General features: G+C 72.6%; 47 protein-coding genes (1 of these 47 cut by a window edge). 18 read left to right on the top strand and 29 right to left on the bottom strand.

Features of this window, described 5'->3' with window-relative positions; translation table 11 throughout:
- Window positions 1–824 carry the 5' portion of a DUF4192 domain-containing protein gene (locus AB0D44_RS06035; RefSeq protein ID WP_362585042.1) on the bottom strand. It extends 439 nt beyond the left edge of the window, so 824 of the gene's 1,263 nt are visible here — the first part of the coding sequence; it begins with the start codon at window positions 822–824; its stop codon lies off the left edge, out of view.
- Between the two features lie 123 nt (window positions 825–947).
- Here AB0D44_RS06035 and AB0D44_RS06040 point away from each other — a divergent pair, with 123 nt between their 5' ends.
- Window positions 948–3,107: a RecQ family ATP-dependent DNA helicase gene (locus AB0D44_RS06040; RefSeq protein WP_362585045.1), complete on the top strand. Its 2,160-nt coding sequence runs from the start codon at window positions 948–950 to the stop codon at window positions 3,105–3,107.
- A gap of 215 nt (window positions 3,108–3,322) precedes the next feature.
- On the top strand, window positions 3,323–3,952 hold the full coding sequence (locus tag AB0D44_RS06045) for a hypothetical protein (protein ID WP_362585048.1): 630 nt from the start codon (window positions 3,323–3,325) through the stop codon (window positions 3,950–3,952).
- A gap of 142 nt (window positions 3,953–4,094) precedes the next feature.
- On the opposite strand, the gene AB0D44_RS06050 is transcribed toward AB0D44_RS06045, so the two are convergent.
- Together AB0D44_RS06050 and AB0D44_RS06055 are read right to left on the bottom strand one after the other, a co-directional pair.
- Window positions 4,095–4,751, bottom strand: coding sequence for a hypothetical protein (locus AB0D44_RS06050; RefSeq protein WP_362585167.1), 657 nt, complete (start codon window positions 4,749–4,751; stop codon window positions 4,095–4,097).
- 75 nt (window positions 4,752–4,826) lie between these two features.
- Entirely contained in the window at window positions 4,827–5,537 is a 711-nt protein-coding gene (locus AB0D44_RS06055) for a ribonuclease HII (protein ID WP_362585050.1), read from the bottom strand.
- Between the two features lie 685 nt (window positions 5,538–6,222).
- Here AB0D44_RS06055 and AB0D44_RS06060 point away from each other — a divergent pair.
- The gene (locus AB0D44_RS06060) at window positions 6,223–7,776 is read left to right on the top strand and encodes an MFS transporter (RefSeq protein WP_362585053.1); all 1,554 of its coding nucleotides are present in this window, start codon (window positions 6,223–6,225) and stop codon (window positions 7,774–7,776) included.
- A 164-nt stretch (window positions 7,777–7,940) separates the two neighbouring features.
- Here AB0D44_RS06060 and AB0D44_RS06065 read toward each other — a convergent pair whose 3' ends face one another.
- From AB0D44_RS06065 to nrdR, 7 genes are all read right to left on the bottom strand, one after another.
- Window positions 7,941–9,635, bottom strand: coding sequence for a DUF4173 domain-containing protein (locus AB0D44_RS06065; RefSeq protein WP_362585055.1), 1,695 nt, complete (start codon window positions 9,633–9,635; stop codon window positions 7,941–7,943).
- 168 nt (window positions 9,636–9,803) lie between these two features.
- Window positions 9,804–10,721, bottom strand: a complete 918-nt coding sequence (locus AB0D44_RS06070) for an ADP-ribosylglycohydrolase family protein (protein ID WP_362585058.1) — start codon at window positions 10,719–10,721, stop codon at window positions 9,804–9,806.
- 11 nt (window positions 10,722–10,732) lie between these two features.
- Complete coding sequence (locus AB0D44_RS06075; RefSeq protein ID WP_362585061.1) at window positions 10,733–11,392, bottom strand: histidine phosphatase family protein; 660 nt, start codon at window positions 11,390–11,392, stop codon at window positions 10,733–10,735.
- Between the two features lie 83 nt (window positions 11,393–11,475).
- The gene (locus tag AB0D44_RS06080) at window positions 11,476–12,081 is read right to left on the bottom strand and encodes a YdbC family protein (protein ID WP_319728923.1); all 606 of its coding nucleotides are present in this window, start codon (window positions 12,079–12,081) and stop codon (window positions 11,476–11,478) included.
- Between the two features lie 32 nt (window positions 12,082–12,113).
- Window positions 12,114–12,941, bottom strand: a complete 828-nt coding sequence (locus AB0D44_RS06085; protein ID WP_362585063.1) for an arylamine N-acetyltransferase — start codon at window positions 12,939–12,941, stop codon at window positions 12,114–12,116.
- 135 nt (window positions 12,942–13,076) lie between these two features.
- On the bottom strand, window positions 13,077–15,968 hold the full coding sequence (locus AB0D44_RS06090; RefSeq protein ID WP_362585066.1) for a vitamin B12-dependent ribonucleotide reductase: 2,892 nt from the start codon (window positions 15,966–15,968) through the stop codon (window positions 13,077–13,079).
- 140 nt (window positions 15,969–16,108) lie between these two features.
- Window positions 16,109–16,621: a transcriptional regulator NrdR gene (gene nrdR, locus AB0D44_RS06095; protein WP_362585069.1), complete on the bottom strand. Its 513-nt coding sequence runs from the start codon at window positions 16,619–16,621 to the stop codon at window positions 16,109–16,111.
- Window positions 16,622–17,090: 469 nt separating this feature from the next.
- Between nrdR and lexA the strand changes: the two genes are divergently transcribed.
- Window positions 17,091–17,882, top strand: a complete 792-nt coding sequence (gene lexA / locus AB0D44_RS06100; protein WP_362585071.1) for a transcriptional repressor LexA — start codon at window positions 17,091–17,093, stop codon at window positions 17,880–17,882.
- Between the two features lie 177 nt (window positions 17,883–18,059).
- Here the strand turns inward: lexA and AB0D44_RS06105 are convergent, their stop codons facing one another.
- From AB0D44_RS06105 to AB0D44_RS06125, 5 genes are all read right to left on the bottom strand, one after another.
- Window positions 18,060–20,030: an ATP-dependent DNA helicase gene (locus AB0D44_RS06105; RefSeq protein ID WP_362585074.1), complete on the bottom strand. Its 1,971-nt coding sequence runs from the start codon at window positions 20,028–20,030 to the stop codon at window positions 18,060–18,062.
- A gap of 52 nt (window positions 20,031–20,082) precedes the next feature.
- Window positions 20,083–22,050 (bottom strand): IucA/IucC family siderophore biosynthesis protein, encoded by a 1,968-nt coding sequence (locus AB0D44_RS06110; protein WP_362585076.1) that lies wholly within the window; start codon window positions 22,048–22,050, stop codon window positions 20,083–20,085.
- A gap of 95 nt (window positions 22,051–22,145) precedes the next feature.
- Window positions 22,146–22,844 (bottom strand): GNAT family N-acetyltransferase, encoded by a 699-nt coding sequence (locus AB0D44_RS06115; protein ID WP_362585079.1) that lies wholly within the window; start codon window positions 22,842–22,844, stop codon window positions 22,146–22,148.
- 30 nt (window positions 22,845–22,874) lie between these two features.
- On the bottom strand, window positions 22,875–24,677 hold the full coding sequence (locus tag AB0D44_RS06120) for an IucA/IucC family protein (protein ID WP_362585170.1): 1,803 nt from the start codon (window positions 24,675–24,677) through the stop codon (window positions 22,875–22,877).
- Window positions 24,678–25,610: 933 nt separating this feature from the next.
- Window positions 25,611–26,933 (bottom strand): diaminobutyrate--2-oxoglutarate transaminase family protein, encoded by a 1,323-nt coding sequence (locus AB0D44_RS06125; RefSeq protein WP_362585173.1) that lies wholly within the window; start codon window positions 26,931–26,933, stop codon window positions 25,611–25,613.
- A 334-nt stretch (window positions 26,934–27,267) separates the two neighbouring features.
- On the opposite strand from AB0D44_RS06125, the gene AB0D44_RS06130 reads away from it, so the two are divergent.
- Entirely contained in the window at window positions 27,268–28,437 is a 1,170-nt protein-coding gene (locus tag AB0D44_RS06130) for a hypothetical protein (protein ID WP_362585082.1), read from the top strand.
- A 98-nt stretch (window positions 28,438–28,535) separates the two neighbouring features.
- Here AB0D44_RS06130 and hflX read toward each other — a convergent pair whose 3' ends face one another.
- From hflX to miaA, 6 genes are all read right to left on the bottom strand, one after another.
- Window positions 28,536–30,041 (bottom strand): GTPase HflX, encoded by a 1,506-nt coding sequence (hflX, locus tag AB0D44_RS06135; protein ID WP_362585085.1) that lies wholly within the window; start codon window positions 30,039–30,041, stop codon window positions 28,536–28,538.
- A 104-nt stretch (window positions 30,042–30,145) separates the two neighbouring features.
- Window positions 30,146–31,585: a M1 family metallopeptidase gene (locus AB0D44_RS06140; RefSeq protein ID WP_362585088.1), complete on the bottom strand. Its 1,440-nt coding sequence runs from the start codon at window positions 31,583–31,585 to the stop codon at window positions 30,146–30,148.
- 102 nt (window positions 31,586–31,687) lie between these two features.
- Window positions 31,688–33,838, bottom strand: a complete 2,151-nt coding sequence (locus tag AB0D44_RS06145) for an HD domain-containing protein (RefSeq protein WP_362585091.1) — start codon at window positions 33,836–33,838, stop codon at window positions 31,688–31,690.
- A gap of 140 nt (window positions 33,839–33,978) precedes the next feature.
- Complete coding sequence (gene dapF, locus AB0D44_RS06150; RefSeq protein ID WP_362585094.1) at window positions 33,979–34,854, bottom strand: diaminopimelate epimerase; 876 nt, start codon at window positions 34,852–34,854, stop codon at window positions 33,979–33,981.
- A gap of 34 nt (window positions 34,855–34,888) precedes the next feature.
- Window positions 34,889–35,485: a hypothetical protein gene (locus AB0D44_RS06155; protein WP_362585176.1), complete on the bottom strand. Its 597-nt coding sequence runs from the start codon at window positions 35,483–35,485 to the stop codon at window positions 34,889–34,891.
- A gap of 132 nt (window positions 35,486–35,617) precedes the next feature.
- Complete coding sequence (miaA, locus tag AB0D44_RS06160) at window positions 35,618–36,556, bottom strand: tRNA (adenosine(37)-N6)-dimethylallyltransferase MiaA (protein ID WP_362585097.1); 939 nt, start codon at window positions 36,554–36,556, stop codon at window positions 35,618–35,620.
- Between the two features lie 177 nt (window positions 36,557–36,733).
- Between miaA and AB0D44_RS06165 the strand changes: the two genes are divergently transcribed.
- Window positions 36,734–36,949, top strand: a complete 216-nt coding sequence (locus tag AB0D44_RS06165) for a gliding motility protein (protein WP_362585099.1) — start codon at window positions 36,734–36,736, stop codon at window positions 36,947–36,949.
- Between the two features lie 23 nt (window positions 36,950–36,972).
- Window positions 36,973–37,215 carry an antitoxin gene (locus tag AB0D44_RS06170; RefSeq protein WP_362585101.1) on the top strand — a complete coding sequence of 81 codons (243 nt, stop codon included), beginning with the start codon at window positions 36,973–36,975 and terminating at the stop codon, window positions 37,213–37,215.
- Window positions 37,216–37,379: 164 nt separating this feature from the next.
- Here AB0D44_RS06170 and AB0D44_RS06175 read toward each other — a convergent pair whose 3' ends face one another.
- Window positions 37,380–38,087 (bottom strand): hypothetical protein, encoded by a 708-nt coding sequence (locus AB0D44_RS06175; RefSeq protein ID WP_362585103.1) that lies wholly within the window; start codon window positions 38,085–38,087, stop codon window positions 37,380–37,382.
- A gap of 71 nt (window positions 38,088–38,158) precedes the next feature.
- On the bottom strand, window positions 38,159–39,676 hold the full coding sequence (miaB, locus tag AB0D44_RS06180) for a tRNA (N6-isopentenyl adenosine(37)-C2)-methylthiotransferase MiaB (protein ID WP_362585106.1): 1,518 nt from the start codon (window positions 39,674–39,676) through the stop codon (window positions 38,159–38,161).
- A 94-nt stretch (window positions 39,677–39,770) separates the two neighbouring features.
- Here miaB and AB0D44_RS06185 point away from each other — a divergent pair, with 94 nt between their 5' ends.
- Window positions 39,771–40,766, top strand: a complete 996-nt coding sequence (locus AB0D44_RS06185; RefSeq protein ID WP_362585108.1) for a TAXI family TRAP transporter solute-binding subunit — start codon at window positions 39,771–39,773, stop codon at window positions 40,764–40,766.
- 82 nt (window positions 40,767–40,848) lie between these two features.
- On the opposite strand, the gene AB0D44_RS06190 is transcribed toward AB0D44_RS06185, so the two are convergent.
- Complete coding sequence (locus AB0D44_RS06190; RefSeq protein ID WP_362585179.1) at window positions 40,849–41,799, bottom strand: ROK family protein; 951 nt, start codon at window positions 41,797–41,799, stop codon at window positions 40,849–40,851.
- 88 nt (window positions 41,800–41,887) lie between these two features.
- Entirely contained in the window at window positions 41,888–42,952 is a 1,065-nt protein-coding gene (locus AB0D44_RS06195) for a LacI family DNA-binding transcriptional regulator (RefSeq protein WP_362585111.1), read from the bottom strand.
- A 291-nt stretch (window positions 42,953–43,243) separates the two neighbouring features.
- Between AB0D44_RS06195 and AB0D44_RS06200 the strand changes: the two genes are divergently transcribed.
- Both AB0D44_RS06200 and AB0D44_RS06205 read left to right on the top strand, forming a co-directional pair.
- A complete protein-coding gene (locus AB0D44_RS06200; protein ID WP_362585113.1) occupies window positions 43,244–44,497 on the top strand; it encodes a glycosyl hydrolase in 1,254 nt (417 codons plus the stop codon).
- Window positions 44,498–44,701: 204 nt separating this feature from the next.
- On the top strand, window positions 44,702–46,774 hold the full coding sequence (locus AB0D44_RS06205) for an endo-beta-N-acetylglucosaminidase (RefSeq protein ID WP_362585116.1): 2,073 nt from the start codon (window positions 44,702–44,704) through the stop codon (window positions 46,772–46,774).
- A 9-nt stretch (window positions 46,775–46,783) separates the two neighbouring features.
- On the opposite strand, the gene AB0D44_RS06210 is transcribed toward AB0D44_RS06205, so the two are convergent.
- Together AB0D44_RS06210 and AB0D44_RS06215 are read right to left on the bottom strand one after the other, a co-directional pair.
- Window positions 46,784–48,196 (bottom strand): HAMP domain-containing sensor histidine kinase, encoded by a 1,413-nt coding sequence (locus tag AB0D44_RS06210; RefSeq protein ID WP_362585119.1) that lies wholly within the window; start codon window positions 48,194–48,196, stop codon window positions 46,784–46,786.
- Between the two features lie 12 nt (window positions 48,197–48,208).
- Window positions 48,209–48,922: a response regulator transcription factor gene (locus tag AB0D44_RS06215; RefSeq protein ID WP_362585122.1), complete on the bottom strand. Its 714-nt coding sequence runs from the start codon at window positions 48,920–48,922 to the stop codon at window positions 48,209–48,211.
- A gap of 264 nt (window positions 48,923–49,186) precedes the next feature.
- On the opposite strand from AB0D44_RS06215, the gene AB0D44_RS06220 reads away from it, so the two are divergent.
- From AB0D44_RS06220 to AB0D44_RS06255, 8 genes are all read left to right on the top strand, one after another.
- Window positions 49,187–49,972, top strand: coding sequence for an amino acid ABC transporter ATP-binding protein (locus tag AB0D44_RS06220; protein ID WP_362585125.1), 786 nt, complete (start codon window positions 49,187–49,189; stop codon window positions 49,970–49,972).
- A gap of 118 nt (window positions 49,973–50,090) precedes the next feature.
- Window positions 50,091–50,945 carry a glutamate ABC transporter substrate-binding protein gene (locus tag AB0D44_RS06225; RefSeq protein ID WP_362585128.1) on the top strand — a complete coding sequence of 285 codons (855 nt, stop codon included), beginning with the start codon at window positions 50,091–50,093 and terminating at the stop codon, window positions 50,943–50,945.
- An 84-nt stretch (window positions 50,946–51,029) separates the two neighbouring features.
- Window positions 51,030–51,704 carry an amino acid ABC transporter permease gene (locus AB0D44_RS06230; RefSeq protein ID WP_362585131.1) on the top strand — a complete coding sequence of 225 codons (675 nt, stop codon included), beginning with the start codon at window positions 51,030–51,032 and terminating at the stop codon, window positions 51,702–51,704.
- Window positions 51,701–52,594, top strand: a complete 894-nt coding sequence (locus tag AB0D44_RS06235; RefSeq protein ID WP_362585133.1) for an amino acid ABC transporter permease — start codon at window positions 51,701–51,703, stop codon at window positions 52,592–52,594. Before AB0D44_RS06230 ends, AB0D44_RS06235 begins: the two co-directional genes overlap by 4 nt.
- 154 nt (window positions 52,595–52,748) lie before the next feature.
- Entirely contained in the window at window positions 52,749–54,329 is a 1,581-nt protein-coding gene (locus AB0D44_RS06240) for an FAD-dependent monooxygenase (RefSeq protein WP_362585135.1), read from the top strand.
- A 32-nt stretch (window positions 54,330–54,361) separates the two neighbouring features.
- Window positions 54,362–54,448 (top strand): putative leader peptide, encoded by an 87-nt coding sequence (locus AB0D44_RS06245; RefSeq protein ID WP_311318651.1) that lies wholly within the window; start codon window positions 54,362–54,364, stop codon window positions 54,446–54,448.
- A 78-nt stretch (window positions 54,449–54,526) separates the two neighbouring features.
- Complete coding sequence (locus AB0D44_RS06250) at window positions 54,527–55,129, top strand: cysteine dioxygenase (protein WP_362585137.1); 603 nt, start codon at window positions 54,527–54,529, stop codon at window positions 55,127–55,129.
- Window positions 55,126–55,515, top strand: a complete 390-nt coding sequence (locus tag AB0D44_RS06255; RefSeq protein ID WP_362585140.1) for a rhodanese-like domain-containing protein — start codon at window positions 55,126–55,128, stop codon at window positions 55,513–55,515. The genes AB0D44_RS06250 and AB0D44_RS06255 overlap by 4 nt, the downstream gene beginning before the upstream one ends.
- 22 nt (window positions 55,516–55,537) lie before the next feature.
- On the opposite strand, the gene recX is transcribed toward AB0D44_RS06255, so the two are convergent.
- Both recX and recA read right to left on the bottom strand, forming a co-directional pair.
- Window positions 55,538–56,101, bottom strand: coding sequence for a recombination regulator RecX (recX, locus tag AB0D44_RS06260; protein ID WP_362585143.1), 564 nt, complete (start codon window positions 56,099–56,101; stop codon window positions 55,538–55,540).
- Window positions 56,102–56,104: 3 nt separating this feature from the next.
- Window positions 56,105–57,217, bottom strand: coding sequence for a recombinase RecA (gene recA / locus AB0D44_RS06265; protein ID WP_362585146.1), 1,113 nt, complete (start codon window positions 57,215–57,217; stop codon window positions 56,105–56,107).
- Between the last annotated feature and the right edge of the window lie 187 nt (window positions 57,218–57,404).

Genomic DNA, 57,404 nt, shown 5'->3' on the forward strand with positions numbered 1-57,404 from the left:
GCCTCGTCGTGGTCGAGCAGGGCGTCGTCCCGGTCGTCGGCGTGGGTTCCCTCGACTGGCGGGGCCAGGGTGATCCGCCGCATCAGCGCCCGGGCCAGTGCGAGGGTCTCGGCGCCCACCTCCTCCCGGGTGGCCCCGTCGAGGATCTTCGGTACGAGGGCGGCGGCAGCCCGGTCCAGGGCGCGCTCCATCTCCATGGCCGCGGCTCCGCCCAGGGGTGTCAGCCGGCCCTCGATCTCCTTGAGCGAGCCCCGGACCTGGAGGCCTGCGAAGGTGGCCGCGGCGGCCATCACCGAGGTGCCGACCGCGGCCAGCGGGCTGCCCTCGGCCGGGCAGCAGCGCTGGTCGGGGCAGACGTAGGACCAGAAGCGGCCCGCGGAGAGGCACAGGGCCTCGAGCACGGGCACGTCCAGCGCGCCGCAGGCCAGCCTGATGCGCTGGGCGAGCGGCCGCAGCCGGGTCATCACCCGCTGGCCGCTCTCCCCGCGGTGGGGTTCCTGGCAGAGGAAGACGACGATGCCGTCGGGCCTGCATCCGCGCCGCTCGCTGCCGCGGATGAGGCAGTCGGCGACCTGCCGCGCGGTGTCCTCCCACTCCGCGGGGGTGGCTGGGATGCCGACGCGGAGCCGGCCGCCGAAGCGGCCGCCCTCTCCGTGCACGGCGACCATGACGAGGGAGTCGGTGGGGTGGAAGCCGAGCATGTAGGGCAGCGCGTCAGCCAGTTCGGCCGGGCTGCGCAGGGTGATCCGGGGGTCGGGGCCTGATCCGGTGGTGCTCGTGGACGGCCGGTCGGACGGGGTGCCTGATGCGTCGTTGTTCGTCATGCCCCGAAGGTCCCGCGCAAGATCCGATCCTGAAAGCCCTGTGGATAACTGATTCAAATTTCAACATCCGCAGGCTCGGGGCAGCATTGGCGCGATGTCCGAGGCATCGGGTTGCATGGGGGCATGAACGCAGACCTGAGGTCCTCGGCCGACTCCGTACTCGCCCGCCTCGTGGGCGACCCCACGGGCACGGCTCGCCTGCGCGAGGACCAGTGGCGTGCGATCGAAGCGCTCGTCGCACACAAGCGCCGGGCGCTGGTCGTGCAGCGCACGGGCTGGGGCAAGTCCGCGGTGTACTTCGTCGCCACCTCGCTGCTCCGGGCGAGCGGCGCCGGACCCACCGTGATCGTCTCCCCGCTCCTCGCGCTGATGCGCAATCAGGTCGAGGCCGCCGCCCGCGCCGGGATCCGCGCCCGCACCATCAACTCCGCCAACCCCGAAGAGTGGGAGGGCATCCAGGCCGAGGTCGCGGCGGGCGAGGTGGACGTCCTGCTGGTGAGCCCGGAGCGGCTCAACAACCCCGACTTCCGCGACCAGGTCCTCCCCAAGCTCTCCGCCGCGACCGGCCTCCTCGTCGTGGACGAGGCCCACTGCATCTCCGACTGGGGGCACGACTTCCGCCCCGACTACCGCAGGCTGCGCACCATGCTGGCCGACCTCCCGCCGGGCGTCCCCGTCCTCGCGACGACCGCCACGGCCAACGCACGCGTGACCGCCGATGTCGCCGAACAGCTCGGCACCGGCGCCGGCACCGACGCGCTCGTGCTGCGCGGCCCGCTGGACCGCGAGAGCCTGAGCCTGGCCGTGCTCACGCTGCCCGACGCGGCGCACCGGCTGGCCTGGCTCGCCGACCACCTCGGCGACCTGCCCGGCTCCGGGATCATCTACACGCTGACGGTCGCGGCGGCCGAGGAGGTCACCGCCTACCTGCGCCACCGCGGGCACACGGTGTCCTCGTACACCGGGAAGACGGAGAACGCCGACCGGCAGCAGGCGGAGGACGACCTCCAGGCCAACCGCGTCAAGGCGCTCGTGGCCACCTCGGCCCTGGGCATGGGCTTCGACAAGCCCGACCTCGGCTTCGTCGTGCACCTGGGTTCGCCCTCCTCCCCCATCGCCTACTACCAGCAGGTCGGCCGCGCCGGCCGCGGCGTGGAGCACGCTGAGGTGCTGCTCCTGCCCGGCAGGGAGGACGAGGCGATCTGGCAGTACTTCGCCTCGGTGGCCTTCCCGCCCGAGGAACAGGTGCGCCGGACCCTGGACGTGCTCGCCCAGGCGGGGCGGCCGATGTCGCTGCCCGCCCTGGAGCCCCTGGTCGACCTGCGCCGCACCCGCCTGGAGACGATGCTCAAGGTCCTGGACGTGGACGGCGCCGTGCACCGGGTCAAGGGCGGCTGGACCTCGACCGGCGAACCGTGGGCGTACGACGCCGAGCGCTACGCGTGGGTGGCCCGCCAACGGGCCGCCGAACAGCAGGCGATGCGCGACTACGCGGCAACCACCGAGTGCCGGATGGAGTTCCTGCGCCGCCAGCTCGACGACGAGCAGGCCGCCCCCTGCGGCCGCTGCGACAACTGCGCAGGCGCCCGGTTCACGGCGGACGTGTCCACCACCGCCCTGGACACCGCCCGCGGTGAACTGGGCCGCCCGGGCGTGGAGCTGGAGCCGCGCAAGATGTGGCCGACCGGGCTCGCCGCGGTCGGCGTCGACCTCAAGGGCCGTATCCCGGCCGGTGAACAGGCCTCCACCGGCAGGGCGCTGGGCCGGCTGTCCGACATCGGCTGGGGCAACCGGCTGCGCCCGATGCTCGCCCCGCAGAGCTCCGACCAGCCGATTCCGGATGACGTCGCACAGGCCGTCGTGGCCGTCCTCGCCGACTGGGCACGCGGCCCCGGCGGTTGGGCCTCGGGCGCCCCCGACGCGCCGGCCAGGCCGGTGGGCGTGGTCGCCCTGCCCTCCAGGAGCCGTCCCCAGCTGGTCGGTTCGCTGGCCGCACGCATCGCGGAGGTCGGGCGGCTGCCGCTGCTCGGGACGATCGCCTACACGGACCAGGTCCCGGAGTACGGACTGCCCTCCTCCAACAGCGCCCAGCGGGTGCGGGGGCTCCACCAGGCGTTGAGCGTGCCCCCGGCCCTCGCCGCGACACTGACCGAGGCAGCGGGACCGGTGCTCCTCGTGGACGACCGCGCGGAGAGCGGGTGGACCCTCGCCGTGGCTGCCCGCCTGCTCCGGCGGGCAGGCGCGAAGGGGGTGTTCCCGCTGGTGTTGGCGCTCCAGCCCTAGCCCCATGCGTCATCTCCGGCCTGACGGGGCAGGGATATGAACGGCATACCGGCGAATTCCGGTCGGCGGCGCCAATTGCTCGTTGCCGCATCCTCGCGGGCCACGCGAGAATTGGAGGGCTCCCGCCCGACTCCTCGGCACCCTCGTGGGTCGTGCTGCGGCGCGCCCACACTCCAGCCGTGCCCGTCCGCGGGCGTGTACCCGAAGGGAGGACCGTGACCTTCGGATTCGCCCCGCCCTCGACCACGTCCCTGACCACGGCCACCGGCGGCGCCAGCCGGCACGGCCGGCTACTGGAACCCGCCGAATGGACGGCGGCGGGCATACCCCTGCTCCGCAATCCGCGCGAGGTCGTCAGCGGGCTGCACTCCCGGCACAGCCCCGAGCCGTCGACCGCGGTCATCGCCGTCCTCGGCCCGGAGGAGCAACTGGTGGCCAGCGCATCCTTCGTGCAGCGGTCGGCCTCGGCCGACGGCTGGGAGTACCGCAACGCCCTGCTGTCCCGGCTGCGCCGGGTCATCCCGCACGACCTGCGGCGCCGGACCCCGGTCCGCACGGCGGTGCTGCTCTACTGCCGCGAGGGCGACGAGCGGTGGACCGAGGAGGACGGGGCCTGGATGTGGGGGCTGCGGGACGCCTGCACCCTGCACGGGCTGCGCTGCGGCGCGTACATCACGCTGACCCGCGGAGGCTGGCAGGTCCTGGGCGAAGGCCGGGGCGGCCGACGGCCCAGCTCGGATTCACGGCCTCAGCGGCTCGGCGACACGGCGGCCGAATTCGCACCGATCGCCCTGCACACCGGCGGCGGCGCGGCCGAGGCACTGCGACGGACCGCCGCCCGCTGACCCGCGTACGGCCGTCGGGCCGAACGGGGGCGCGGGCGTGGGCGGGTGCGTGGCCGGGTGCGTGCGGCGCACCGGCCGCCGGGCCTTAGCGGGGCCGGTCCGAAGCCCGCCCCGCCCCTCGCCCGTGCCGGGATACGGGGCGTCAGACGCCCGCACCCAGCACGGAATTGATCTGCTGCGGGTCACCGCACACGATCAGCAGCGCACCGGCCCGCGCCAGCGCGACCGGCAGGGAGCCCGCGACCGCGTCGACCGCTCCACCATTGACGGCGAAGACGACGACGGGACGGCCGCCGGCGCGCTGGACCTGAGCGGCGTCCGCGTAGAAGACGTCGTCCCCGGCCTCGTGCAGGGCCCAGTAGGCACCCTCGCCGAAGGACAGCTCGTGGGCGGCCCACGGGTGCGGGTCGCCGGTGGTGAGCACCAGGATGTCACCGGGCGCGCGCCCGGTGTCGAGCAGCAGGTCCACGGCCTCTTCGGCGGCGTCGAGCGCACCCTCGGCGGAGGCCGGGATCAGCTGGATCTGGGGCACCGCCGCCGAGACGGACGGCGCCGCGGGGGCGGCGGGCGCCGCGGGAACGGGTCCGGGGGTGGCCTGCGGCGCACGCTGCGCGGGCGGGGCGGGCCTGGGGACACCACCCGCGCGGCCAGCCGCTGCGGGGGAGGGACCGGGGCGTCCGGGCGGCGGGACGGCTGCGGGACGCGGACCAGGTACGGGACGAGGGGTCGGCGCGGTGCGGCTCGCGGCCGGCGAGACGCGGGGACCCTGGGCACTCTCGTGAATCTGAGGCTCCTCGATGGCGTGGTGAGAGGCTGAGGTGATGTCTATCAAACACCGGTACGAAACGTACCGGCCGGTGGCACATGGGTGCGATCAGAAATCGAAGCCGAGTTGGCCTCCGTTTTCCAGCTCCATCGACTCCTCGCTGCGGCGCACCTTCTTGAGGTGGCGCCACTGGGGGAGCGCGTCGAGGTACGACCACGAGAGCCGGTGATGGGGGGTGGGCCCCAGCTCCTCCAGCGCCGCCCGGTGTACGGGCGAGGGGTATCCGGCGTTGGCGGCGAAGGCGAAGTCCTCGAAGCCCCCGCCCTGACCGCCGATTTCGGCCATCATCCGGTCGCGGCGCACCTTGGCTATGACCGAGGCCGCCGCGACGGCGACGCACGACTGGTCGCCCTTGATCACCGTACGGACCTGCCAGGGCGCACCGAGGTAGTCGTGCTTGCCGTCGAGGATCACCGCGTCGGGCTGCACCGGCAGGGCCGCCAGGGCACGCTCCGCCGCGAGCCGCAGGGCGGCGGTCATCCCCAGCTCGTCGATCTCCTCCGGGGAGGCGTCTCCGAGTGCGTAGGCCGTGACCCAGGACTCCAGGACGCCGAGGAGGGCGTCGCGTCGCTTGGGGGTGAGCAGCTTCGAGTCGGTGAGTCCGGCGGGCGGCCGGCGCAGACCGGTGATCGCCGCGCACACGGTGACGGGACCGGCCCAGGCCCCTCGTCCGACTTCGTCGACCCCGGCGATGACCTTGGCGCCGGTGGTTGCACGGAGGGAGCGTTCGACGGTGTGGGTGGGTGCTTCGTACGGCATGGCGCCAGCAAGGTTACGCCGCCCCGCGCCGCCTGCACACCCCGCCCCGGGTCCGGCCCGCGCCCGTCCCCGCGCCCGTCCCCGCGTCCGGCCCGCGTCCGGCCCCGTCCGGGCCACTCCCCCGGGCCCCCGTCCGCCCCGCGCCCGGCCCGTCGTCCGGCCTCACGCCCAGTCCCACGCCCAGCCCACGCCCCGTCCCAGGCCCTTCTCCTGCCCGGCCCCACCTCGCCCGTTTCGCTCCGGTCCGCGGCAGCGCCCCCTCGCGGATCCCTCCCCGCAAAGCCACCCACGCCCTTCGCTTCCGCACACCGATTGCACATTCCCCCGGCCCAGCAGGAAAGCCCCTCCGCCGGCCTCGCCCCACCCCGCCCGATTCCCTCCGCACCGGCTCCCTGATCAGCGACCGAGCCGCCGCGCACACTCCGGACGACAGGACTCCACCCATCACCCGCCGCCCTTCCGGTCGCACTCGCGAAGGAGTGTCCGCGAAACCGGCAGACGCGTCGGCGTCCGGCCTCCCAACACCGCGCCGAGAATCGCCCGTTCGGGTTGGGGGGCGGAGGTCCGCGGGAGGTGTACCCGCCAATTTCCGCCACGGTGAATGCTCGCCTCCACCACGCCCCGGCTCGTACGGTGGTCCGCAAGTGAACGAACGCGTCCACTGTTTCACTTTGGGGGATCCTCAGTGACACGCTCTCAACTCGCCTCACCCCGAATACCGGGCGCGGCCCACCGGGAGGGGCGCCCCGGAATCGCGCTCACCGTGATCGCCGCCTGCCAGCTCATGGTCGTCCTCGACGCGACGATCGTGAACATCGCCCTCCCGCACATCCAGACCGCCCTCGACTTCAGCACCACCGATCTGTCCTGGGTGCTGAGCGCCTACACCCTCACCTTCGGCGGCCTGCTCCTGCTCGGCGGCCGAGCGGGCGACATCCTGGGCCGGCGCCGGGTGTTCATGACCGGCATCCTGCTCTTCACCCTGGCCTCGCTCCTCGGCGGCTTCGCCCAGGAACCCTGGCAGCTGCTCGCCGCCCGCGCCCTGCAGGGCGTCGGCGGGGCCATCGCCTCCCCGACCTCGCTCGCGCTGATCACCACGACGTTCGCCGAAGGCCCCGAGCGGAACCGGGCCTTCGGTGTGTTCGCCGCCGTCTCCGCGGGCGGCGGCGCCATCGGCCTGCTGGCCGGCGGCATGCTGACCGAGTGGCTCGACTGGCGCTGGGTCCTGTTCGTCAACGTGCCGATCGGCGTGCTGATCGCCGTCCTCACCCCGCTCTACATCACGGAGTCCGAGCGCCACCCCGGCCGTTTCGACGTCGCGGGCGCTCTGACCTCCACCGGCGGCATGGCCTCGCTGGTCTACGGGTTCATCCGCGCCTCGGAGGACGGGTGGCGCGATTCGCTCACCCTCGGCTCGTTCGCGGCGGCCGTCGTCCTGCTCGCGCTCTTCGTCGCCGTCGAGTCCCGGGCTCGGGAGCCGATCATTCCGCTCCGCATGTTCGCAGACCGCAACCGCGCAGGCACCTACCTGATCATGCTCGGTCTGGCCGCGGCGATGTTCGGCATGTTCTTCTTCATCGTCCAGTTCGTGCAGAACGTCCTGGGCTTCGGCCCGATCCAGTCCGGGCTCGGCTTCCTGCCCGTGACCGTCGCCATCGTCACGGCCGCCGGCCTCTCGCAGCGCTTCCTGCCCCGCTTCGGCCCCAAGCCGTTCATGGTGTCCGGATCCGCCCTCGTCGGTGTGGGCCTCGGCTGGCTGATGCTCATCCGCACCGACTCCTCGTACGCGGCGGGGGTGCTCGGGCCGATGCTGCTGTTCGGCTTCGGCATGGGCCTCAACTTCGTGACCCTCACCCTCACCGCCGTCTCCGGGGTGGCACCCAGGGAAGCCGGCGCGGCCTCCGGCCTGCTCAACGCCAGCCAGCAGGTGGGCGGTTCGCTGGGCCTGTCCATCCTGGTCACCGTCTTCGGCACGGCCGCCCGCACCGAGGGCGAACAGCAGGTTCCGGCCTTCATGGCGCAGGCGGACCCGGGCAGCGTGGCCGCCTTCCAGCAGACCGGGCAGCTGCCCGACCCCTGGGGGGACCTCGTGCTCACGCAGGGCATCTCCACCGCCTTCGGCGCCGCCGTGGCGATGGCGGGGGTCGCCCTGGCAACCGCGGTGCTGGTGATCCGGGTACGCAAGAGCGACCTGGAGGCCCTCAACGGAGTCGCCGCGAAGGGCGGACCGCCCGCCTGAGCAGTCCGGACACCGGGTCGTACGCACGAGCACGGGTCGAGCCGGACGCACGGGCCGGTGAACCGGGCCGTACGAGGGCCCGGGCGCGGGATCGTCCCCGCGCCCGGGCCCTCGTACGCACGGGGAAGACGGCCCCGTACGCCAGCACTCGCCTCCTTACTCGCCTAGTACTCGCTGCGGCCGGCGAAGGCGCCCAGGCGCGAGCAGACCTCGTACGTGGCCGTCACCGGTCGCTCGCGCAGGATCTGCCGCGCCCGGTGCTCACCCAGGCTCATGGCGTACCAGGGGACGTCCCCGGCCTCGGCGATCTCCTGGCTGATCCCGTGCAGGGCGCAGGACCGACGGGGCTCGGGCAGCCGGTCGAGGGCCGGTACGGCATCCGCCGACAGGCTCTGGAAGTAGGCCAGGTCGATCTTGCCGTCCGCCTGGAAGCGGGCCACGTTGCGCTCGGCGACCATCCCGTCCGGGGACAGCAGCCCGAAGGCCAGGACCGCCGCCGCGGCGCTCCCGGCGACCGCGCGCGGCAGCCAGCGGGCGCCGAACACCCCCGCCGCCATGATCAGTACGAGGACCAGGCCCAGCCACATCTCCATCGCGGTCACCGACACCCGCAGGATGGTCAGCCCGTACGCGTCCACGTACAGGTCCATGCGGCGCAGCGCGGAGGCCACGACGACCAGCGTCAGCGCGCACAGCACCCCGAGGACGACGCGGACGAAGCGGCGGTCGGCGGCGCCGGAGCGCGGGGCCCAGCGCAGGGCCAGCGCGATCACGACGAGGGTGAACAGGGTGGCCCAGAGCAGCTGCCAGAAGCCCTGGCGCGCGTATTCGGCATAGGTGAGGCCGGTGCTCTCGAGGACCTTGTCGTAGCCGCCGAACAGGACGGCCAGCTGTACCGCGTTGAAGCCGGCGAAGAGCAGGTTGAGCACGACGAGCGGAAGGGCCCATTCGACGCGGGACCTCGGCTTGCCGGGAGCCACCTTGATCCGGTCCCAGCGCAGCGGAGCGGCGGCGGCGCGGGCGGCGGCCAGGGCGAGGAAGGCCCCGAAGAGGAAGAGGACGATCCGCAGGGGGCCGTCCTCGATGGAGATGTCGGGCGTCAGCTCGCCCAGCAGATCGGCGAAGGCCGCGTCGGCGGAGGCGAACAGCGTGCCGAAGAGCAGCAGGAGGACCCCCGCCACGAGGACGGCCTTGGCCACGGGCATCCAGCGGTCCTTGCTGCCTCCGCCGCGCGAGCGCAGGCCCGCCCAGGCCCAGCCGAGCCCGGACACGGCGGCCTCGAAGATCCCGAGCGGGCTGAGCAGGACCCCGGGCCAGGTCCGGCTGCCGTGCAGGGCCAGCGCTCCGAGCAGGAGGGCGGAGAGGATCGCGAGGGTGGCCGGCCATGCCGAGTCACGCAGGGCGGGTACGGCGAGGAGGGCGAGGCAGCCGATCGCCCAGACCAGGGTCCAGGGGCGGGCGGTACGGCGGGCCGCACGGGCGGCGGCGTAGGCGGCGACCACGGCGGGTACGACGGCCAGCAGCAGGCCCGGTCCGATGCCGTCGCCGAGGAGCAGGGCGGTGCACAGGCCGGTGATCACCGTCGCGGCGAGGGTGACCGTCCCGATCGGGGCGGCTTGGGCGGGCCGCACCGCCAGCACCCACGCGGGCGGCGCGGAGGCCGCGGCCCGGGCCGCGGTCGTCCGCTGCCAGGCCTGCTGTCGCTGCCAGGCATGCCAGGCGGCTGCGTCGGCAGGAACTCCGCTGCCCGTCGGCGTTGCGGCCGCGGGGGGTGGTCCCTGTTCGGCGGCCGGCTTTTCGGGCACGGCGCCCTCGGTCCGGTCCTCGGCCTCGTCCGCACCGCCGGTGTTCTCTGACATCGGGTCCCCTCCCCTGTCGGCCGCCCCGGGTTCCGGGTGGGGCGGCGGAGCGGACAGCGTAGACCGGTGTCAGGCAGTTTTGAACAGGCTCAAAAGACTCCTGTGGCAGGACCGTGACAATGGGAACGGGGCCTTCGCCCCGTTCCGGGACGCCGCGGCCGGGTCCTGTTAGCGCGCCGCCGTCTCCGGCAGCCAGGCCGGCAGGGCTTCGGTACGCGCCAGCCACGCGGCCGGCAGCACCTCGTCGCCGCGCGCGCCCAGCACTCCGCCGACGATCGCGCAGGTCGTGTCGACATCGCCGCCCACCTGCGCGGTGGTCCAGAACGCCCGCTCGTAGTCGTCCAGCGACCGGGCCGCCGACCACAGGGCGAAGGGCACGGTGTCATGGGCACTCGTGCGCCGCCCGCATCCCAGGACCGCCGCGACCGTGGTCGCGTCGCCGTAGTCCAGCATGTCCCGTGCCCGGCGGATCCCGGCGCCCACGGCACTGCGCGGCACCAGGGCGATCACTCCGTCCAGCAGGTCGGCAGCCTTCGGCGGGCCGGCCGGGGCCGCCGCGAGCGCGGCCGCCGCGGCGACGGCCATGGCCCCGCAGACGGCCTCGCGGTGCTGGTGGGTGGTGTAGGCGGAGATCTCCGCCTGGTGCGTGGCCTGCTCGGGGTCGTCCGCGTACCAGGCGCCCAGGGGCGCGATCCGCATGGCGGCGCCATTGCCCCAGGAGCCCTGGCCGTTGAACAGTTCGGCGGCCAGGGTGCGCCAGTCCTGGCCCTCCCGGACCAGGCGCAGCATCCGGTTCACGGCGGGCCCGTAGCCCCGGTCGAAGTCGTGGTGGTGGGCGAAGGAGCTCGCCAGCGCGTCCTGGTCGATGCGTCCGTGCTCGGCGAGCACGGCCACGACGGAGCAGGCCATCTCGGTGTCGTCGGTCCACTGCCACGTCTCGGTGCCGACGGGCAGTTCACGCCGCTTGAGCAGCGGGTAGTTGACGGGGACGAAGTACTGGGAGCCCAGGGCGTCCCCCAGGGCCAGCCCGCGGAGGCTGGACAGGGCGCGTGCGTAGCGCCGTTCGGTAGTGGAGTCAGGGGTCATCGCGGGCCACTCTAGCCGTCCAGGTCGTAGGGCTCGGGTGTGGTCCACCGCTCAAACGGGCGGTCCAGCCGGTACCGGCCGTCCGGGCCCAGCACGAGCGTCCGGAATTCGCCGTTTCCCGGATTGGACAGGGCCTCGAACTCGGCGACCGACCAGTGGAACCATCGCATGCAGAACAGCCGCATGGTCAGCCCGTGCGTCACCAGCAGTACGTTCTGCGGATGGTCCGGAGCCTCGAAACTGCGGTAGAGGCTTTCCAGGAACGCCCCGACCCGGTCGTACACGTCGGCGCCCGACTCGCCCTGCGCGAAGCGGTAGAAGAAGTGCCCGTAGGCGTCGCGGTACGCCTTCTGGAGCCGTACGTCGTCCCGGTCCTGCCAGTTTCCCCAGTCCTGCTCGCGCAGTCTCGGCTCCTCGCGCATCCGGACCCGCGCCGGGTCCAGCCGCAGTTCCCGGAAGGTCTGCAGGGTGCGGCGGTAGGGGGAGACGTACGCGCTGATCGTCTCGTTGCCGAAGAGCTCGCGCAGCCGTACGCCGACCGCCGCGGCCTGCTCGCGCCCGGTCGCGGTCAGCCGCAGGGCGTGGTCGGGCTCGCGTTCGTACACCGAGTCGTCGGCATTCCCCTCGGATTCCCCGTGCCGGACGAGGACGATGCGCCGTGGTCGAACCATCCCACGACCCTATTCGGCCATCGCCGGGCCGACCGGCCGGGCACGCCGGTCGGCCGGCCGGATCGTCGTACGTTCCTACCGGCTCAGACGGTCCACGAGGGTTCGAGGTCGACGACGTCGCCGGTCAGGGCCTCGACGTCGGCCTGGATCTGAGCGCGCAGGGAGAGCCGCTCGACCCGCTCCTGGCGGTACTTGCCGTGCTCGGCGGCCGCGTGCCACATCGACAGCACCAGGAACTCCCGGCCCGGGGCCTCGCCGAAGAGGCCCCGGATCATGCCGGGAGAACCCGCCATGGCCGGGTTCCACACCTTCTCCTGCATGAGGGCGAAGTGGTCGACCCGGCCCTCACGGACCCGGGTGTGCGCGACCCGGACCACGTCGGCATCCGTGAAGCGCGGCTCGAAGCCGGTCTTCACGTCGAAGCGGTGGTCGAAGAGGGTGACGCGCAGATCGGTGTACGTACCGTTCTGCGCGGCGGCCAGCCGGTCGTGGCTGCGGGCCATGAAGGAGTCGTAGAAGGAGCGGCTCTCCCAGAACGCGAAGACATGCGCGACCCCCTGCCGGCCCCGGCTCCAGCCGCCGCCCTGCCCCCGGAATCCCGGCTCGCCCGGCAGCCCCGCCCATTTTCGCTGCCCCCGCTCGAACCCGCGTCGGTCCGTCACCGTGCAGCGAATCCACTTGACCAGCACGGCGCCATCGTACGGTCCCGGCGCGGCCCGGGTCAGTCCCCGGCGCGGTGGATCCGTACCAGTTCGGCCGCATCCCGCTCGGGCAGCCGAAGGCCGAACTCCCGGTCGAGCACGCCGAGCAGATCGGCCCCGACAGATTCCCGCTCCTCCCGCCCGTCGGGGTGGAGACGGAGGAGCTCCCGCCCGACCAGCGCTCGGCGGACGTCATCGCCCGGGTGCTGGACGATGACCCGCCCGATGAAAGCGGAGCGGGGGTGGGTGGAGCTGTAGTGGTTGAGCAGGACGTAGTCGACGGGGTGGTACCGCTGCGGGGAGAACGCGTACAGGTCGCGCCAGGTTCCCCCGCGCCGGAAGCACAGGACGAGAACGCCGTCCGTCTCCTCCCGGACGCGGTACGTCCACTCCCCCTGGCGCACCTCGGCCCCCGGATCCCCCAGCGGAACGGGCTCGAGGGGGCCCTGGTAGCCGAAACCGGCGTCGCACAGCCAGGGTTGTCCGTCGACGGTGACGACCAGGACGGCATGCGTCACCGGGGTCAGGGCATCACCGCGGGTGCGGTTGCGGGCGCCCCGCCCCGAGACCTCGAAGCCGATCCGCTCCAGGGCAGCGGCCAGCAGCGAGTTCTGCTCGTAGCAGTAGCCGCCCCGGCGGGCGTGCACGAGCTTGTCCTCGACCGCCTTGACGTCCAACCCGACGGGGCGGCCGAACAGGACGTCCAGGCTCTCGAAGGTGATGGCGCCGGTGTGGGCCCGGTGCACTGCGTACAACGTCCCGAGGTCCGGCCGCAGTTCCCGGCCCCCGCCCCCCATCCCGATCCGTGCCAGATACGCGTCCAGGTCCAGCTCGTCACCGCTCCACATGGCTCCCCCGTCTCCCCACGTCCCAGCGCGCCGACCGCGCCGCCCACACCATGATCGCGCGGTCCCGGGAACGCCGAAGGCGGGCAGGTCCCCGGGGGACCTGCCCGCCTCAGCGGATCACGACATCAGCGGACGTCAGCTGCAGCCGCTGGTGGAGCCGCAGCCCTCGCAGATGTAGCAGGAGCCGGCGCGCTGCATCTTCGTCCCGCAGGAGAAGCACAGGGGGGCGTCGGCGGAGACGCCGAGCTGCATCTCGACCAGTTCGGCGCTGCTGTGCGCCGTCTTGGGAGCCGGGACGGGCACGGCGGGCTCGACCGGCTTCGGGGCCGACGGCACCGCGGCGAGCGGGGCCGACTGCGCCAGGGACTCGGTGTCCAGCTCCTCCTCGAGGGGCTCGTAGGAGCCGGTCTCCAGGTGGCGCTGGCGCTCCTCGGCGGTGTGGATGCCGAGGGCCGAGCGGGTCTCGAAGGGCAGGAAGTCCAGCGCCAGGCGGCGGAAGATGTAGTCGACGATCGACTGCGCCATCCGCACGTCCGGGTCGTCCGTCATACCGGCCGGCTCGAAGCGCATGTTCGTGAACTTCGAGACGTAGGTCTCCAGCGGCACGCCGTACTGGAGGCCGACCGAGACGGCGATCGAGAAGGCGTCCATCATGCCCGCGAGGGTCGAGCCCTGCTTGGACATCTTCAGGAAGACCTCGCCCAGGCCGTCGTCCGGGTAGGAGTTCGCGGTCATGTAGCCCTCGGCGCCACCGACCGTGAAGGAGGTGGTGATGCCCGGGCGGCCCTTGGGGAGGCGCTTGCGGACGGGGCGGTACTCGATGACCTTCTCGACGGCGGCGCGGATGGTCTCCTCCGTCTTGGTGGTGACCTCCTCCTTCTCCTCCTCCTTCTTCTTGGCGGAGAGGGGCTGGCCGACCTTGCAGTTGTCGCGGTAGATCGCGAGCGCCTTGACGCCCATCTTCCACGCCTCGAAGTAGATCTCCTCGATCTCCTCGACGGTCGCCGTCTCCGGCATGTTGACCGTCTTCGAGATCGCGCCGGAGATCCAGGGCTGGATCGCGGCCATCATGCGGACGTGGCCCATCGGGGAGATGGAACGCTCGCCCATGGCGCAGTCGAAGACCTCGTAGTGCTCGGCCTTCAGGCCCGGCGCGTCGACGACGTTGCCGTGCTCGGCGATGTGGGCGACGATCGCCTCGATCTGCTCTTCCTGGTACCCCATGCGGCGCAGGGCCTGCGGGACGGTGCCGTTGACGATCTGCATCGAGCCGCCGCCGACGAGCTTCTTGAACTTGACCAGGGCCAGGTCCGGCTCGACACCGGTGGTGTCGCAGGACATCGCCAGACCGATGGTGCCGGTCGGCGCCAGGACGGAGGCCTGGGAGTTGCGGAAGCCGTTCTTCTCGCCGAGGCGCAGGACGTCCTGCCAGGCCTCGGTGGCCGCGGCCCAGATCGCGTTGTCCAGGTCCTCGGTGCGCGGCGCGACGGCGTTGGCGTCGGCGTGCTGCTTCATGACGCGCTTGTGCGACTCGGCGTTGCGGGCGTAGCCGTCGTACGGGCCGACGATGGCGGCCAGCTCGGCGGAGCGCTTGTAGGCGGTACCGGTCATCAGCGAGGTGATCGACGCGGCGAGGGTGCGGCCGCCGTCCGAGTCGTACGCGTGGCCGGTGGCCATCAGCAGGGCTCCGAGGTTGGCGTAGCCGATGCCCAGCTGGCGGAAGGCGCGGGTGTTCTCGCCGATCTTCTGCGTCGGGAAGTCCGCGAAGCAGATGGAGATGTCCATCGCGGTGATGACGAGCTCGACGACCTTGGCGAAGCGCTCGGCGTCGAAGGACTGGTTGCCCTTGCCGTCGTCGTTCAGGAACTTCATCAGGTTGAGCGAGGCGAGGTTGCAGGACGTGTTGTCCAGGTGCATGTACTCGCTGCAGGGGTTGGACGCGGTGATGCGGCCGGACTCGGGGCAGGTGTGCCAGTTGTTGATCACACCGTCGTACTGGATGCCCGGGTCGGCGCAGGCCCACGCGGCCTCGGCGAGCTTGCGGAAGAGCGCCTTGGCGTCGACCTCCTCGATGACCTCGCCGGTCATGCGGGCGCGCAGGCCGAACTTGGTGCCGTTCTCGACGGCCGTCATGAACTCGTCGTTCACACGGACGGAGTTGTTGGCGTTCTGGTACTGGACGGACGTGATGTCGTCGCCGCCCAGGTCCATGTCGAAGCCCGCGTCGCGCAGGGCGCGGATCTTCTCCTCTTCCTTCACCTTGGTCTCGATGAAGGCCTCGACGTCGGGGTGGTCCACGTCCAGGACGACCATCTTGGCCGCGCGGCGGGTGGCACCGCCCGACTTGATCGTTCCTGCGGACGCGTCGGCGCCGCGCATGAAGGAGACCGGGCCGGAGGCGTTGCCGCCGGAGGAGAGGAGCTCCTTGGAGGAGCGGATGCGGGAGAGGTTCAGGCCGGCGCCGGAGCCGCCCTTGAAGATCATGCCCTCTTCCTTGTACCAGTCGAGGATCGACTCCATGGAGTCGTCGACGGCCAGGATGAAGCAGGCGGAGACCTGCTGCGGCTGGGGCGTGCCGACGTTGAACCACACCGGGGAGTTGAAGCTGAAGATCTGGTGCAGGAGCGCGTAGGTCAGCTCGTGCTCGAAGATCTCCGCGTCCGCGGGCGAGGCGAAGTAGTCGTTGTCCTCGCCGGCCTTCGTGTACGTCTTCACGATCCGGTCGATCAGCTGCTTCAGACCGGTCTCGCGCTGCGGGGTGCCGACCGCGCCGCGGAAGTACTTGCTGGTGACGATGTTGACCGCGTTCACCGACCAGAAGTCGGGGAACTCGACGCCACGCTGCTCGAAGTTGACCGAGCCGTCGCGCCAGTTGGTCATGACGACGTCACGGCGCTCCCAGCTCACCTCGTCGTAAGGGTGCACGCCGGGGGTGGTGTGGATGCGCTCGATACGCAGGCCGCCCTTGGCTGCCTTGGTCCCCTTGGCGCGGGAACCACGTGCCGAGCTGCTCGCCGTCTCTGTCATGCCGCCTCCCAATGCGGGCAAAACGCCCTAAAGTGCCAGCGCTATTCCGCGGCACGGTGCTGTGTATCTGTATCTGCGTCTCTTCGCGCGGCTGACCGGCCACACCTCGGTGCGCGAGCACCGGGGCGAGGGCCGTCCGGTCAGTCGGCGGCGGAGGCGGGCACGGGGACCGAACCGGTCCCACCGGGCCCGCACTCTTCGGGGTGAGGCCGCCGCTCGCGCAGTTCCGCGATGGCGGTCTCGAAGTCTTCGAGGGTGTCGAACGCTTTGTAGACGGACGCGAACCGCAGGTACGCGACCAGGTCGAGCTCCTGCAACGGGCCGAGTATGGCCAGACCCACGTCGTGGGTGGTCAGCTCGGCGCTCCCGGTGGCGCGCACCGCCTCCTCGACCCGCTGGCCGAGCTTGGCGAGGGCGTCCTCGGTGACCGGCCGCCCCTGGCACGCCTTGCGCACGCCGGAGATGACCTTGGTACGGCTGAAGGGTTCGGTCACCCCGCTGCGCTTGATCACCATCAGCGAGGCCGTCTCCACCGTCGTGAAGCGACGGGAGCAGTCGGGGCACTGACGGCGCCGGCGGATCGACGTGCCGTCGTCCGTGGTGCGGCTGTCGACGACGCGGCTGTCGGGGTGCCTGCAGAAGGGGCAGTGCATGGTTCCCTCACCCTCCCTCTTGGCACGACTGAATCACCTCACGAGACCCCGGAACGGCAGAGACGAGCTCTGCCGGGGGCTGGTGAAGCAGCCACCAGCATATGCGATGTCGGGACCCCCGGCGGACCCGAGGACCACAACTTCTGGGCAGCTGGGCACATCCAACCACTAGATCTTGGGTTGCGGTGGATTTACCCGGCTCCGCGTGTCGCAGCGTCCGATACCCGGATACGAGGCCGCGCGGTGCCACACTGGGGCCGGACCCGGAGGGTCGCGACCCGACCGGGAAGGGTACCGTAAGCAGCGGATGCCGAGCCGAACCCGCGTTCGGCGAACCGATCGCCCATACACCCCTCGTTTTACCCACGAGGGACGATCCGCGATTTTTCACTCGAACGTGTGTTTGGCGCAACCTTTCGAAAGCAACTACCGTTGTCCAGCTAGGGAGAACATTTCGAGAGGGGCCGACGTGACCACCACCGCAGACAGTGCCGCCATCACTGCCCAGAACCGCTCCCAGAGCCGACTTGAGCCGGTGCATGCCATGAACGACGCAAACCTGAACCCGGAGGCGGAGCCCGTACGCCCCGCACGCTCGCTGCCAGGTCGACCTCCAGGCATCCGCGCCGACAGCTCCGGGCTCACGGACCGGCAGCGGAGGGTCATCGAGGTCATTCGCGACTCCGTGCAGCGGCGCGGCTACCCGCCGTCGATGCGGGAGATCGGCCAGGCGGTCGGCCTGTCCAGCACGTCGTCCGTCGCCCACCAGCTGATGGCTCTGGAGCGCAAGGGTTTCCTGCGCCGCGACCCGCACCGCCCGCGGGCGTACGAGGTGCGCGGTTCCGACCAGCCCAGCTCGCAGCCCACGGACACCACCGGCAAGCCCGCCGCCTCGTACGTTCCCCTGGTCGGCCGGATCGCGGCTGGCGGCCCGATCCTCGCCGAGGAATCCGTCGAGGACGTGTTCCCGCTCCCCCGCCAGCTCGTCGGCGACGGTGAGCTCTTCGTCCTCAAGGTCGTCGGCGACTCGATGATCGAGGCCGCCATCTGTGACGGCGACTGGGTCACGGTCCGCCGCCAGCCGGTCGCCGAGAACGGCGACATCGTCGCCGCGATGCTGGACGGCGAGGCCACCGTCAAGCGCTTCAAGCGCGAGGACGGCCACGTCTGGCTCCTCCCGCACAACGCCTCCTACCAGCCGATCCCCGGCGATGAGGCGACCATTCTCGGCAAGGTCGTCGCGGTACTGCGGCGGGTCTGACCCCGCCGCCCCCGTCCAGCCCCCGGGACCCACTGCGCCGGTCCCGGGGGTTGCTCTGTTTTTCTTACGGGGTCGCGGTTCTTACAGGGGTTCTCCCGGTTCTTACGGGTCGCGCCTCCGCTCCCCAGGGCTGCACCCCGTCGCTGTACGGCTGCACTCCGCCGCTCTCGCGGAGGTCTACTTGCCGTCGGCCTTCGCCGAGGCGTCGATGGCGGCCAGCGAGCGGCGGGCCTGGTTCCGGTCCGTCGTGTACCAGAAGTCCGGCAGCGTGGCCCGCAGGAAGGTCCCGTACCGGGCGGTGGCCAGGCGGGGATCCAGGACCGCGACCACACCGCGATCGCCCATGGCCCGTACGAGACGGCCCGCGCCCTGGGCCATCAGCAGCGCGGCGTGCGTGGCGGCGACGGCCATGAACCCGTTGCCGCCGTGCTCCTCGACCGACTTCTGCCGGGCGCTCATCAGCGGGTCGTCGGGGCGCGGGAACGGAATCCTGTCCATCACCACCAGCTGACAACTGGGGCCGGGGACGTCCACGCCCTGCCACAGGGACAGCGTCCCGAACAGGCAGGTCTTCGGGTCGGCCGCGAACGCCTTGATCAGCTCGCCCAGCGTCTCCTCGCCCTGGAGCAGGATCGGGTTGTCGAGCCGGCCGCGCAGTTCCTCGGCGGCCGCCTTGGCTCCGCGCATGGAGGAGAAGAGCCCGAGGGTACGTCCGCCCGCCGCTTCGATCAGTTCGGCGAGCTCGTCCATCATGTCGCCGCGCGTGCCTTCGCGACCGGGCGTGGCCAGGTGCTTGGCGACATAGAGGATGCCCTGCTTCGGGTAGTCGAACGGCGAGCCGACGTCCAGGCCCTTCCAGACCGGTGCGTCGTCCCCCTCGACCCCCTCGGGGGACAGGCCAAGGGAGGCCGCGACTCCGTTGAAGTCACCGCCGAGCTTGAGGGTGGCCGAGGTCAGCACCACGGAGCGGTCCTCGAAGAGCTTCTCGCGCAACAGGCCCGACACCGACAGGGGCGCGACGCGCAGGGTGGCGCCGAAGCGGTCGTGCCGTTCGTACCAGACGACGTCGTACTCGGAGCCGTTGGTGATCCGCTCCGCCACCGCGTGGACGCTCTCCACCGCGGCCAGGGCCTGCTTGCGGACGGCGTCCTCGTCGTGGACGGACTTGTCGCGGGTCGCGCCGATCGCCGAGATCACGTTGCGCGCGGCATCCCGCAGCGCCATCAGCGCATAGCCGAGGTCCTCGGGAATCTCCTCCAGCCGGCCCGGGAGCGCCAGCTCCATGACCCGCTCGAAGGACTCCGAGGCGGTCTGCAGGGCATCGGCCGTTTTCTCGTCGACGAGCTTGGCCGCGCGCTTCACGGCCCGGTTGACCTGCCCAGGGGTGAGTTCGCCGGTGGCGACGCCGGTCACCCGGGAGACCAGCTCGTGGGCCTCGTCCACGATCAGCACCTCGTGCTGCGGCAGCACCGGCGCGCCCTCGATGGCGTCGATGGCGAGCAGTGCGTGGTTGGTGACGACCACGTCCGCGAGCTTGGCCCGCTCGCGGGCCGCCTCGGCGAAGCACTCGGCCCCGTACGCGCATTTCGTCGCGCCCAGGCACTCGCGGGAGGACACGGAGATCTGCGACCAGGCCTTGTCCGAGACGCCGGGCGTGAGGTCGTCGCGGTCGCCGGTCTCCGTCTCGTCCGCCCAGTCGCGCAGGCGCAGCAGGTCCTGGCCGAGCTTGCTGGTGGGGGTGGCCGCTTCGAACTGGTCGAAGAGGCCCTCCTCCTCGTCCTGCGGTGCACCCTCGTGCAGGCGGTGCAGGCACAGATAGTTGGAGCGGCCCTTGAGCATGGCGAACTGCGGGCGCCGGCGCAGCTGCGGATGCAGTGCCTCCACCGTCCGGGGCAGGTCGCGCTCGACGAGCTGCCGCTGGAGCGCGAGGGTCGCCGTGGCCACGACCACGCGCTCACCGTGGGCGAGGGCCGGCACCAGGTAGCCGAGGGACTTTCCGGTGCCGGTTCCCGCCTGGATGAGCCGGTGGGAGTTGTCGTCGATCGCTTCGGCGACGGCTTCGGCCATGGCCACCTGGCCGGGGCGCTCCGTGCCGCCGACGGCGGAGACGGCGGCGTGCAGCAGGTCGGGGAGGGAGGGCTTCGTCATAGCACTCCCAACCCTACGGGGCCCCACCGACAGCGAGCGCACCGGCGAGGGGTCATGGCCGGTACAGGGGGTTGGGGACGGTGCCGTGCTCGACGGCGTGCGGACGGGTGGAGCGGTCGCGGTAGCCGTCCTCGTAGAGCCGGTTCCGGTTCAGGCAGAGCCTTCCGATGCGCTCGCCGAGCAGGTCGAAGAGCTCGTAGCGGTCCTTCAGCTCGGGGAAGCGGGCCTGGTGGCGGAGGATCTCCGCCCGTACGAGGGACCAGAACTCTGCCTCCGGAACACCGAGGCGGTCCTCGCACAGCGCCGAGAGGTAGCGGAAGACGCCGACGAAGAGCCCGGAGTGGATGAACTGGGGCAGGAAGTCGGCGGGCTCGGTGAGCAGGACGGCCCGGACCTCGTCGGGCAGGGAGTCCAGCTCGGGCAGCGGTTCGGCGCTGATGTTGACGTCGTCCACGAAGTCCTTGACCGCGAGCCGGACCGGGACGTCGCGCTCGTCGAAGATCACGATGGCGTTCTCGCCGTGCGGGGAGAAGACGGTGCCGTAGCGGTAGAGGAAGTGGAGGAGCGGAGGCAGCAGGGCGGCGAAGAGGCGCTGCAGCCAGGTGGTGGGGGTCAGCCCGGAGCGGGCGACGAGTTCGGCGGTGAAGGACCGGCCGCGGGGGTCGGTGTGGAGGAGGGAGGCGAGGGTGCGGGCGCGCTCGCCGGGTGCGAGGCGTCCGGTCAAGGGCTCGCGCCAGATCGCGCCGAGGAGCTCCTTGTACTGGTACGGGACCTCGGGAAGCGCCTCGTAGACGGGGTGGCGGACGGTGACGGAGGCGACCTCGCCCAGCAGGATGACCCCGCATTCCTCGCGCAGGAAGGGGTCGGCGTCGCGCAGGGAGTGGATCCACGCGGTGACGGCGGGGGCGGCGAGGGTCAGGTCGCTGGGCAGGCCGCGCCAGACCATGGTGTTGAAGACGGAGAGCGGGAGCTTGACGCTGTGGCGGTCGGGGCGGGTGAGGTTGAGGAACGTACGGATCGACTGCTGGGGCAGCCGCATGTCGGGGTCGGCGGGGAGCGGTACGAGGGCGCCTGAGGCGAGGGCGGGGGCGAAGAGCGGGAGGACGACCTCGTCCCACTGCCAGGGGTGGACCGGCAGGTAGAGGTAGTGGAGCGGGTCGAGGCCGCGGTCGCGCAGGGCCCGGTCGAAGCCGGAGCGGGTGGCCGGGTCCAGCTCGGCGGCGTAGAGCCGGGCGGGCTCCTCCAGACCGGCGGTCCCGCGGTAGGTCGCCAGCGAGGTGTGGGCGGCGAGCCAGGGCAGCCGCTGGCGGGTACGGGCCTCCGGCGCCCAGGCGGCGGTGTCGGAGGAGGAGAGGCCGACGCGGCCCTTGTTGAGGACGAGCCAGGGATGACCGGTCTGGTGGCCCTCGAGGAGGGCGTAGTCGAGGTCGGCGAGGACGTCGGCGGTGAGCGCGGTGTGGTCGATCCTGGCGTCGGCGGCGAGGGTGGCGCTGAGCTCTCGGACCAGGTGGCCGAGGGTGGCTCCGTCGAGGCCGAGGAGCGTGCGGGAGCGCATGAGGAAGGCGTACGGATCCCCGAAGGCGGCCGACGGCTGCGCGGAGGCGCCCGGGGGGTGCGCGGATGGTGCCGACGAGGGGGCGGGAGGGGCCGGTGTGGAGGGTGCGGGCGGTGTGGAGGGTGCGGGCGGTGTGGAGGGCGGGGGCGGTGTGGAGGGTGTGGGCGGTGTGAGGGTGATCGTGTCGGGGTTGACGTGCCAGCTGTCGTACGAGCGGCGGCGGGCCCGGAAGCCTAGGACGCTGCCGTCGTCCAGGGTCAGGCTCCACGCGTCACCCGCGGCAGCCGGGGCGGGAACGGGGCTGATGATCTCCTCGTACGCGAACTCGGCGAGCATCTTGGCGAGCAGGCGGCGGGCGGCGGGGTCCCAGGTCGCGGGGGTGAGTTCGGGCGGCGTGCACGGGTCTTGGGGCGACGGAGGCAGCGGGGTTTCTGCGGAGTCGGGGGCTGCGGGGAAATTCGGCACGGGACTCCTCGGAGATCGGGAACTTTGCTGCGTGACGCAGAGTTTTCGAAGGGAGAGGTGCGAAGCGGCGACGAAGGTCGGGCGCGGGGCGGCACTCAGAGGAGATTGCGCAGCGCCCGCTCCCGGATCATCAGGGCGGCGCGCTTCTCGGGAAGGTCGATTTCGGCGTAACAACGGAAACCAGAGCTCAGGAAGGCCGACACGGAGGGGGTGTTGCGGATGTCCGGTTCCCCGATGACGCGTGTGCAGCGAGGGCGGTTGTCAAGGACCAGGCCGGCGACGGCGCGCAGCAGGGTGGTGCCCAGACCGCGGCCGCGGTTCGTGCCGTCTCCGATGAGCAGGTGGATACCCGTGTCGTGGGGGCGCGCCGGGTAGTGACGGGAGAGCGGGTCGAGGTCGGCCCGGTAGATCTCCCAGTAGCTCATCGGTGTGCCCTGGAGGAGGCCAAGGCAAGGGATGCTTCGGCCGTCACCGTCGAGTTGGGCGCGCAGGTGGGCTGCGGTGACCTCGGCGGGGCCGGCGAGCTCCCAGTAGGCGGCCACTTCGGGGTCGTTCATCCAGCCGGTGAGGAGCTCAAGGTCACGCCCCGGTCGTACGGGTTCGAGGCGGAAGGCTCCGGCAGGAGTGTCGGTGCTGCCCCAGGTGGCCGGGGAGTCGAGCAGGTCCGCTTCGGCGAGCAGGGGCAACAGCCCTGGGGGGAGTCGTAGTTCGACCGTGTCGTCATGGGCGCGGACCGTGCCGGTGGCGTGCGTGGTCGAGCCGGCGGACCCGGCGGGGGCGTCTGTGGTGGGCATCGGGTTCTTCCCCGCGTCGGTTCCGACGCGTCAATCGTGGAGGGGGTTGGTGATGGTGACGTAGACGGATTGGGTGTCGACGGGGCCGACGAGTTCGTCGAGGCCGCCCAGGCGGGTGAGCAGGTTCGCCTTGCAGCGCAGGGTGGGCGAGTCGAGCAGCTTCGCAGGGAGCGGGCCGAGGCCGGCGGCCTTGCCGAGGAAGCGGCGGAAAGCGGCGAGGAGTACGCGTTCGTCGGCGAGCCGCTGGGATCCGAAGGCCCCGATCAGGCCGAGGACGTTGTTGATGCCCAGGTAGTAGGCGAAGCGTTCGTCGGTGACGGCGTCGGAGACGAAGGTGTCGCTGCGGCTGCCGATTCCGGGGAGCCGGTGCTCCAGTTCCGCGCGATGGGACTCGCGGAAGTAGTAGCCCTGGTTGTCGCGGTAGCGGCCGCCGACCGGCCAGCCGGCCGGGTCGAGGAGGACCAGGGTGTTCTGCTGGTGCGATTCGAGGGCGATGCCGGCGAGCGCGTCGAAGGCGAGGACCGGCAGGACGACGTGGTCGAGGTAGCGCAGGAACCACTCGGCGGCGACGGCGGAGGTCGTGTGCCCGGTGGCGGTGGCGAGACCGGAGACGATCTCGGCGAGCCGGGAGCTCATGGTGGTCCGGCCGGGCCATGGACGGGATGCGGTGAGAGCGGCGATGCAGACGGCGTCGTCGCCCGAGCGGAAGGGGTTGTGGCGCAGCAGGGCGTCGAGTCCTGGGACGGGGGTGCCGTCCGGGGAGTCGACGGCGACCCAGGCGGGGTCGCGGACGATGTCGAAGCCTGGGTGGGCCGCCTGCCACTGCTCGGCGAGGCCGGTGCGGAGCAGCCGGTGCACTTCGACTCCGCGGTGGAGCTCCTTTCGGAGGTTCTCGCGGCGGGAGTTGGTGATGCGCAGGCCCAGGGAGAGCTTGAGCATCGCGGGTGCACCGGGTCGGTGGACGGTGCGTACGGAGGAGGTGGGATACCAGGGGGCGCCGTGGGGTCCCAGGTCGTGCAGGAGTCCGGCGTCGCGCAGGGCGGTGACGGCGGGGCGCTGGAGCAGGTCGCGGGCCTGCCAGGGGTGGAGGGGAAGGGGGGTGGCGCCGTCGGGCAGTGCGAGTCCGGGGGCGAGTCGGCTCAGGAGCTGGGCGGCGGACACGGGGCGGCCGCGCTCGGTCCAGGCGGATTCGGTGGCGAGGGCGGAGGGGGCGACCGCGAACCAGTGCAGGGGGAAGGAGCCGTGGAGTTCGGGTGAGTAGCGGCGTACTTCGGTCTCGGAGAGTCCTTCGCGGCTCTTCGGGTCCGGCTGGAGGGGGTGACCGAGGAGGAGGGACTGTTCGGCGGTGAGGAAGCGGTCCACGCCGATGACGGCGGGGGCGGCCGGGCGTTCGCGACGGTCGGCGATGAACTCGGCGGTGCGGCGGACCGAATCGGCTACGCGGCCGACGAGGTCGGCGCTGCTGCGGATCGCGCCGAAGCCCTCGGGCGGGACCGGGCCCGGGCCCGGGATCGCGCCTTCGCGGGCGATGAGGGCGGCGACGGTGACGGCGTCCAGGGCGCGGGCGGTGGCGGGAGCGCCGGCCAGCCGGGCGGGGCCGAAGCGGTGCCAGCCCGTGGCGGACCAGTACCGGACGGGGACGACCAGGGCCGTGCCGGATGCGGGGAGCGGGATCCGCAGGGGGGTTCCGGCGGGGCCGTCGGGCCGGCGGATGGCGGCTTCGCGGATCCAGCACCGGAGCAGGTTCTCGACCGCCGCCGCCTCGGCGGCGACGGCCGCGTCCGGGTGGTCCAGGAGGTCGGGCCGCGCGGTCGGCACCGCTCCGGCCGGCACCGCCCAGCCGGGCCGGGGTCTGGGCGTGCCGTCCTTCTGGCGCGGCACGGTGGCCGCTGCCCCGGTGCCGGCCCCGGGGGGCTCCTGTCGCGGGGCTCCGCCGTCGGCGGCCGGACCGCCCGGCTGCGGGTGTTCCGGCGGAACGGCCGGCGCCGCCTGCACGGGAGGCAGGGGTCGGGGCGCGGGGTCGGCCGCCGCGTGCCCCTCCCCCGAACCCTGGGCTGGGGCCTGCCCCTGCGCCGGAGCAACCGGGCCCGGGGGCTGGGCCACCTGCGACGGGGCCTGGGGGTGGGGCTGGGCCTGACCCTGCACGGGGGCCGGAGCCGGGGTCTGGGGCTGGGCCGGAGCCGGGGGCTGGCCTTGCGCCGGAGCCGGGGGTTGGCCCTGCGCCGGAGCCTGGGTCTGCCCGAGGGCGGGGGCCAGGCCTGGGGACGGAGCTTGGCCTTGCCCGCACACGGGAGCCGTGGCCGACGCCCGGGCCTGCCCTTGCGCCGGGGCCGGCCCATGCAGCGGAGCCAGGCCCGGGGGCTGGCTCTGCGCCGGAGCTGGGGCCGACGCCTGGGCCGGGGCCGACGCCTGGGCCGGAGCTGAGGCCTGCCCTTGCGCCGGGGCCGGCCCGTGCACCGGAGCCAGGCCCGGGGGCTGGCTCTGCGCCGGAGCTGGGGCCGACGCCTGGGCCGGAGCCGACGCCGACGGCGGGGCTGGGGCCGGAGCCAGGCCCGGGGGCTGGCTCTGGGGCGGAGTCGGGGGCTGGGGGGAGGGGTGGGTCGGGGCTGGGCTTGGGGACGGAGCCGGGGTCTGGGAGGGGTTCTGCGTCGGCGCCGGGCTGTGGGTCTGGGGGGAGGGCTGGGCCTGGGGTGGGGTGGGAGGCGCCTGGGGCGGGGGCGGGGTGGACTGGTGCGGATCGGGCATCGCGGGTCCTCGGGGTGCGGGTCAGTGGGTCCGCCGGGCGGCGGCCGGGATGGCGTCGGCCAGGCGGTCGAGGACCGCCGCGGCCTGCTCGTCGGTCAGGGTCAGTGGGGGGAGCAGGCGGACGACGGTGTTGTGGCGGCCGCCGAGTTCGACGATCAGACCCCGGTCCAGGCATTCCTGACGGACGGCGGCAGCGAGGGACGGTGCGGCGGTCCCGGTGTCGGGGTTGACGAGTTCGATGCCGATCATCAGGCCGCGGCCGCGTACGTCCCCGATGCACGGGTGGGCCGCGGCCAGGCCGCGCAGGGACGTGAGCATCCGCTCGCCCAGGGCGGCCGCCCGTTCGGCGAGCCGGTTCTCGCGGACGAAGGCGAGCGTGGCGGTTCCGGCGGCCATGGCGAGCTGGTTGCCGCGGAAGGTGCCCGCGTGGGCGCCGGGGGTCCACACGTCCAGGCCCGCCCGGTACACGATCACCGCGAGCGGCAGGCTGCCCCCGATCGCCTTGGACAGGACCATCACGTCCGGCACCACACCGGCGTGGTCGACCCCCCAGAACGCGCCGGTCCGGCCGACCCCCGTCTGCACCTCGTCCGCGATCAGCGGGATCCCCCGGGCCGCGGTGATCTCCCGCATCCGGCGCAGCCAGGCGTCCGGGGCGGGGATGACCCCGCCCTCGCCCTGCACGGGTTCGAGGATCATCCCGGCCGGGGCGGGCACGCCGCCCTTGGGGTCGTCCAGCAGGTTCTCCGTCCAGCGGGCGCCGAGTTCGGCTCCCTCGGCGCCGCCGACCCCGAACGGGCAGTGGTGGTCCTGCGGGTACGGCAGCCGGGTCACCCGTACGTCCTGGGCTCCGCCCGAGGCGTCCAGGGCTCCGGCGGTCATCCCGTGGTAGGCCCCGGTGAAGGCGAGCAGTCCGGAGCGGCCGGTCGCGGTGCGGACCAGTTTGAGGGCGGCCTCCACGGCGTCCGTGCCGGCCGGTCCGCAGAACTGGACGCGGGCGTCAGCGGCCAGTTCCGGCGGAAGGTTGGCGAACAGCTCGGTGGTGAAGGCGTCCTTGACCGGAGTCGCGAGGTCCAGCACGTGCAGCGGAGCCCCGGAGTCCAGGACTCCGCGCACGGCCTCGAGGACGACCGGGTGGTTGTGCCCGAGGGCGAGGGTCCCGGCCCCGGAAAGGCAGTCGAGGTAGCGGCGCCCGTCGGCGCCCTCGATCGTCAGTCCGCGGGCCCGCACGGGGACGATGGGCAGCGAGCGCGCGTACGTCCGGGCGGCGGACTCCCGCTGCGCCTGCCTGCGCAGGATGCCGTCCGCCAGGACGGCGCCGCCGGCGCTGCCGGCAACCGCCAACCGGCTGCCCTGCGGCGGTACATGGGGCGGCGCCTGCAGCGGCGTCGTCGTCTGTGCAGCGGCCGCGGCCGCTGCCGGCTCGGTCAAAGCCACGAGTGTCGGTCCTCCCGCACGGAGTGCTCTTCCGGATTGCGCCTCGAACACGAGCGCTGCCCGCCCATCCCCCGTACGTACCAACGACGGTGACGGCGACGGATCACGGGTGGGTCCAAGATCCTTGCCCGCCGGGCCGGGCGAGCGGGGAACCGCCGCCCCGGGCTGTGCCGTCCCCAACCTCGGCGGCATAGTGGGGTGCTGCACTCCACGCCTCGAATCCACCTGGGGGACGAACGACATGCGACCGAACCGACCGGTCACCGCGATCCTGTGCGCGGCTGCGCTCGCGCTGACCGCCGCCGCCTGCGGGCCCGGCGACGGGGAGGCCGGCGGCGACGCCAAGCCGACCGTGGCGGCGAGCCTTCCGGGCACGGACGGGATCAAGCTCCCGGACCAGCTCAAGGACAAGCTCAAGGAGCACGGCATCGACCTGGAGAAGTGGAAGGGGGGTGCGTGGAAGAACTGGAAGAAGGAGGACTGGCTCCGCGAGGCGGGCGACTACATCAACCCGATCATCGAGGACCTCTGGGACCCGGACCGCATGCGTGACGCGGAGCAGCCGAAGCAGCCGTCCGTGGACCCCGACGCGGGCAAGGACCAGGGCGTCACGGACCCGACCCCGGCACCGGTGGCGGCCAAGGCGGCGAACGCCCCCTACCACCAGAGCGTTCCCGAGGCCGGCAAGGTCTTCTTCGACGGGCCCGAGGGCTCGATGGTCTGCTCGGCGACCGTGGTCAAGGACCCGGCCCACCCCGGCAAGTCCAACCTGGTGTGGACGGCGGGCCACTGCGTGCACGCGGGCAAGTCCGGCGGCTGGTACCGCAACATCGCCTTCGTTCCGTCGTACAACAACGCGGGCAAGCCCGCCGCGCAGCTCAAGGGCGCGCCCCGGGAGCAGGTGGCCCCGTACGGCGTGTGGTGGAGCGACTGGGCGCAGACCTCCGACCAGTGGATCGCGACCGGCGGTCCGACCGGCGGTGCGGGTGCCCCCTACGACTTCGCGGTGCTGCACGTGACCCCCGAGAAGGGCAGCGGCAAGTCCCTGGAGGAGACGATCGGTTCGGCGCTGCCGGTGGAGTTCGCCGCTCCCGCGGTGCCGAAGGTCGCGAACATCACGGCCACGGGCTACCCGGCGGCGGCCCCGTTCGACGGGCAGAAGGCCTACCAGTGCACGGACAAGCCGGGCCGGCTGTCGCTGACCGCGAGCGACCCGGTGATGTACCGCATCGGCTGCACCATGACGGGCGGCTCCTCCGGCGGCGGCTGGGTCGCGGCGGGGGCGGACGGCAAGCCGGCGCTGGTGTCGAACACCTCGATCGGCCCGGCCAAGGCGGGCTGGCTGGCGGGACCCCGGCTGGGGCCGGAGGCGAAGGGCATCTTCGACGCCGTGAGCGGCAAGTTCAAGTAGGGCCCACGGCACGTGCGATGACCGTGGCCACGTGAAAGGACCGGGCCCCCTGCGATGCAGGGGGCCCGGTCCTTGTCTACGCGTGTGCGCGCGTCACGTCACCGCTTGGCGAGCGCGTACGGAGCCAGGTCCGCCGCCAGCTCCTGGTGGACGCGCACCTTGAGCAGGGTGCCTTCCGGGGTGTGCTCCTCGGAGAGGACCTCGCCCTCGGCGTGCGCCTTGGCGACCAGCGATCCGCGGGTGTACGGCACCAGGGCCTCCACCTCGACCTCGGGCCGCGGCAGCTCGGAGTCGATGAGCGCGAGGAGTTCCTCGATGCCCATGCCCGTGCGCGCCGAGACGGCGATGGAGTGCCGCTCGATGCGCAGCAGGCGCTGGAGCACGAGCGGGTCCGCCGCGTCCGCCTTGTTGATCACCACGATCTCGGGCACGTTGACCGCGCCGACCTCGCGGATGACCTCGCGGACGGCCGCCAGCTGCTCCTCCGGCGCCGGGTGCGAGCCGTCCACGATGTGCAGGATGAGGTCGGAGTCGCCGACCTCCTCCATCGTGGAGCGGAACGCCTCGACGAGGTGGTGGGGCAGGTGCCGGACGAAGCCGACGGTGTCGGCCAGGGTGTAGATCCGGCCGCTGGGCGTTTCGGCCCGGCGCACGGTCGGGTCGAGGGTGGCGAACAGTGCGTTCTCCACCAGCACGCCCGCGCCGGTGAGGCGGTTGAGCAGCGAGGACTTGCCGGCGTTGGTGTATCCGGCGATGGCGACCGAGGGGACCTTGTTGCGGCGCCGTTCCTGCCGCTTGATGTCGCGGCCGGTCTTCATCTCCGCGATCTCCCGGCGCATCTTCGCCATCTTCTCGCGGATCCGTCGCCGGTCCGTCTCGATCTTGGTCTCACCGGGGCCTCGGGTGGCCATGCCGCCACCGCCGCCGCCACCCATCTGCCGGGACAGCGAGGCACCCCAGCCGCGCAGGCGCGGAAGCATGTACTGCATCTGCGCGAGTGCGACCTGTGCCTTGCCCTCTCGGGACTTGGCGTGCTGGGCGAAGATGTCCAGGATGAGGGCGGTCCGGTCGACCACCTTCACCTTGACGACGTCCTCGAGGGCGATGAGCTGGCCGGGGCTGAGTTCGCCGTCGCAGACGACGGTGTCGGCGCCGCTCTCCATGACGATGTCGCGCAGCTCCCGCGCCTTGCCCGAGCCGATGAAGGTGGCCGGGTCCGGCTTGTCGCGGCGCTGGATCACACCGTCGAGTACGAGGGCACCTGCCGTCTCGGCGAGGGCGGCGAGCTCCGCGAGGGAGTTCTCCGCGTCGGTCACCGTGCCGGAGGTCCAGACACCGACGAGGACGACCCGCTCCAGACGGAGCTGGCGGTACTCGACCTCGGTGACGTCTTCGAGCTCGGTGGAGAGGCCGGCCACGCGGCGCAGGGCCGCGCGCTCGGAGCGTTCGAACTGCTCGCCGTCGCGGTCTCCGTCGATCTCGTGGCTCCAGGCGACGTCCTCTTCCATCAGGGCATCGGCCCGAAGGCTCTCGGTGAAGCTCTGCGACTCGCGCACGTCCTGTGCGTCCCGCGCGTCCTGGGAAGGGGAAGAAGAGGAGGTCATTGGATCCTTACGTCGATTCGGATATCTGTCACGTCCAACGTGTCACACCGCCGGGGGATTCCCCGAACGGCCCTGTCGATGGTGACATGCCCGTTCCCCGCGGGTCACACGCTTTTCCCGCTCCACTCGGGGTGCCCGGGCATCGCCGGGGTGGTCTTCCCGTACAGCCACGGCTCCAGGAAGGCCGTCAGGTCCCGTCCCGCCTCCTGCGAGGCCAGGCGCACGAAGTCCTCGGTGCCCGCGACCCCGTCCCTGTGCTCGGCCACCCAGCGGCGTTCCAGGCGGTCGAAGGCCCGGATGCCGATCTCCTGGCGCAGGGCGTAGAGGATCAGCGCGGCGCCGTCGTAGACCGCGGGCCGGAACAGGCCGATCTTCTCGCCCGGCGCGGCGGCCTTGGGCGCGGCCGGGGGGCCGCCGGCGGCCCGCCACTGGTCGGAGCGCTGGTACGCCTCGCGCATGCGCCGCTCCAGGGAGTACGTGCCGAGGCCGTCCGCGTAGAGGGCCTCGTACCAGGTGGCGTGTCCCTCGTTGAGCCACAGGTCGGACCAGGTGCGAGGGGCGACGCTGTCGCCGAACCACTGGTGGGCGAGCTCGTGGACCATCACGGACTCCACGTACCACTCGGGGTAGCCCTCGCCCGAGAACAGGCCGTGCTCGAAGAGCGAGAGGGTCTGCGTCTCCAGCTCGAAGCCGGTGGTGGCCCGGGCGATCAGCACGCCGTAGTTCTCGAACGGGTAGCGGCCGACGCGCTCCTCCATCCACGCGATGTGGCCCGCGGTCTTCCTCAGCCAGGGGTCCAGCTTGTCGCGGTCCGCGGCGGGCACCACGTCGCGCAGCGGCAGTCCGTGGGGTCCGGTGCCGTGGACGACCGCGGAGCGTCCGACCGAGACCTGGGCCAGTTCCGTGGCCATGGGGTGGCGGGTCCGGTAGGTCCACGTCTTGACGGGACCGTTCTGCAGGGCCGCTGCCACCGGCACTCCGTTGGTGACCACCGTGAGCGCTTCGGGGGCCGTGACCCGGAAGGTGAAGAACGCCTTGTCGGCGGGGTGGTCGTTGCAGGGGAAGACGCGGTGGGCGGCGTCCGCCTGGTTGGCCATGGCCAGGCCGTCCTGCGTGGGCACCCAGCCCCCGTCGGCGCGCCCGCGCGGGTCGCTGGTGTGCCGGACGGTGATGTGCAGCGGCAGGTGGGCGGTGACCGGGCGGGCGGGCGTCAGGACGAGGTCCTCCCCCACGCTCTCGAACCGGGCCGGCTCACCGTTGACCTCGGCGGACGCCACTCTTCCGTGGGCGAAGTCCAGGTTGATCCGCTCGAGCGGCTGCAGGGCGCGGGCGTCGATGACGGTGACGGCGTCGAGGGGGGTGCGATTGTCCTTGTACGTGAAGGACAGGTCGTACGAGAGCACGTCGTACCCGGGGTTTCCGAGCTCCGGGAACAGCCGGTCGCCGATGCCCAGCGGCTTCGGCGGGGGCAGGACGGCGGCGACGAGCGTGAGGGAGGCCGCGGCGAGCAGGGCGGCGCGCAGGCGCGGGGAGGTGAGCTGCATCCACCACCGCATACCAGCGTCCGCCACACGGCCGCGGACGGCGCGCGACGGGTCCACCCGAACGGGACCTTCCGGCGGGCCTGCCAGCGGTCCGCCCCTGCGCTAGGCCCGGCTGACGTCGTACACGCCGGGTACGTTCCGCATCGCCCGCATCAGGGCGGGCAGTCCGGTCGCGTCGGGCAGCTGGAGGGTGTAGGTGTGCCGGACCCGCTGTTCGACGGGGGGTTCGACGGTCGCGGAGACCACCTCGACCCCTTCGCGGGCGATGGCCTCGGTCAGGTCGGCCAGCAGATGGGGGCGGCCGAACGATTCGGCGAGCAGGGTGACCCGGCAGTCCGCCGTGGCCCGCCAGTGCACGGCGACGGAGGTGCGCCCCACGGCCCGCATCTGGGCGACCGCGGCGCAGTGGACGCGGTGCACGGTGACGGCCCCGCCCCGGACGACGAACCCGGCGACCGCGTCGGGTGGCACCGGGGTGCAGCAGCCGGCGAGCCGTACGGGGGCGTTCGGCAGGTCCGCGACCGCGTTGGCCCCGCCGCCGCGCGCCCCGACCACGGAGAGCGGTGCCCGGGCGGCCGTGGTGGTCGCGCTCGCGCGGTCGGGATGGGCTTCGAGCCAGCTGCTGATGGCGATCCGGGCGGCCGGGGTCTTCGCGTGGTCCAGCCACTCGGCAGCCGGTCCCGAGGTGGCGTCCTGCGCGAGCAGCAGCTGCACGGTGTCCCCGTCGGACAGCGCGGAGGACAGGGAGGTGAGGCGCCCGTTGACGCGGGCGCCGATACAGCCGTGGGCCGCCTCGCCGTGCTGCGCGTAGGCGGCGTCGATACAGCTGGCCCCGGCTGGCAGGCCCAGCGTCCCGCCGTCGGCCCGGAAGACGGTGATCTCCCGGTCCTGGGCCAGCTCGGCGCGCAGGACGCTCCAGAAGGTGTCGGGGTCGGGCGCGGACTGCTGCCAGTCCAACAGCCGCGACAGCCAGCCGGGCCGCGTCGGGTCCACCCGCTCCTCGTACGGGTCCGCCGTCGCGTCCGGAGCGCCGGTCCGGGCGTCGGCGGGGGCCGACGCAGCCCCTGCCGAGCCGGCGGACGCGGTGGACGCTGCGGACGCGGTGGCGTACGGATTGCCGAGCGCGACCACGCCCGCCTCCGCCACGCGGTGCATCTGCCGGGTCCGCACGATGACCTCGGCCACGTGGCCCCCGGGGGTGGCGACGGCGGTGTGCAGCGACTGGTAGAGGTTGAACTTGGGAGTGGCGATGAAGTCCTTGAACTCCGAGACGACCGGTGTGAAACAGGTGTGCAGTTCCCCGAGCACCGCGTAGCAGTCGGCGTTCTCGCCGACGAGGACTAGGATCCGGCCGAAGTCGGAGCCGCGCAGCTCGCCGCGTTTGAGGGCGATCCGGTGCACGGAGACGAAGTGCCGCGGCCGGACCTGCACTTCGGCGCTGATGCCCGCCTCGCGCAGGACGGTCCGTACGGAGTCGGCGATGGCGGGCAGCGGGTCGCGTTCCCCCGCGTGGGCCGCGATGAGCGCGCGGGTGCGCTCGTACTCCTCGGGGTGCAGGATCGCGAAGACGAGGTCTTCCAGCTCGGTCTTGAGGGCCTGGACGCCGAGCCGTTCGGCGAGCGGGATGAGGACGTCGCGGGTGACCTTGGCGATGCGGGCCTGTTTTTCGGGGCGCATCACGCCGAGGGTGCGCATGTTGTGCAGCCGGTCGGCGAGCTTGATGGACATCACGCGGACGTCGTTGCCGGTGGCGACGAGCATCTTGCGGAAGGTCTCGGGTTCGGCGGCGGCGCCGTAGTCGATCTTCTCCACCTTGGTGACGCCGTCGACGATGAAGCGGACCTCGTCGCCGAACTCCTCGCCGACCTGATCGAGGGTCACGTCGGTGTCCTCGACGGTGTCGTGGAGGAGAGAGGCCGTCAACGTGGTGGTCTCGGCACCGAGTTCGGCCAGGATCAGGGTGACGGCGAGCGGGTGTGTGATGTACGGCTCACCGCTCTTGCGCATCTGCCCGCGGTGGGAGGTCTCCGCGAGCAGGTACGCACGGCGCAGAACGGACAGATCGGCGTCCGGATGGTGGGCGCGGTGGGCCTCGGCGACGTGGCCGATGGCGTCCGGGAGCCGGTCGCGGGACGTCGGCCCGAGCAGGGCCGCGCGCCCGAGTCGACGCAGATCGAGCCTGGTCCGGCCGCGTCTACGGAGCTCAGCGGGCGCTTCGGGGTGTGCTTCGGGGTTCGTGGCCTCTGCACTCATGGGCACCTCCGGCGGCTTCGACCGGCGGTGGTGGGCATGGGGTGAGCCCTCAGGGCCGGTGCCTGATGTTACCGACCCCACCACGTGGCGCAGTCCACCTCTCGCTCAGCGTGAAATGGATCACCCATTAGAGGGAAGCTTCAGGCGAAAGCCGTTTCGGTGAGCCAGGCCGCCTCGAACTCGCCCGCGGCCACGATCACGGCCGGTCCGGTCATGTCGATCCGCCCGTCGGGGTGCTCGGTGATGACCAGGGTCCCGCCGGGGAGGTCCACGGTGTAGGTGGCGGGCTCGCCGGTGGCGGCCGGGTCGGCGCCGTCGCGGCGGATGGTGGCCACGGCGACGGCGCAGGCGCCGGTGCCGCAGGAGCGGGTCTCGCCGGAGCCGCGCTCGTGGACGCGCATGGCGACGTGGCGGGGGCCGCGGTCGACGACGAACTCGACATTGACGCCGGTCGGGTAGGCGGATGCGGGGCTGAACGGCGGGGCGGTGTACAGGGTCCCGGCGTCCTCGAGGCTGTCGACGAAGGCCACGGCGTGCGGGTTGCCCATGTTCACGTTGCGCGCGGGCCAGCTGCGCTCGCCGACGGAGACGGTGACCTCGCCCTCGGGGAGGGTCGCCCGGCCCATCGCCACGGTGACGTCGCCGCTCTTGTCGAGGTGGACGTGCTTGACGCCGCCCCGGGTGGCGACCGCGAGGTCACCGGGCTCGACCAGGCCGGCGTGCTCCAGGTAGCGGGCGAAGACGCGGACGCCGTTGCCGCACATCTCGGCGATGGAACCGTCGCTGTTGCGGTAGTCCATGAACCACTCCGCCTCATCGGCCAGGTGCGCGGCGTCCGGGTGGGCGGCGGACCGGACCACGTGCAGGACGCCGTCGCCGCCGATCCCGGCCCGCCGGTCGCACAGCTTCGCGACGGCGGACGCGGACAGCTCGATGGCGTTGTCCGGGTCCGGAATGATCACGAAGTCGTTCTCGGTGCCGTGGCCCTTGAGGAAGGAGAGGCTGTTCTGCGTCACCCGCTCATGGTACCGAGCCGCTGGTCGCGGGCACTCAGCGGAGCCGGGCCACCCGGTACACGGCCAGGGCCACGAGGGCCAGCGCGGCCACGGCGTACAGCGCGGCCACGCGCCAGTCGGGGCGGCGGCCGCTGCCCCGGGCCGGGAGCCCGGGCCAGGTGTAGCCGACGCGGCGCGCGGCCATCATGCCCCAGCCGCCGGCGCAGCAGCTGATGAGGAATCCGAGCATGGCGACCACGGCTCCGCCGTCGCCGAACTCGAAGGCGAGCGGGAAGGCGAACATCAGCGAACCGGCGGCGGCGAGCATCACGATGGGGGCGATCTGCCACAGGCGCAGGCGGCGCTGCGGACGCAGTTCGACCTCGAACTCGGGCCCGCCCGCCTCGAGCTCCGCGTCCGGCGCGTCCGGGCCGTCGGGTGTCAGGCGCGCGGGCTCGGCGGGCAGGCCGAGCCCGGGGGCTTCCGGTCCGGCGGCGTTCCCGCTGCCGGTTCCGGTTCCGGTTCCGGTTTCCGCTCCGGCTCCGCTTCGGGTTCCGCTTTCGCCCGCGCTTGCGTCCAACCGGTCGAGAAGCTTCGGGTCCGCTTCCCGCCGGGTGTTGCCCTGCCCGGTGTCACGAGGGCCGGCCTCCATCGCCACGCGCCCTCCCCACTCGGACTCAGTACGCCGCCATGCACTGCCGGTGACCGCACCGCCAGGAGTTTGATGATGGCACGCTCCCGACCCCCCGACGGGCGCCCGGGGCGTCCCGATGCCATCACGTGATCAGGCTGTAACCGCTCGTTCGACCAACGTCTGGGCGATCCCGGGGAGTTCCCCCCGGTCGGCGGCAGCGCCACTGAGCCAGTGCACCCGCGGATCGCGGCGGAACCAGGAATCCTGCCGCCGGGCGAACCGCTTGGTGGCGCGGACGGTCTCGGCCCTGGCCTCGTCCTCGGTGCACTCCCCGGCGAGCGCGGCGAGCACCTGCTGGTAGCCCAGCGCCCTGGAGGCGGTGATTCCGTCGCGCAGTCCCCGGGCTTCGAGGGCGCGGACCTCCTCCACCAGCCCGTCCTCCCACATCCGGTCCACGCGCAGCGCGATCCGCTCGTCGAGCTCGGGCCGGCCCACGTCGACGCCGATCTGCACGGTGTCGTAGACGGACTCGTGGCCGGGCAGGTTGGCGGTGAAGGGGCGCCCGGTGATCTCGATGACCTCCAGCGCGCGGACGATCCTGCGGCCGTTGCTCGGCAGGATCGCGCGGGCGGCGGCGGGGTCGGACGCGGCGAGGCGGGCGTGCAGGGCGCCGGGGCCGCGCAGGGTGAGCTCCTCTTCCAGCCGGGCACGGACCTCGGGGTCGGTGCCGGGGAACTCCATGGCGTCCAGGGCGCCGCGCACGTACAGGCCGGATCCGCCGACGAGGACGGGCGTACGGCCCTGCGCGAGCAGCTTGTCGATCTCGATGCGGGCCAGGCGCTGGTACTCGGCGACGTTGGCGGTCTCGGTGACGTCCCAGATGTCGAGGAGGTGGTGCGGGACCCCGCCCCGTTCCGCGGTCGTCAGTTTGGCGGTGCCGATGTCCATCCCCCGGTACAGCTGCATGGAGTCGGCGTTGACGACTTCGCCGTCGAAATGGCGGGCCAGGGCGACGCCCAGATCGGACTTTCCGGCCGCGGTGGGTCCGACGACGGCGATGACCCGCGGGGCGGGGGCTGCTTTCCTCACCGCCCCAGTCTCGCAAACCCTGAGGCGTGTACCCGATCGGGTGAGGTGACGGGCCGGGAACGGGGTCGTTGCCCTGGCGAGGTTCCGGCCGACGTGCGCCCGGCGGCGCGCGATCGGCGGAGGCCGGTCCGGCCAAGGCGGAACTTCACTCACACGAGTAACGTTATGGGAGTAGACATGGGCGTTTTTGATCGGTTTTTTCGTCGTAAGGACGAGGTTGCGGCCGAGGAGGTCGCGGTCGAGGCCGTGACGACGGAGTCCGGTACGGCCGACGAGGCAGAGGCCGAGCCTGCTGGTGCGGAGGCTCCCGCGGCGGAAGCCGTGGAGATCCCGAAGCAGCAGTCGGCCGAGGTGGCCGTGGACAGCGAAGCCGGCGAGGGCGCCCGTACGTAGCGACCGCCAATGGAAGGTGACCCATGGGCCTGCTGGACACTCTGAAGGCCAAGCTCGCTCCGGCGAAGGACAAGGTCGGCGACCTCGCCCAGAAGAACGAGGGCAAGATCACCGAGGGTCTGGACAAGGTGGCCAAGGCCGTGGACTCCAAGACCCACGGCAAGTACAGCGACCGGATCACGAGCGGGACGGGCAAGGCGAAGGACGCGCTGGGCAAGATCGCGCACAAGGACGCCGGCGGGCCGCCGCCGCCCCCAGCTTCCTGACGCGGTACCGGAAAGGGGCGCGGGACCGGCTGGAGCCGGTTCCGCGCCCCTCCGCTGTTCCGTGCCCCTGCGTCGTTCCGTTTACCCCTGAGTCGTTCCGTGTCCCGTGTCCCTGAGGGGTCCTGCGCACGCAGCTCCGTCGTCAGCGCACGCAGCGGCGGTTCCTAGGACCAGGCGGCGACGAAGTACCCGACCCCGTACGGCGCGTCCTCGTACAACAGGCGCCCCTCCAGCCCGGCGCCTTCGGCAGCGCCCGCCAGGACCTGCCAGGGGGCCCGTCCTGCGGCCAGCAGCTCGGCCGCGAGCCCCGCATCGAGGGCGGCGAGCGCGGCGGTGTCGGCGGCGCCCAGCGCCCGCGCGGCGGCGGCGTCGAAGCCGGCCGCGCGCTCGTCGAGGTAGCCGGGGGCCTTCAGGGTCCGGCAGGCGCTGCCGTCACCCATCACGAGCAGCGCGACGCGGGCGTCCCGCGCGGCCAGCTCCCGGCCTGCCTCCAGGCACCGCCCGCTCTCCAGCGGCTCCGCGACCGCGAGCCCCTCCACGGGGGCGGCGCCCCAGCGCGCGTGCCGCAGCAGCCAGGCACCGACGGCGAGCGAAAGGGGCAGCGGGCGCGGACCCTCCTCACCCTCCCCGAGCCGTACGTCGGTCTCGACCCCGAACCCGCGGAAGGTGCCGCGGGCCCCCTGCGGGTAGGGCCCGCTGCGGTCCGGGTCGGCGGCCCCGACCACGACGAGCAGGTCGGGCCGGGAGGCGGCGAGCACCGCGAGCGCGTCGGAGCAGGCGGTGCGGGCGTCGCCGAGTTCGGCGGCGGCGCCCGAGGCGACCTCCGGCACGAGCAGCGGCGGCGAGGGACAGACGGCGGCGGCTACGAGCATGATCCGCAGCCTAGTGCTCTGGCCGGCAAACCTTCCCGGTCGGGGCACCGGCCGCCGCCCGCGGCGGATCGTCAGTCGATCGCGCAGCCCGAGGTGGCGGCGGGCAGCGGGGCCGGGACGCCCAGGGTCGGGATGCCGAGCATGACCCCGGCGGGCTGGGCCGGAGCGGCGTTCCGCTTCTCCCAGGCGTCGCCGGCGCGGGTGCGGCGCACGGTCAGGGTCGGGCCCTCGGCCAGCAGGTGGTGCGGGGCGGCGTAGGTGATGTCCACGGTGACCACGTCGCCCGGCCTGACCTCCGCGTCCGGCTTCGTGAAGTGGACCAGGCGGTTGTCGGGGGCGCGGCCCGACAGGCGGTGGGTGGCGCCGTCCTTGCGGCCCTCGCCCTCCGCGACCATGACCTCCAGCGTGCGGCCGACCTGCTTCTTGTTCTCCTCCCAGGAGATCTCCTCCTGGAGGGCGACCAGGCGCATGTAGCGGTCCTGCACGACCTCCTTGGGGATCTGCCCGTCCATGTCGGCGGCGGGGGTGCCGGGCCGCTTGGAGTACTGGAAGGTGAAGGCGCTCGCGAAACGGGCCTCGCGCACCACGTGCATCGTCTGCTGGAAGTCCTCCTCCGTCTCGCCGGGGAAGCCCACGATGATGTCGGTGGAGATCGCGGCGTGCGGGATCACGGCGCGGACCTTCTCGATGATGCCGAGGAAACGCTCCTGCCGGTACGACCGGCGCATCGCCTTGAGGATCGGGTCCGAGCCGGACTGCAGCGGCATGTGCAGCTGCGGCATCACGTTCGGGGTCTCGGCCATGGCCGCGATCACGTCGTCGGTGAAGTCGCGCGGGTGCGGGGAGGTGAAGCGGACCCGTTCCAGGCCCTCGATCTGCCCGCAGGCGCGCAGCAGCTTGCTGAAGGCCTCACGGTCGCCCAGGTCGGAGCCGTACGCGTTGACGTTCTGGCCGAGCAGGGTGATCTCGCTGACGCCCTCGGCGACCAGGGCCTCCACCTCGGCGAGGATGTCGCCGGGACGACGGTCCTCCTCCTTGCCGCGCAGCGCCGGGACGATGCAGAAGGTGCAGGTGTTGTTGCAGCCGACGGAGATCGAGACCCAGGCGGCGTACGCGGACTCGCGGCGGGTCGGCAGCGTGGAGGGGAACGCCTCCAGCGACTCGGCGATCTCGATCTGCGCCTCTTCCTGGATGCGGGCGCGCTCCAGCAGCACGGGCAGCTTGCCGATGTTGTGCGTACCGAAGACGACGTCGACCCAGGGGGCCTTCTTGACGATCGTGTCGCGGTCCTTCTGGGCGAGGCAGCCGCCGACGGCGATCTGCATGCCGGGCCGCTTCGTCTTCATCGGGGCGAGCCGGCCGAGGTTGCCGTAGAGCTTGTTGTCGGCGTTCTCGCGGACCGCGCAGGTGTTGAAGACCACGACGTCGGCATCACCGTCGGAGCCCTCGGGCGCGCGGACGTAGCCGGCGTCCTCCAGCAGACCGGAGAGCCGCTCGGAGTCGTGCACGTTCATCTGGCACCCGTAGGTGCGCACCTCGTATGTTCCCTTGACGTCCACTGCCGTGCTCCGGTCGCTGCTGCTGGTCATGGAACAAGGGTAGGCGGTACCCGGAGGCCCTCCGGCCGCCCCGGGCGGCGGCCGTACCGTGACAGGACGGCGGACGGGGTGGCAGGATCGCGCCATGCCTCACGTACCGCCCCGGATCAGCAGGCGCCACGCCCTGCGGGCCCTGGTGGCCGTACTCGCCCTGCTCGGCGTCCTGCTCTGGTGGCTGAAGCCCTTCGGGGAACCCGAGCTCAAGGGCAGGCTGACCTTCAGCACGGGTGTCAAGACCGGGGTCTACCACCTGTACGGAGAGCTGCTGGAGCAGCAGCTGCGACAGGACATGCCCGGGGTGAAGGTCCGGCTGGAGACCAGCGAAGGCTCGCAGCAGAACCTGCAGCGGGTGGCCGCCGGTCAGGCGGACTTCACGGTGGCGACGGCGGACGCGGTGGCCAAGTACCGGCAGGACGGGAAGCCCGGCGCGGCCTACCTGCGCGGCTGCGCCCGGCTGTACGACGACTACGTGCAGTTGGTGGTGCCGGCCGGCTCCCCGGTGCAGTCGGCCCGTGACCTGCGGGGCAAGCGGGTGGCGATCGGCCAGCCGGGATCCGGGGTGCGGCTCATCTCGGAGCGGCTGCTGACGGCGGCCAAGCTGGACCCGGTGCGGGACGTCACCCCGGTGTCCATCGGCATCGACACCATGCCGGCCGAGCTGGAGGCCGGGCGGATCGACGCCTTCTTCTGGTCGGGCGGGCTGCCGACGAACGCGGTGCGCGAGCTGTCGGAGCGGTTCGACATCAGGCTGGTGCAGCTCGGCGACCTGGTGGAGCAGCTGCAGGGAAGCGGCAGCCCGGCGCGCTACTACCGGGCGGCGGTGATGCCGCAGGACGCGTACGCGCGGGCGCGCAACACCAGCGCGGTGGCGACTCTGGCCGTGCCGAACCTGCTGGTGACCACGGAGGGCACGGACCCCGAGCTGACCGAGCGGTTCACGCGGACGGTGATCCTCAGCCGCGACCGCATCGGGCGCGAGGTGCACGCGGCGCAGCTGGTGGACCTGCGGACGGCGATCTATACCGATCCCCTGGACCTGCACGAGGGCGCGCGGCGCTACTACCGCTCGGTCAAGCCGTAGCGGTCGGCGGACACGCGGTGGCGGTCGGCGGACACGCCGCGGCGGCCGTCACGCCGTGGGGACCGTCACGCCGTGGGGGCCGTCACGTCGTGGGGGCCTGGGGCAGCAGCATGGTCGCCGCGGCGGCCGCGCCGATCAGGCCCGCATGCGTGCCGAGGCTCGCCGGCACCACCTCCAGCTTCCGTACGAAGGACAGCGTGGCGTAGTCGGCGAGATGGCTGCGGATCGGCGCGAAGAGGGTCTCCCCGGAAGCGGCGACGCCCCCGCCGATGACCGCGATGTCCGTCTCGACGAGGGTCGCGGTGGCGGCGATGGCCGCCGCCAGGGCCCGGCCCGCACGGTCGAAGGCGGCCAGCGCGACCGGGTCTCCGGCCTCGGCGGCCGCGGCCATGCCCGCCGCCGTGGCGTCGCCCCCGGGCTCCGGCGGGGTCCAGCCCTGGGCGCGGGCCCAGTCGGCGATGGCGGTGCCGGAGGCGATCGACTCGACGCAGCCGCGGCTGCCGCAGACGCAGGGTTCGCCGTCAAAGGCCACGCTGATGTGGCCGATGTGACCCGCGTTGCCGGTGGGGCCGGGGTGGAGCTGGTTGTTCAGGATGAGGCCGCCGCCGACGCCCGTGGACACCACCATGCACAGGGCGTTGGCGTGGCCCCGGGCAGCTCCCAGCCAGTGTTCCGCGGCCGTCATGGCCACGCCGTCGCCGGCCAGCACGGCCGGAACGGCCGCTCCGCGCGCCGCGAGCTCGGCCGTGACCCGGGCCTGGACCGGGAACTCCCGCCACGCTGCGATGTTGACCGGGCTGACCGTCCCCCGGGAGGAGTCCACCGGGCCCGCGCTGCCGATGCCGCAGCGGACCGCCGAGGGCCACAGGGGGGAGCCGGACAGGTCGGTGATGACCTCGGTGACCGCCGCCATGACGGCTTCCGCATCGCCGCCGCGCGGGGTCGGCCGACGGGTCGTGGCCGTCATCCCGCCGTCGGGGTGCACCAGCGCCCCGGCGATCTTCGTCCCTCCGATGTCGATCGCCACCGTCAGGCCTGCGGCCGGGGTGCCGCCTCGCGGGGTGGGGAAGGGGGCGGCGGTGGGAGAGGTCACGGTGGCGGCTCCAGGAAGGGGTCAGGATTCAGTATGCGCCGCCCGGGGGCGCCGTACTCTCCCGCGGCTCGAGCCGCGGCCGCTCGCTCGTGCGCACCCCGGGCGGCCGTCCCGCCAGGACGGCGAGGAGTTCCCCGGCAGCGAGCCGGCCGAAGCCTGCCGTGTCCCGGACGAGGGCGGTGAGCCGGGGGTGGGTGACCCGGCACAGGGCGGAGTCGTCCCAGGCCACCAGGGAGAGACGGCCGGGCACGGGAATGCCGAGCTCGGCGGCGACCGCGATCCCCGCGACCGCCATCACATCGTTGTCGTAGACCAGCGCGGTGGGGGGCTCCGGCTCGGCGAGGACCCTGCGGGTGGCCGCCGCCCCCTCGGCATCGGAGTAGTCGGTGACCACCGAGCGCACCCGGTCGGGGCCCAGCCCGCGCAGTGCAGCCCCGGTGCGCAGCGCCTCGATCCGGCGGGCCGTGTGGGCGAGATCGGGGAGTCCCGCGACGTGGACGATCCGGCGGTGGCCCAGGCCGTGGAGGTGGTCGAGGATCCGGGTCATCGCCCCGGCGTCGTCGGCCCGGACCGAGGAGACGGCGGCCGTGGCCGCGGAAGGCGAGGGGGAGGCGGAGGGGGAGGGGTCCCCCTCGCCCACCATGACCGCGGGCAGGCCCAGCCGGCCGAGCAGCTCCGGGCGCGGGTCGTGCGCACGCGGGTCGACGACGAGCACGCCGTCGACGCGCCGCTCGGCCCACCAGCGGCGGTAGAGGGCGCACTCGGCGTCGATGTCCTCGACGACCTGGAACAGCAGGGCGGTCCGGGCGGCGGAGAGGACCTCCTGGATGCCGGAGACGAGCTGGAGGAAGAAGGACTCGACGCCGAGCGTGTGCGCGGGCCGCGCGAGGACCAGCCCGACGGCTCCGGAACGTTCGCCGGACAGGGCTCGGGCGGCGCTGTTGGGCTGCCAGCCGAGCTCCTCGGCGAGGCGGCGGATGCGGGCACGGGTCTCCTGGGACACGCCCGGCCGGTCGTTGAGCGCGAAGGAGACGGCGCTCTGCGACACCCCGGCCCGACGGGCGATGTCCTTCATGGTGGGTCTGCGGGCCATGCCTGCCTCGTCCCTCTGTGACGCGTGATGCGCTCGGCGGCCGGGGAGTTCGTCCGTCGGTGGCAACTCCGTTGCCGGGCGGCCACATAACGACTCTCCATTTCCCCGGAGTTTCCTGTCAGGGGCGCAGCTAAAGCGCATTAGTACGTACAGCTTCGGATGGCCTGAACCCCCGAGTCAACCGGGCTTCAGCGCATAAGCAGTAGCCTCCGAGGCCCTGTTGACTTTCCCCCTCCATACCGGCAGGTTGTGGCCCGCCCCGTGAATTCCTCAGGACTCCAGGGACGCCCAGTGCACGCAGACGCACCCCGTTTCGGTGCCAACTACACCCCGGCCCGCGGCTGGTTCCACCACTGGTTGGACTTCGACCTCGACGAGGTCGCGGCCGATCTCGACTCGCTCGCCGCACTCGGGCTGGACCACGTCCGCGTGTTCCCGCTGTGGCCGGTGTTCCAGCCGAACCGGACGCTCATCCGCCCCCGCGCGGTGGAGCAGCTCGTCGCGCTCGCCGACGCGGCCGCCGCACGCGGGCTCGACGTCGCCGTGGACGGGTTGCAGGGGCACCTGTCGAGCTTCGACTTCCTGCCCGCCTGGACCAGGACCTGGCACCGGCGCAGCCTCTTCACCGACCCGGACGTGGTCCGCGCCCAGGAGGAGTACCTGCGCACCCTGGCCGGAGCCCTCGCGGACCGGCCCAACTTCCTGGGCATGACCGTCGGCAACGAGGTCAACCAGTTCTCCGACGCCCCCCACCCCGACCCCGACCGGATCAGCCGGGACCAGGCCGCCCGCTGGCTGGAGCGGATGCTCGCCGCCTGCGAGCAGGGCGCGCCGGGGCGCCTGCACCTGCACGCCGCGTACGACGCCGCCTGGTACCGGGACGGCCATCCGTTCACCGTCGCACAGGCGGCCCGGCTGGGCGCGGCGACCGCGGTGCACTCCTGGGTGTTCAACGGCACCGCGCAGCGCCACGGCCCGACGGGGACGGCCACCGAGCACCACGCCGCGTACCTGATCGAGCTGTCCAAGGCCTGGGCGCTGGACCCGCACCGCCCGGTGTGGCTCCAGGAGGTCGGCGCCCCCGCTCCGTTCATCGCGCCGGAGCGGGCGGCCGCCTTCACCGAGGCCACCGTGGCCAACGCGCTGGACTGCCCGGACCTGTGGGGGGTGACCTGGTGGTGCTCGCACGACGTGTCGCGGGAGCTCGCGGACTTCCCGGAGCTGGAGTACGGCCTCGGCCTCCTCACCAACGACCGCCGCACCAAACCCGCCGGAGCCGCCCTCGCCCGGATCACCGCGGCGTGGCGGGGGCGCGGGCACCGTCCGGCCGTACGGTCCACCGCGCTGGTGGTGGACGTCGGCGGGGCCGACGCGGCTCCGCGGCGCTCGGTGTGCGCCCCCGGCGGCGCGTTCTTCGAGGCGTGGGCGGCGCTCACCGCGGAGGGGGTCCGGCCCGCGGTGGTGCTGGCCGAGCTCGCCGAGGACCCCGCGCACCTGTCCGCGCGCGGCATCACCGAGGTGCTGCGCGTCCCCGACCCGAGCTGACGCCCACCCGGAGGAACCCGCATGTCCGAGAGCGATGCCTTACGGCGCGACCCGGCGCGACGCGAACCGGAACGACAGGACCCGGTAGGACAGGACCCGGAACGACAGGACCCGGTACGACACGGAGCCGTACGACACGAAGCGGTACGACATGAGGCGGTACGCCCGACCCGCCGCACGGTCCTGGCGGCCGGTGCGGGGGCCATGGCCCTGCCGGCCGGGCCCGCTCCGGCCCCGGCACCCACTGCGGCCCCGGCCCCGGCACCACCCCTCCCGGAGGCCGCCAGGACCACGCCGACGGGCCCGCCCACCGCGGACGCCCCCGCCGGCCTGGCGCCGTACGCCTCCTACTGGTTCCCCGATTCCCTCCCCGCGGGCGTCCCCGGCCCCGGGATCGTGTGGCGCTCGCTCAAGGCCTGGACCCCGCACAGCGACCCCGATCTCGCCCACAACACCGCGACCGTGCCGCTCGCGCCGCGCTTCACCCCCGTGCCGCCGCACCGCGGCGCCCGCACGGACCAGGCCCGCATCGCCTCCCTCGTCTCGTTCGGACCCACCGCGCAGAACCCCTCGCAGGGCTCGGCCACCGCCGACTACTACGCGCTGACGCACTGGGCGTACATCGACGAGCTGGTCTTCTGGGGCGGCTCCTCCGGCGAGGGCATCGTGCTCGCCCCGAACGCGCCCGTGGTCGACGCCGCCCACCGCAACGGCGTCCGGGTCCTGGGCAACGTCTTCCTGCCGCCCGCGGCCTACGGCGGCGACCTCCGCTGGACCCGCGACCTGGTCCAGCGAGACGCCCTCGGCCGCTTCCCGATCGCCGAGCAGCTGGTGCGGGTGGCGTGCGCGTACGGCTTCGACGGCTGGTTCGTCAATGCCGAGACCGAGGGCGGCGACAGCGAACTCGCCTCCCTGATGCGCCGGTTCCTGCGCGCTCTGCGGGCGGCCGGCGCACCCCACGGCCTGCGCATCACGTGGTACGACGCCATGAACACCACCGGCCGCGTCGGCTGGCAGGGCGCGCTCAACGAGCTCAACCAGGAGTTCTTCGAGGACCGCTCCGGCAGGGTCGCGGACACGATGTTCGTGGACTTCCGCTGGACCCCGCAGACCCTGGCCGACTCCGGGGCGCTCGCGGACCGGCTGGGCCGTTCCCGCCACGAGCTGTGGGCAGCCGTGGACACCGAGTCCCGCGGCTGGGATTCCCCCGTCCGCTGGGACGCGATCATCCCGCGCGAGGGCGGCCACGTCGTCAGCTACGGCTTCTACCGGCCCGAGTGGACCCTGGGCCACCTCACCGACCGCTCCCCCGGCGCTTTCCACCGCGCCGACGACCGGTTCTGGACGGGCAGGTCCCTCAATCCCTCCCGCCCGGACCCCGAGGACCCCTGGCGAGCCCCCGCCACGGCCGTCGCCGACCGGGCCACGGTCGCCTCGCTGCCGTTCGCCTGTTCCTTCAACACCGGGCACGGGGAGCGCTGGTACGAGGAGGGCGAGGCCGTCTCCGACACCCCGTGGAACCACCTCGGGCTCCAGGACCGGCTGCCGGGCCGCCGCTGGGTCGTGGACACCGCGGGGGCCCGGCCCGCGGTGACCCTGGACTTCGCGCGTGCCTGGCGCGGCGGCTCCAGCCTGCTCGTCGCCGGTCGGCTCACCGGCCCGGCCGCCGTCGGGCTGCACGCGACCCGCCTGCCCCTGTCCGGGTCCACGGTCCTGGAGCTGGTGCACGCCACCGAGGCGGGCCCGGTGGCCGTGGAGGTCGGGGTGGCCACGCGCGAGCCGGCGGCTCCGGGCGAGCCGGTCCCGTACACCTGGCTCCGGTCGCAGACCCTCGGCGCGGGGCCGGCCTGGCGCCGGGCGCGGGTCGGGCTGTCGGCGCTGGCGGGGGAGACCGCGTACGGATTTGCGGTACGGATCACGGGACTCGGGAAGAGAGCCGTGGCGTGGCGGCTCGGGGCCTTGTCGGTACGCGACACCACCGCCGGTCGGCGCCCGGCGTCTCCTGCCGCCCTGACCGTGGACGCCTCGGCCCGCCACCGCGACGCGGCCGAGGTCCGCCTGTCGTGGCGCCGGGCGGCCTGGCCGGTGCGGCACTACACGGTGTGCCGGGTGCTGCCCGACGGCGCCCGCCGCTTCCTCGGCGGCACCTGCGGCGCCGCCTTCTACCTGCCCGCCGTCCGGCAGGCGGGCCGGGAGCGGGCGGCGGTCTTCGAGGTGCGCGCCGTGGACGAGCTGTATGCGGCGTCCCTGCCGGCCCGCACCACGCTGGTCTGGTAGAAGCGCAGGTCAAGAGGTGTGCGGGTCGGTTCGCGGCACCGCCACCGTCACGCGCAGCCCGTGCGGCGGGTTCGTCTCGTACGAGAGGGACCCGCCTCCCGCGGCGAGCAGGGCCCGGGAGATCGACAGGCCGAGCCCGGAGCCCTTGACGTTCTGGTGCCGGCCGCTGCGCCAGAACCGGTCGCCGATGCGCAGCAGCTCGTCCTCGGTCAGGCCGGGGCCGCGGTCGGCGACGACCACGCGGACGGTGCGCTCGACCACCTCGACCGACACCTCGACCTCCTCACCCGTGGGGGTGAATTTCAGTGCGTTGTCGATGACGGCGTCGAGCGCGCTGGACAGGGCGATGGGGTCGGCCCAGCCGGTGACGGCGGACCGGCCCGTCCCGGTGAGCCGGACGCCCTTCTCCTCGGCGTACGGACGCCAGGCGGCGACCCGTTCGGCCGCCAGTGCCCCGATGTCGGTGAGGCTGATCTCGGCGGAGGCGTGCTCGGCCAGCGCCAGGTCCAGCAGGTCGTCCAGGACCTGGGTCAGGCGCTTGCCCTCGGCGCGCACGGAGGCGATCTCCTCGTTGCCCTCGGGGAGTTCGAGGGCGAGCAGCTCGATCCGCAGGAGCAGCGCGGCGAGCGGGTTGCGCAGCTGGTGGGAGGCGTCCGCGACGAACGCCCGCTGCTGCTCCAGTACCTCTTCGACGTTGTCGGCCATCTCGTTGAACGACCGGGCCAGGCGTTGGAGTTCCGGGGGCCCGCCGGCGGCCGCGACCCGCGAGTTCATCCGGCCGGTGGCGATGCCGTGGGCGGCCGCGTCCAGGGTCTGCACGGGCTTGAGGACCCAGCTGGTCAGGCGCAGGGCGGCGCCGAAGGCGACCAGCATGGCGGCGGCGAGCCCGCCCCCGATGAGCAGCCAGCCCTGCAGGATCCGGCCGCGCATCAGGTCGGTGGGTGACTCGGTGGCGACGACGGCGACCACGTCACCGTCGAGGACGACCGGTGAGACGACGAGGAGTTTGCCCTGGGTCTGCCAGGGCCAGACCTGGCCGGGGTCGTGGCTGCGCCGCCCGGCCAGGGCCTCCTTGAAGGCGCGCCGGCCCTCGCCGGACTCGGGGAGCTGCCACCAGCCGGGGGCGCGGGCCATGGCGTTGTCGTCGCGGTAGAAGATGCCGACGCGGATGCCGTACAGCTCCTGGTAGCGGGTGAGTTCGCGCTGGAGGGTCCCGATGCGCTCGTCGGCGCCGCTGGATCCGGAGCCCTCGGCGTTGACGACGAACTGGGCCAGCGCGGCGAAGCGGGCACTGTCGTCGATGCGGTCGACGACCACCCGCTGCTGCTGTCCGGCGGCCAGGCTCACCGCGAGCGGGAAGCCGAGCGCGAGGAGCGTGCCCGCCATCAGGACGACGAGCAGGGGGAGCAGCCTGGCGCGCACGGAGCAGGTTTCCTAGGGGGCGGTGGGGGCGGTGGGGGCGACGAGCCGGTAGCCCACCCCGCGGACGGTCTCGATGAGAGCGGGCATGTGCAGCTTGGAGCGCAGCGAGGCGACGTGGACCTCCAGGGTCCGCCCGGTCCCCTCCCAGCTCGTGCGCCACACCTCGCTGATGATCTGCTCGCGGCGGAAGACGACACCGGGCCGCTGCGCGAGCAGGGCCAGCAGGTCGAACTCCTTGCGGGTGAGCGGCACATCGGCGCCGTCCACGCTGACCCGGCGGGTGGGCAGCTCGATGCTGACGGAGCCGAGCCGGACGGTGGCGGGCGTCCCGGTGCCGGTGGCGGCGGCCTCCTCGGAGGCGCCGGTGCGCCGGGCGACCGCGTGGATGCGGGCCAGGAGCTCACCGGTGTCGTAGGGCTTGACGACGTAGTCGTCGGCACCCATGTTCAGGCCGTGGATGCGGGAGCGCACGTCGCCCCGCGCGGTCACCATGATGACGGGCGTGGCGGTGCGCTTGCGGATCTTGCCGCACACCTCGTAGCCGTCCTGGTCGGGCAGTCCGAGGTCGAGCAGGACGACGCCGAACGGCGGGGCTCCGGCGGGCAGCAGGGCCTGGAGGGCCTCCTCGCCGTTGCGGGCGTGGGTGACCTGGAAGCCGTGCCGGGTGAGGATCGCGGACAGGGCGGCGGCGACGTGGTCGTCGTCCTCGACGAGCAGCAGTCTCATGTCGTCCCCCCTCTCCTTCTCTCGGTCTTCGGCGTCTTGGTTCAGGGCCACCCTGCATCCACGCCGATGCGGACCCCCACGTCAAGGGGGTACCGGCCCGGCGCGTCTTCCGTTATCCACCCGGTACGAGCCGATCGGCGTGGCGCACGGAGCGTATCCGGGTGAGGCCGGATCGTTATGCTCAATTCTCCCTCAGATGTGATGACGCTGTGGATGCGTCGTCACTACTGTCCTCCCAACCGAGGAGGACGGAGCAAGAAGCCGATGAGCGGAGTATCAGTGACCAAGGACGTGCAGGACGCGGCCGGTGCCGCGGACGACCTGGTCGTGCTGAGCAACGTCAACAAGCACTTCGGCGCGCTGCACGTGCTTCAGGACATCGATCTGAGCATTGCCCGCGGTGAGGTCGTCGTGGTGATCGGTCCTTCGGGATCGGGCAAGTCCACGCTGTGCCGGACCATCAACCGGTTGGAAACCATCGACTCGGGCACCATCACGCTCGACGGCAAGGAGCTGCCCTCGGAGGGCAGGGAACTCGCCCGGCTGCGTGCCGACGTCGGCATGGTCTTCCAGTCGTTCAACCTCTTCGCGCACAAGACGGTGCTCCAGAACGTCATGCTGGGCCAGCTCAAGGTCCGCAAGGCGGACCAGGCGGCCGCCCACGCCAAGGCGGTGGCCCTGCTGGACCGGGTGGGCGTCGGCTCGCAGGCCGACAAGTACCCGGCGCAGCTCTCCGGCGGCCAGCAGCAGCGCGTGGCGATCGCCCGCGCGCTGGCGATGGAGCCGAAGGTGATGCTGTTCGACGAGCCGACCTCGGCGCTCGACCCGGAGATGATCAACGAGGTGCTGGAGGTCATGCAGCAGCTCGCCCGCGAGGGGATGACCATGGTGGTCGTCACGCACGAGATGGGCTTCGCCCGCTCTGCGGCCAATCGGGTCGTCTTCATGGCCGACGGAAAGATCGTCGAAGAGGCCGCGCCCGAGCAGTTCTTCAGCAACCCGCGCAGCGACCGGGCCAAGGACTTCCTGTCGAAGATCCTCCACCACTGAGGCTCCGGTCTGGTAGTCATCCGGTGACGGACCACCGCGGGGCCGCTTCGGCCGGCCGCGCGGGCGGCCGTACGCGTCGCTCGTCGTTCAACAACGTCTCATCCGAGGGAAGTTCACCATGAAGATCTCCAAGGCCGTTGCGGCCGCGGCCGCAGCCGTCGCTCTCGCCCTGACCGCGACCGCCTGTGGCGGCAGCGGCGACAAGGCCGCCAGTGACGGCGGTGCGTCCGGTGACGCCAAGAAGGACAAGATCGTCATCGGCATCAAGTTCGACCAGCCGGGTCTGGGCCTCAAGACCCCGGACGGCAAGTTCGCGGGCTTCGACGTCGACGTCGCCACCTACGTGGCCAAGGAGCTCGGCTACGAGCCGAACCAGATCGAGTTCAAGCAGGCCGTCAGTGCCGAGCGCGAGAACCTGATCGCGAACGGCGACGTGAAGCTGGTCGTCGCCACGTACACGATCAACGACAAGCGCAAGGCCAAGGTCGACTTCGCCGGCCCGTACTTCCTGGCCCACCAGGACCTGCTGGTCCGCGCCGACGACAACTCGATCACCAAGGCCGAGGACCTCAACAAGAAGAAGCTCTGCTCGGTCTCCGGCTCCACCTCCGCGCAGAACGTCAAGACCAAGCTGGCCCCCGAGGCCGACCTCCAGGAGTACCCGGGCTACTCCGAGTGCCTGACCGGCCTGGAGAACAAGGCCGTGGACGCGCTGACCACGGACGGTTCGATCCTCGCCGGCTACGCCGCGCAGGAGAAGAACAAGGGCAAGTTCAAGCTGGTCGGCCTGAAGCTGAGCGACGAGCCCTACGGCATCGGCCTGAAGAAGGGCGACAAGGACCTCCAGACCAAGGTCAACGCCGCGCTCAAGAAGATGGTCGAGGACGGCTCCTGGCAGAAGGCCGTGGACAAGAACCTCGGCCCCGCCGGGTACCAGGCCGACCCCGCGCCGCAGATCACCGAAGGCAGCTGATTCATCGGTGAGGGGGCCGCGCCGCCCGCCCACGTCGGGCAGCGGCCCCCCTCACCGGCCATCCTGGGGAGAGCGCAGGGCAACGTGTTCGACTTTCTTACTTCCGGGCAGTACGACGTGCTCGGAGCCTTCTGGGTGACGGTTCAGCTCACCCTCTACTCGGCCGTCGGATCCCTGATCTGGGGTGTGGCGCTGGCCGGGATGCGGGTCAGTCCGGTCCCGCTGATGCGGGCCTTCGGCACCGCGTACGTCAACACCGTGCGCAACACGCCGCTGACCCTGCTGATCCTCGGCTGCTCGCTGGGCCTGTACCAGACCCTGAGCATCACGCTCGGCGGGGACGGCTCCAAGGACGTCGGCTTCCGCCTCGCGATCCTGGGTCTGATCGCCTACACCGGCACGTTCGTCTGCGAGGCGCTGCGCTCGGGCATCAACACGGTGCCCGTGGGACAGGCCGAGGCGGCCCGCGCGCTGGGGCTGAGCTTCTTCCAGGTGCTCACCCTGGTCGTGCTTCCCCAGGCCTTCCGGGCGGTCATCGCGCCGCTCACCAACGTACTGATCGCCCTCACCAAGAACACCACGGTGGCGGCGACCATCGGCGTGGCCGAGGCGGCCCTGCTGATGAAGGAAATGCTGGAGAACGAGGCGGACGCGCTCTTCGCGGTGTTCGCGGTCTTCGCTCTCGGCTTCGTCCTGCTGACCCTGCCCACCGGCCTGCTGCTGGGCTGGGTGGCCAAGCGAGTGGCGGTGAAGCGATGACCTCCGTTCTGTACGACACCCCCGGCCCCAAGGCCAAGATCCGCAACTGGATCTACACCGCGGTCTTCGTGGTGCTCGTGGGCCTGGCCCTGTGGTGGATCCTCGACCGCATGGCCGACAAGAACCAGCTCGAGGCCGCCAAATGGTCCCCGTTCATCACGGACGGCCAGATCTGGACGACGTTCCTGCTGCCCGGCCTCGGTGAGACCCTCAAGGCCGGCGTGATCGCGATGGTGATCGCGCTGCCGCTCGGCGCCCTCCTCGGCATCGCCCGGCTCTCGGACCACGCCTGGGTGCGCGTCCCGGTCGGCACGGTCGTGGAGTTCTTCCGCGCCATCCCGGTCCTGATGCTGATGATCTTCAGCTCCGCGCTGTACGTCATGCTCGGCACGGTCAGCTCCGACGTGCGGCCGCTGTACGCGGTGGTCACCGGTCTCGTCCTCTACAACGCCTCGGTGATCGCCGAGATCGTCCGGGCCGGCATCCTGTCCCTGCCCCGCGGCCAGACCGACGCGGCCAAGGCGATCGGCATGCGCAAGGGCCAGATCATGACGTACGTCCTGGTCCCGCAGGCCGTTACGGCGATGCTGCCCGCCCTGGTCAGCCAGCTCGTGGTGATCCTCAAGGACACGGCGCTCGGCGGCGCCGTCCTCGGCTTCGCCGACCTGATGTCGATGAACCGGCAGATCTCCGCCAACTACAGCAACACCATCGCGACCATGGTCGTGATCGCCGTGCTGTACATCGCGGTGAACTTCGCCCTGACCACCTTCGCCTCCTGGCTGGAGAAGCGTCTGCGGAAGTCGAAGAAGGGCACCGGCGCCGTGGTGGAGGGCGACGTGGCCGAGGTCGACGCGGGCGGCGCGGCCGGCGTGGGCAAGGCTCCCTGACGCCCGGTCAGTACACTGGCGTGACACGTGTGGTGCGGCGGAACTCTTTCCGCCGCACCACACGGCGTTGTCGCCGCCTGCGTCACTTGACGCAGGCACCTCCAGTGGGTTGCATACGTTCTGTGATCACATACCGGACATCGGGAGCCGCGCCATGGACCCGGTGATCGTCGTCGGCGCGGGGCCCGTCGGGCTGTCCACGGCCCTTGCCCTGGCCGGCCAGGGCGTGCCCTGCGTCGTGCTGGACGAAGGGCCCGGCAAGGACGAACCGCGCCCGGCCCGCACCGTCGTCCTGCACGCCGACACGGCGGCCATGGCGCACCGGCTGGGCTGTGCGACGCTGCGGGACGAGGGGGCGTACTTCGCCGCCTGGCGCACCATGCGGCGCAGCCGTCCCGCCCAGCGGATCACGTTCGACGACGGCCCCGCCCCGCTGCACCTGCCGCAGCACGCCCTGACGCGCGGCCTGCGCGACGCGGCCGCCGCGCACCCGCTCGTGCAGCTGGTCACCGACAGCAAGCTGGACTCCCTGGAACAGGACGACCGGGGGGTCACCGCACACACCCGCGGCGCGGAGACCACGTGGTGGCGCGGAAGTTACCTGGTCGGCTGCGACGGCGCCCGCTCCACCGTCCGCAAGCTGCTCGGCATCCGCTTCCCGGGCCGCACCGCCGTGGAACGGCACGCCGTCGCCGCCCTGCGCACCGAACTGCCCTGGCCCGGTGAGGCGTTGCTGCACCGCAGCCCGCCGCAGGAGGTCACCTCGCGGCCACTGCCCGACGGGGTGTGGCGGCTGGACTGGCTGCTTCCGGCCCGCGGAGAGCTCGTTACTCCCGACGCGCTGGTGACCCTCGTACGGGACACCCTCGCGGTGTGGTGCGGGGGCACGACTCCCCCGTACGACCTCCTCGACACCGGGGTCCACACGCTGCACCACCGGCTCGCGCGCCGCTGGCGCGACGGCCGCGCGTTCCTCGCCGGGGACGCCGCCCACCTGCTGGGCGCCCTCGGCACCCAGGGGGTCGAGGAGGGGCTCCGGGACGCCGAGAACCTCGCGTGGAAGCTGTCCCTGGCCTGGCACCAGGGAGCGTCCGAGGCGCTGCTCGACAGTTACGAGGGCGAACGGCGCACGGCGGTCGCGGCCCGGCTGCGCGCCGCCGACCAGGCGATGTCCGCGCTGCGGTCCGCGGGCGCCCTGCGCACGTACCTCCCCGGCTCGGCGCGGTCCGCCGAGTCCCTCCTGACCGACGGGCACCTGGGGCGGGGGGCGCTGGGCGCGGCGCCGGCGTACGCCCCACCGGTGGCCGTACGAGAGGTCCCGACGGCCACGGAACCGGGCGGTCCGGTGGCGAACGTGCCGGTGACCGCGCCGGACGGGTCGACCGTGCCGCTGCGCGACCTGCTGGGACAGGGCCGGCTGCTGGTGGTCCTGGTCGCCCCGGGCACCGGTGTCTGGGACCGGCGCCACTGGCTCGGCGCCGGGCTGATGCCCCGCCTCGCGGCCGCGGTGAGCGCGCTGCCGGTGCGCACCGATCTGCTCGTCGCGGACGGCTATCCGGGTACCCCGGCGCACACCGTGCTGCTGGTGCGCCCGGACGGGCACCTGGCGGCGACCTTCGCCGGGGTGCGTCCGGCAGAGCTGTACGAGGCGGCGGATTCGGTGCGGGCGGGCGCGCCCTCGTCCCGGGTGCCCGCGCCCTCGGCCGCCACGCCGCCGTCCGTGGTGGTCGATTGACCGCCCGCGGCGCTCGTGGTTCACTCGCGGACATGACCGGCAATGACGTGCGCCTGTGGCGGAGGGTCCACATGGACCTGCTCCGCTACGCGGGCTGCGTGTGTCGCCCTTCCTGCTGATTCGCCCTTCCCTCCGCGCGCCCCGTGCCGTCACCGGCCTGCGCGCACTTCCGCGAACCCCAGGAACGGTCCCCTTCCATGCCTGCACCGTCCGCGCAGTCTGCGCTGTCCGCACCCGTATACGCCCCGAAGCAGGCCCCCGAACAGGTCCTGCAACAGGCCCTCGAGACCGGGCCCGTACCGGCCGGGGGCCCCACGGCTGCCGAACTCCTCGACTTCGCCCTGCGTACCGCCACCGACCCCGAGATCGTGTCCTCGCTGCCGCTCGACCCGCAGGGCCGTACCTGGATCCGGCTGGACGGGCCGTCGGGCAGCGAGGCGTGGCTCATCGGCTGGCCGCCGGGCACGGGTACCGGCTGGCACGACCACGCCGAGTCGCGGGGCGCGTTCGCCACCGCCCGCGGCCGGCTCACCGAGCACTCGCTGGCCGTACGCCTGCCCGCGGAGGGCTGGCAGTCGCTGGAGCTCGCCCCCGGACTGGACCGCAGCCGCAGCCTGGGCGCGGGCACGGGGCGGGCCTTCGGGGAGCACCACGTCCACGAGGTCCTCAACGACTCCCCGGCCGAGCACGCGGTCTCGGTGCACGTGTACTACCCGCCGCTCCCCCTGATCCGGCGGTACAGCCGCAGCGGTCCGGTCCTCAGCCTGGAGCACGTCGAGCGTCCGGCGGACTGGCAGTGAGCGCCCCGGTCGGCATCGACGAGCTGCTGGAGCGGGTCCGCGCGGGCTACACCCGCCTCGATCCGCGGGAGGCGTACGCCGCTTCCCGGGCCGGAGCCCTGCTGGTGGACATCCGCTACCAGGCCCTGCGGGACCGGGACGGCCTGATCCCCGGCGCGCTGGTGGTCGAGCGCAACGAACTGGAGTGGCGCCTGGACCCCCAGGGCAGCCACCGCGCCCCCCAGGCCACCGGCCACGGGCTCCAGGTGGTGGTGATCTGCAACGAGGGCTATGCCTCCAGCCTCGCCGCGGCCTCCCTCCACGCCCTGGGTCTGCACCGCGCGACGGACCTGGCGGGCGGCTTCCAGGCCTGGAAGTCGGCCGGCCTGCCGGTGGCCGCTCCCTGACCCGCCCGGCGCCTCGACCCCCCTACCCCGGGTGGTCCAGGTCGTCGGCGTCCTCGCCCTCCGCTTCCAGGGCGCGGCGGACCACCCGCAGGGCCATGCCCTCCGGGTATCCCTTGCGGGCGAGCATCCCGGCCAGGCGCCGGATCCGCTTGTCGCGCTCCAGGCCCCGGGTGGCGCGGAGCTTGCGCTCGACGAGCTCGCGGGCGGTGTGCTCCTCCTGGTCGGAGTCCAGCTGTTCCAGGGCCTCTTCCACGAGGGTGGCGTGCACCCCCTTGGTGCGGAGCTCCTGCGCGAGGGCCCGGCGGGCCAGGCCCCGGCCGCGGTGCCGGGACTCGACCCAGGCCCCGGCGAACGCGGCGTCGTCGATCAGGCCCACCTCCTCGTACCGGGAGAGGACCTCGTGCGACACCTCCTCGGGAATGCCCCGCTTGTGCAGGGCGTCCGCGAGCTGGCGCCGGGTGCGCGGGCTGCCCGTGAGCAGGCGCAGGCAGATGGCCCGCGCCTGCTCTTCAGGGCTCTGGGGCGGCAGTTCCTGGCGGCCTTCACGGCCGCCGCGGTCCCTGCCGCCCCTTTCCTGCTCCCGCACGGGTCAGCTCTTGGCCACGGCGGCCTTGGCCGTCGTCTTTGCCTTCGAGGCGGGCGCGGGCACGGCCGCGGCATCTGCGGGCGCGGCCTCGGCAGCAGGAGCGTCAGCGGCGGCGTCCTTGCGGACCCCCACGCCCAGCTTCTCCTTGATCTTCCGCTCGATCTCGTTGGCGAGATCCGGGTTGTCCTTCAGGAAGTTGCGGGCGTTCTCCTTGCCCTGGCCGAGCTGGTCGCCCTCGTACGTGTACCAGGCGCCGGCCTTGCGCACGAAGCCGTGCTCCACGCCCATGTCGATCAGGCCGCCCTCGCGGCTGATGCCCTGGCCGTAGAGGATGTCGAACTCGGCCTGCTTGAACGGCGGCGCGACCTTGTTCTTGACGACCTTGACGCGGGTGCGGTTGCCGACCGCGTCCGTGCCGTCCTTGAGGGTCTCGATACGGCGGATGTCGAGGCGCACGGACGCGTAGAACTTCAGCGCGCGGCCACCGGTGGTGGTCTCCGGCGAGCCGAACATCACGCCGATCTTCTCGCGGAGCTGGTTGATGAAGATCGCGGTGGTCTTGGACTGGTTGAGCGCACCGGTGATCTTCCGCAGCGCCTGGCTCATCAGGCGGGCCTGCAGACCCACGTGCGAATCGCCCATCTCGCCCTCGATCTCGGCGCGCGGCACGAGGGCCGCGACGGAGTCGATGACGATCAGGTCGAGGGCACCGGAGCGGACGAGCATGTCCACGATCTCCAGCGCCTGCTCGCCGGTGTCCGGCTGCGACAGGATGAGGTTGTCGGTGTCGACGCCGAGGGCCTTCGCGTACTCGGGGTCGAGCGCGTGCTCGGCGTCCACGAAGGCCACGGTGCCGCCGGCCTTCTGCGCGTTGGCCACGGCGTGCAGGGTCAGGGTCGTCTTACCGGAGGACTCCGGCCCGTACACCTCGATCACGCGGCCGCGGGGCAGCCCGCCGACGCCGAGGGCGATGTCCAGCGCGGTCGACCCGGTGGGGATGACCTCGATGGGGTCGTTCGGCTTGTCGCCGAGGCGCATGACCGCACCCTTGCCGAATTGCCGTTCAATCTGTGCGAGCGCGGCGTCGAGAGCCTTCTCGCGGTCGGTGCCTGCCATGGGTTCCACCCGGTTTGCTTGAGTCGATCGCTTCACGCCATTGACGCTAATGCCTGCCACTGACAATGCGCCTCCACGACCGGTTCGGCTGTGGATAACTCATCAGAATGGATGTTCGATTTCCGTGTCAAGCGCACCACGCCGCCCCGCGCGACGCGCCAGGCGCGCCAGGCGTGCCATCGTGGTG

It is taken from the genome of Streptomyces sp. NPDC048349, from assembly GCF_040651925.1.
Classification (GTDB): domain Bacteria; phylum Actinomycetota; class Actinomycetes; order Streptomycetales; family Streptomycetaceae; genus Streptomyces.

What these genes read in the sequence shown, in the direction of transcription:
- AB0D44_RS06040 (WP_362585045.1), top strand. Translation starts at nt 948, where the DNA reads ATGAACGCAGACCTGAGGTCCTCGGCCGACTCCGTACTCGCCCGCCTC.
- AB0D44_RS06055 (WP_362585050.1), bottom strand. Translation starts at nt 5,537, where the DNA reads ATGCCGTACGAAGCACCCACCCACACCGTCGAACGCTCCCTCCGTGCA.
- AB0D44_RS06065 (WP_362585055.1), bottom strand. Translation starts at nt 9,635, where the DNA reads ATGTCAGAGAACACCGGCGGTGCGGACGAGGCCGAGGACCGGACCGAG.
- AB0D44_RS06070 (WP_362585058.1), bottom strand. Translation starts at nt 10,721, where the DNA reads ATGACCCCTGACTCCACTACCGAACGGCGCTACGCACGCGCCCTGTCC.
- AB0D44_RS06075 (WP_362585061.1), bottom strand. Translation starts at nt 11,392, where the DNA reads ATGGTTCGACCACGGCGCATCGTCCTCGTCCGGCACGGGGAATCCGAG.
- AB0D44_RS06085 (WP_362585063.1), bottom strand. Translation starts at nt 12,941, where the DNA reads ATGTGGAGCGGTGACGAGCTGGACCTGGACGCGTATCTGGCACGGATC.
- AB0D44_RS06090 (WP_362585066.1), bottom strand. Translation starts at nt 15,968, where the DNA reads ATGACAGAGACGGCGAGCAGCTCGGCACGTGGTTCCCGCGCCAAGGGG.
- nrdR (WP_362585069.1), bottom strand. Translation starts at nt 16,621, where the DNA reads ATGCACTGCCCCTTCTGCAGGCACCCCGACAGCCGCGTCGTCGACAGC.
- AB0D44_RS06105 (WP_362585074.1), bottom strand. Translation starts at nt 20,030, where the DNA reads ATGACGAAGCCCTCCCTCCCCGACCTGCTGCACGCCGCCGTCTCCGCC.
- AB0D44_RS06115 (WP_362585079.1), bottom strand. Translation starts at nt 22,844, where the DNA reads ATGCCCACCACAGACGCCCCCGCCGGGTCCGCCGGCTCGACCACGCAC.
- AB0D44_RS06130 (WP_362585082.1), top strand. Translation starts at nt 27,268, where the DNA reads ATGCGACCGAACCGACCGGTCACCGCGATCCTGTGCGCGGCTGCGCTC.
- hflX (WP_362585085.1), bottom strand. Translation starts at nt 30,041, where the DNA reads ATGACCTCCTCTTCTTCCCCTTCCCAGGACGCGCGGGACGCACAGGAC.
- AB0D44_RS06140 (WP_362585088.1), bottom strand. Translation starts at nt 31,585, where the DNA reads ATGCAGCTCACCTCCCCGCGCCTGCGCGCCGCCCTGCTCGCCGCGGCC.
- AB0D44_RS06145 (WP_362585091.1), bottom strand. Translation starts at nt 33,838, where the DNA reads ATGAGTGCAGAGGCCACGAACCCCGAAGCACACCCCGAAGCGCCCGCT.
- AB0D44_RS06155 (WP_362585176.1), bottom strand. Translation starts at nt 35,485, where the DNA reads ATGGAGGCCGGCCCTCGTGACACCGGGCAGGGCAACACCCGGCGGGAA.
- AB0D44_RS06165 (WP_362585099.1), top strand. Translation starts at nt 36,734, where the DNA reads ATGGGCGTTTTTGATCGGTTTTTTCGTCGTAAGGACGAGGTTGCGGCC.
- AB0D44_RS06170 (WP_362585101.1), top strand. Translation starts at nt 36,973, where the DNA reads ATGGGCCTGCTGGACACTCTGAAGGCCAAGCTCGCTCCGGCGAAGGAC.
- AB0D44_RS06175 (WP_362585103.1), bottom strand. Translation starts at nt 38,087, where the DNA reads ATGCTCGTAGCCGCCGCCGTCTGTCCCTCGCCGCCGCTGCTCGTGCCG.
- miaB (WP_362585106.1), bottom strand. Translation starts at nt 39,676, where the DNA reads ATGACCAGCAGCAGCGACCGGAGCACGGCAGTGGACGTCAAGGGAACA.
- AB0D44_RS06185 (WP_362585108.1), top strand. Translation starts at nt 39,771, where the DNA reads ATGCCTCACGTACCGCCCCGGATCAGCAGGCGCCACGCCCTGCGGGCC.
- AB0D44_RS06195 (WP_362585111.1), bottom strand. Translation starts at nt 42,952, where the DNA reads ATGGCCCGCAGACCCACCATGAAGGACATCGCCCGTCGGGCCGGGGTG.
- AB0D44_RS06205 (WP_362585116.1), top strand. Translation starts at nt 44,702, where the DNA reads ATGGCCCTGCCGGCCGGGCCCGCTCCGGCCCCGGCACCCACTGCGGCC.
- AB0D44_RS06215 (WP_362585122.1), bottom strand. Translation starts at nt 48,922, where the DNA reads ATGAGACTGCTGCTCGTCGAGGACGACGACCACGTCGCCGCCGCCCTG.
- AB0D44_RS06220 (WP_362585125.1), top strand. Translation starts at nt 49,187, where the DNA reads ATGAGCGGAGTATCAGTGACCAAGGACGTGCAGGACGCGGCCGGTGCC.
- AB0D44_RS06225 (WP_362585128.1), top strand. Translation starts at nt 50,091, where the DNA reads ATGAAGATCTCCAAGGCCGTTGCGGCCGCGGCCGCAGCCGTCGCTCTC.
- AB0D44_RS06235 (WP_362585133.1), top strand. Translation starts at nt 51,701, where the DNA reads ATGACCTCCGTTCTGTACGACACCCCCGGCCCCAAGGCCAAGATCCGC.
- AB0D44_RS06240 (WP_362585135.1), top strand. Translation starts at nt 52,749, where the DNA reads ATGGACCCGGTGATCGTCGTCGGCGCGGGGCCCGTCGGGCTGTCCACG.
- AB0D44_RS06245 (WP_311318651.1), top strand. Translation starts at nt 54,362, where the DNA reads ATGACCGGCAATGACGTGCGCCTGTGGCGGAGGGTCCACATGGACCTG.
- AB0D44_RS06250 (WP_362585137.1), top strand. Translation starts at nt 54,527, where the DNA reads ATGCCTGCACCGTCCGCGCAGTCTGCGCTGTCCGCACCCGTATACGCC.
- recA (WP_362585146.1), bottom strand. Translation starts at nt 57,217, where the DNA reads ATGGCAGGCACCGACCGCGAGAAGGCTCTCGACGCCGCGCTCGCACAG.